Genomic DNA, 56,176 nt, shown 5'->3' on the forward strand with positions numbered 1-56,176 from the left:
CGGAGCGGCCGAGCGAGCCGGAGCGGCCGAGCGAGCCGGAGCGGCCGAGCGAGCCGGAGCGGCCGAGCGAGCCGGAGCGGCCGAGCGAGCCGGAGCGGCCGAGCGAGCCGGAGCAGCCGAGCGAGCCGGAGCAGCCGAGCGAGCCGGAGCGGCCGACCGAGCCGGAGCGGCCGACCGAGCCCGCCGAGACGATCGAACGTGATGAGACGACCGAACGTGACGAGACAACCGGTCGTGATGAGACGACAGCGCGCGAAGAGGTAACCGCGACTGGTAAGTCGACCGACACGGGTGAGACGAATGGGCAGGCCGCGGGCGCGGCACGGCCGGCATCGCTGCGTGCACGGGTGTGGGCGGTCGTGGATCGTGCGGAGCGGGCCGTCAATCCGAGCTATCCGGGGTTGGTGGTGGCCTGGATCTTCTTCCTCTGGGCGGTGTCGCCCTCACTGCTGCCGCGCACCTGGCTGTTCGAGGGCCTGGTGTGCGGTATCAGCGCGGCCATCGGATACGCCGTGGGTGGCGTGCTGGAGTGGGCCTTCAAGAAGTGGGTGCGGCCACGGCTGCCGGAGTCGGCGGAGGGCCTGGCCAAGCTGTGGCATCCGAGCGAGACGACCCGGGCGGTCAGCAAGGCCGCGATCGTGGTCGGGACCATTGTCGGCGCGGCCCTGGTGCTGGCCCGGTCGGCGCGCTGGCAGCGTGATCTCGAAGTGCTGATGGGGATGCCGCCGACCACCACCTCGAGCTACCTGCGTGCCGAACTGGTGGCGGCGGCGACACTCGCGCTGGTGATCGTGGCGTATCGCCTGGTGCGGTGGCTGATCCGGCTGATCGTGCGGCTGCTGAACATCGAATGGCGGGTGCCGCGGAACATCGCCTACCCGGGCGCGGTGATCGTGGTCGCGGTGATCGCGGTGCTGTTGTTCCAGGGTGTGCTGGCGAAAGCCTTCTTCTCCGTGGCGAATTCGGCGTTCAGCCTGCGCAACGGCAAGACCTCGGCGAGCGCCGTCCAGCCGCAGCTGCCCGAAAGGTCCGGCAGCCCACAGTCACTGGCGCCCTGGGACACCCTCGGGTCGGAGGGCCGCTGGTTCGTCGCCACCGCGCCGAGCGCGGCCCGGATCGCCCAGGTCACGGGGAGGCCCGTGCGCGAACCGATTCGGGTGTATGCGGGCCTGGACTCGGCGAACACACAGCAGGACATCGCCGATCTGGTGGTGCGGGAACTGGATCGCACCCACGCCTTCGAGCGCAAGGTGCTGGTCGTGGTCACCACCACCGGAACCGGCTGGGTGGACTCCACCACCGCCTCGTCCATCGAGTACATGTACGGCGGTGACACCGCCATCGCCGCCACCCAGTACTCCTACCTGCCGAGCGTGCTGTCGTTCCTGTCCGACCGCCAGAAGGCCACCGAGTCCGGGAATGCGGTGATCCACGCCGTCCACGAGCGCTGGGCGCGGCTGCCGCCGGGACAGCGTCCGAAACTGCTGGTGTACGGGGAGAGTCTGGGCTCGCAGGGGTCCGAGGGCGCCTTCACCGGGCTCGACGACATCCGCACCATGGTCGACGGCGTGCTGTGGGTCGGCCCGCCCAATTCCAACCGGATCTGGCGTCAGCTCGAGCAGCGCCGCGATCCGGGAACGCCGGAGATCCTGCCCGTCTACGCCGACGGCCTGATCGTCCGCTTCGCTGCCACCGCACCGGAACTGGGCCGCCCGGACCGGACCTGGTTCGACCCGCGCGTGGTGTATCTGCAGCACGCCTCCGACCCGATCGTCTGGTGGTCCCCGGATCTGCTGTTCACACAACCGGATTGGCTGAAGGAACCGCGCGGTGCGGACGTCTCCAAATCCATCCGCTGGTGGCCGATCGTCACCTTCTGGCAGATCAGCGCGGACCTGGCCAACGCCCAGGGCGTCCCGTCGGGCCACGGCCACCGCTACGGCGACCTGCCCCTGGACGGCTGGGTCGCGGTGGCCCAGCCGCAGGACTGGAGCCCGGACCTGGAACGCAGCATCCGCAAGGCCCTCGACGAGGACATCACCTGGGAATACGCCCACAAATAGCCGCTGCACAGCGATCGGTCCGTATCCAGCGGAACCTGGATTCCGATCATCGGGACTATTTCGGATCGAAACACCGCGTTGGCCATAGCTTCGAGGGCAGGAAACTCTGGCACGAGGAGGAACGCCCGCATGACTAACAAGGTGCTCGATCGGGTCCGCGATCTGCTGCCCGCGATCCGGGAACGCGCGGTTCAGGCCGAGGAGCAGCGGCGGGTGCCCGACGCCAGCATTGCCGAGCTCACCGAGGCCGGCGTGTTCCGCATGCTGCAGCCGGTCCGCTTCGGGGGCATGGAGGAGTCGCCGGTCGCCTTCTACGAGGTGATCCGCACCATCGCCACCGTCTGCCCGTCCACCGCCTGGGTGTCCTCGGTGCTGGGCGCGCACCCGTGGCAGCTGGCCCTGTTCGAGGATCAGGCCCAGCAGGACGTGTGGGCCGAGAACTCCGACACCCTGGTGTCCTCCTCCTATGCGCCGACCGGCAAGCTGACCGTGGTCGACGGCGGCTACGAGCTGTCGGGTCGCTGGGCGTTCTCCTCCGGCTGCGACCACGCCCAGTGGGTGTTCCTCGGCGCGCTGGTGCCCACCGAGACCGGCATGGACTACTACACGATCCTGGTGCCGCGCACCGACTACCGGATCGAGGACACCTGGAACGTGTCCGGTCTGTCCGGCACCGGCTCCAACGACATCGTCATCGAGAAGGCCTTCGTGCCGGCCCACCGCGCCTACTCCGCCGCGGACCAGGCCAACCTGGTCGGCCCCGGCCAGCAGGTGAATACCTCTCCGCTGTACAAGATTTCGTTCGGCGCGCTGTTCTCCAACACCATCACCGCCCCGATCATCGGCGCGGCCCAGGGCGCGTACGAGGCGCACATCGAGCGCCAGCGCGAGCGGGTGCGGCTGTCCTACGGCGGGCAGAAGGTGTCGGAGGATCCCTTCGCCCACGTCCGGATCGCCCGTGCCGCTTCGGAAATCGACGCCGCCGTGCTCCAGATGGAGCGCAATATGGGCGAGCAGCTGCGCTACGCGCAGGCCGGTGAGGAGATCCCGTTCGAGCTGCGCCTGGCCACCCGCCGCGATCAGGTGCGCGGCACCGAGCGTGCGCTCGAGGCGATCGACCTGCTGTTCAAGAACTCCGGCGGCCACGCCATCCGCCGCCCGAACATCATCGAGCGCAACTGGCGTGACGCCCACGCCGGCAGCGTGCACGTGATCAACGATGTGGAGCGGGCCCTGGCCATGTACGGCAAGGGCGCCATGGGCCTCGAGGTCGCGGATCGGATGCTCTGATGACCCTGACCGCGGAGAACACCACCCGCTGGGTGACGGTCGGCGGCCACAAACTCCGCTATCACGAGGCCGGCGAGGGCCCGGCGCTGGTGCTGCTGCACGGCTCCGGCGCGGGCGTGTCCGGCTGGGCCAACTTCGGCGACAACCTGCCGGTGCTGGCGCAGCACTTCCGCTGCCTGGTCCTGGATCAGCCCGGCTTCGGCGAGAGCGGCCGCCCGGAGGTGTACGAGCGCAATTACCTGCGCATCGCCGCCGACGCCGTGATCGGGCTGCTCGACGAGCTGGGCATCGAGAAGGCGCACGTGCTCGGCAATTCCATGGGCGGCACCGTCGCGACCCTGCTCGCGCTCGAGCACCCGGGTCGCGTCGATCGCGTGGTGCTGATGGCGCCCGGCGGCGTCGGCGTGAACGTGCTCGGACCCGAACCGTCCGAGGGCATTACGCGGCTCATGGAGTTCAATGCCAACCCCACCGACGAGAAGGCGATGGGCTTCCTGCGGGCCATGGTCTACAACCAGGCCACGCTCACCGAGGAACTGGTGGCCAAGCGCCTGAAGGCCGCGGCCGATCCCAAGGCCCAGGCCGCCCTGCGCGACGCGTACGCCACCTTCTACAACCCCGGGCTGGCCGAACCGGTCCCGCTGTGGGCGCGGTTGAAGGGCATCACGCAGGAGGTCCTCATCCTGTGGGGCCGCGATGACCGGGTCACTCCGGTGGAGGGCTCGCTCTTCGCCGCCCGGCAGCTGCCGAACGCGGACCTGCGCACCTTCGCCCGCTGCGGCCACTGGGTCATGGTGGAGCGCAAGGACGCCTTCGAGCGGTCCGTGGTCGACTTCCTGAACAACGGCCTGTAGCAAGCGGTTTCCGATGATTCGGGGGTGGGATTTCCCACCCCCGAACTCGTTTTCCCGGTTTCGGCGCGGCGCTACAGTCCGAGCATGACGTGGACAGCTCCGGACATCACCCGGTCCGCCCAGGTGCTCGTCGGTGACGAGCGGGCCATGCTGCACTCCCTGCTCACCCGCGGCCGCGAGATCCTGCTCTGGAAATGCCAGGGGCTCACCGGCGCTCAGCTCGCGACCCGCAGCGTGGAACCGTCCACCATGTCCCTGCTCGGCCTGATCCGGCACATGACCGAGGTCGAACGCGGCTGGTTCCGCAAGCGGGCCGCGGGAGAGCCGGTCGGCTACCTCTACTCCAGCGACCCGGGCCGGGACGCCGACTTCGACGACGCCATTCCCGAGCAGGCCGAGGCCGACTACGCCCGATTCCTCGAGGAAATCGCCGTGTGCGACAAGGCCATAGCCGATCTTCCCCTCGACCACACGGTCACCCATCCGCGCACCGGCACCGACCTCTCCCTGCGCTGGATCTACCTGCACATGATCGAGGAGTACGGCCGCCATGACGGCCACGCCGACCTGCTGCGCGAACGCATCGACGGGGCCACCGGCTACCAGTAGCCCGGGTTCGACACGCGTCCGATCCGAATGTTCCTTCGGCTGCGACAGATTCGGGGTCGCGTGCGGGTAGCGGATCTACAGATTGTGTTCGTGCGCCCAGGCGGCCAGCTGCGTGCGGGAGGTGAGCCCGAGCTTGGTGAGGATGTGCTCGACGTGGGTCTCGGCCGTGCGGACCGAGATGACCAGGTCGGCGGCGATGCGCTTGTTGCTGTGACCGGCCGCGACCAGGCGGGCGACGTCCTTCTGACGGCGGGTCAGCACACTGGTTTCCGACAGGGTCGCGGTGGCCGCCCGCGGAGCGCGCTTCAGGGCGGGCGGTGGCGCAACGGGTTCCGGCTCGGCGGCGGTGCGGCCGAGCGCGTAGTCGATGGCCTCCTCCAGCGGCAGGCTCGCGCCCGCGCCGAACGCGGTGCGGAACGCCTCCTCGCCCAGCGCGTCCCGGACCTTGAGCCGCTCCTTCTCACCGACCGCGACGGTGATGGTGTGGGCCAGCCGAATCGTGCTGCGCTGCAGGGATTCCGCCGCGCCCAGCAGGCGGGCGGCCCGCTCGTGGTCGCCGTCCGCGGAGACCGTCCAGGCCAGCCCCTCGAAGGCCGACGACAGCCAGATACAGCGCTCGAACAGGGCCAGCTCCTCGATGGCGCGGCCGTGGAATTCGGCGGCGGCCTCGAGTTCGCCGCGCCGCCAGTGGTCGATCCCGACCGTCCACAGCGCCAGCCCGCCCAGCAGGTGCGAACCGCTGTCGGTGGTGAGTTCCAGGAAGCGCTGGGCCAATTCGGTGCGCCCCGGCGCTTCCAAGACCATGGCCGCCATGAAAGAGAAGGCGTGCGAGTCCATTTCGATGGCGTGCTGGCCGTGCGTGGCCGCCAGCTCGATGGCGCTGCGGCCCAGCTCCAGTGAGCGTTCGCGGTCGCTGGAGGCGAAGGCCAGCAGCGACCGGTCCAGCGCCACCTCGGCCATGATGTCGGTATCACCCAGGGCGGCAGCCAATTCCATGCACTCGCTCACCAGCCGCGCCGCCGATTCCTGATCACCCAGCAGGGCTGCCAGCGAGGCGGCGGAGGACAGCGCCTTGGCCCGCTCGGCGGTCCGCTCCGGATTGCGGGCCAGCGAATCGGTGAGCCAGCGGTAGCCCTCGGACAGGAAGCGGTTGTGCTCCCAGAAGGGGCGCAGCACGGTCACCGTGGCCATGGTGCGCAGCGGCTCGTCTTCCAGGCCCGTGCGCAGGGCGGCACGGAGATTCGCGTGCTCGCGGCTCAGCTCCCGGAACCACTCCACGTCCTCCGCGGTCCAGTACGCGGTCTGCCCGCGCATGGCCAGCTGCCGATAGTGCTCGCGGTGCCGCGCCCGGACCTCCTGGTCGGTACCGCGCTGGGCGAGCCGGTCGGCGGCGAACTGACGGATCGGCTCCAGCATCGAGTACCGGGCGACATCCCCGTCGAAGCGCAGCATCACCACCGACTTGTCCACCAGCCCCGTCAGCGCCTCCATCAGCGACGCGGACCCCAGCTCGCACACCGCCTCCGCGGCATCGATGTCGAAACCGCCCGCGAACACCGAAAGCTGTTCCCACAGTGCCTGTTCCGCCGCGGTGCACAGGTCGTAGCTCCAGCGGATCGCGCCCTCGATGGTCTGCTGGCGCTGCGGCGCGGTGCGCGGCCCGGCGCTCAGCAGCCCGATGGTGTCGTCGAGACGATCCAGGATCTGCTCCGGCGTGAACATGCGCAGCCGCAGCGCCGCCAGCTCCAGCGCGAGCGGCATGCCCTCGAGGCGGCGGCAGATCTCCGCCAGCACCGGCCGGTTGCCCGGGGTGGCCTGGAAGCCCGGGTTGGCGGCGCTGGCGCGCTCGATGAACAGCTGCAGCGCGTCGCTGTCCTCACCGGGGGTCTGGGCCACGGTCAGCGGCGGCACCGGCATGACCTGTTCGCCCGGTATCCCGAGCACCTCGCGGCTGGTGGCCAGCACCCGCACATCCGGTGTGGTGGCGATGATCCGGCCGACCAGCGCGGCGCACGCCTCGATCAGATGCTCACAGTTGTCCAGAATGAGCAGCAGCCGCTTGTCGGCCAGGAATTCGGTGAGCCGGGGCAGCGGCGCGGTGGATTCGTCGCGCAGGTTCAACGCCTCGGTGACACTCAGGGTGACCAGCGCCGGATCCTGTACGTCGGCCAGCTCGACCAGCCATACGCCGTCGGGGAACGCGCGCGCGACGAGGTGCCCGATCTGTCGTGACAGGCGGGTCTTTCCCATGCCGCCGGGACCCAGCAGGGTGAGCACCCGGGTGGTGGGCAGCAGGCGCTTCGCAGTAGCCAGCTCTTCGCGGCGGCCGACGAAGCTAGTTACCTCTTCGGGGAGGTTTCCATAGACACGCCGCGCCATGGCGTCAAACCTATGTGATTTGCCGCATTCTGTGCCAGCAGGTTCGCATAAACGCAGCTCGCGGCGGCTGCTGATGTGTGCGGCGATACACTCGACCGGGTGCCGAGCCGAACGCGCCGAGCCCGCCTGGCGGACGTCCACGAATTGGCGGCCGGTATGCCGCACGTGACCATCGAGCACGGGCCCGCGGGCAACCCGGTCTACCAGGTCGGCCGCAAGTCCTTCGTCTACTTCCGGACCCCGCGCCCCGACGCCGCCGACCCGGAGACCGGGGAGCGGTACGACGACGTCATCATCTTCTGGGTGCCGTCGGAGGACGACAAGCTGGCCCTCACCCAGGACCCGGATTCACCGTTCTTCACGACCCCGCACTTCCAGGGACATCTCTCGGTCCTGGTGCGCGGCAGTCGAATTCCCGAACTCGGCCTGCAGGAGCTCACCGAGGTCGTGCAGGACGCCTGGCTTTCGCGCGCCTCGGCGACCAGGGCGCGACGGTGGCTGGCCGAAAACGCGCCGGGGACAGGCAGATCCGGCTGAGGCTCAGGCCGCGGAGGTCGCCGGGGCCAGTGCGCCGCGCAGGGCGTCGATGATCAGCTTGCGCGCCTCGGTGCCTTCGGGAGTCGGCGTCAGGGGATAGACGTGGACCAGTTCGGGCGCCTCGTGATAGTCGACCTCGACACCGGCGGCCCGGGCCTTGCCCACCATGATCCGGGTGTCGGGCACGAGGATGTCGCGGGTGCCGCAGAAGACGGTGAGCGGGCCGAGGCCGGTGAAGTCGGCGAACAGCGGGCTGACGCGCGGGTCGGTGATCGAGAGCGGGCCGCGCCAGTGGTCGCCGAGGACCAGGCCGCCATCGCGTCCGAGCCAGGGATCCTGGGCCTGGACGGTGAGGATCTCCGGATTGCTCAGGCTCAGGTCCAGGGCGGGTGAAATCAGCACCGTCCGAGGCACTGCCGGTTGTTGCTCGTCGCGGAGCAGAACCGCCGTGGACAACGCGATCTGGCCGCCCGCCGAATCACCCGCCAGGCAGACCTCCCCGTACTCGGCCCGATTGGCGCGAACAAGATTCGCGAAGGCCGGGATCACCTGATCGGCGGTGCCGTAGGGGATGAGCGGATAGATCGGCACCGTGACCGTCGTGCCCGCCTCGGCCGCGATATCGGCGGCCAGCTGCCAATGCTGCCGGGCGATCTCATTGACCCAGCCGCCGCCGTGGCAGTACACGACATTGCCTCGGGCGCGGCCGGATCGGGGCGTGAGGGTGTAGATCGGCCAGCCGTTCTCCCGGCGCACCTCGATGGTCACATCCGCACGCAACACGCGCGGCGGACCGTACGCCTGGGGCCGGAGGCTGCGCTCCCGAATGTGCTCGCGTGCACCCTCGGCGCTGATGAACGGCCGGTTGGCCCGGACGACCCGCAGATACGCGGGCACCGCTCTACTGAGCAAGCTGGGCATCAGCGCCTCCCGTGCGATAGTCGGCCTGCGGCCTCGACCATACCGAATCGGGCCAATGCCCTAGCTGTGTTCGATGACCGCGCCGGTCAGGAAGGCGGACATGGCCGCGGCGACGGCATCCGGCTGATCGAGCATCGACAGGACGTAGGCGTCATCGATCTCCACCAGGCGCGCCCTGGGAATCAGCTCGGCCAGGCGGCGGCCGTGCTCGCGCGGCATCACCTTGCCGGCCGACGACCACAGGATCAGAGCCTCGCCCCGGAAGTCGCGCAGCGCTTCGGTATTCGCGATGAGCTCGGCCTTGTTGCGGCGGGATCGGGCATAGGCGAGCAGATCACGCCGGATCCGCTTGTCCCGCAGGCCGGGATCGGTCCAGCCGCGGATGATCTCGTCGCCGAGCGGATAGCGCGCCATCCAGCCGAACAGCAGCGGTGAGGAGCGCAGCCACCGGACGCGTAACTGTTTGAGCGCCATCGTGATTCCGCCGGGCAACGCCGCGCCCACGATGGCGGTCTTGCCCGGCAGGCCGGGTGGGAAATTGGCGAAGGCCTCGCAGGGCAGCACGATCAACCGGCCGACCCGCTCGTCGAGGCCGTAAGCGGTGAGGAAGAGCCCGCCGCCCCAGTCGCTGTGCACCAGGGTCACGTCACGCAGGTCCAAGGCGGCGAGGAAATCCGCGATCAGCTGATTGAGCCCGCGCAAGGTCAGGTCCGTGCCCTCGCGCAAGGGCTCCGGATGCGACCCGAGCGGCAGATCCGGCAAGACGTACCGGAAGCCCTCGGGCAGCTTGCCGATCACCTCGTCCCACACCGTGTGGTTCATCAGCAGCCCGTGCAACAGCACCACCGGTGGCCCCTCGCCCCGCTCGGCGTAGTGCACCCGTCCCGCACTCAGTTCGACAGTCGGCATGATATCTCCCCTCTAGAGCACACGCTCTAGTGCGTTTGCTCTAGTCTGGACGGGTGAGCGAGAAGCTGTCAACCACCACCCGGGATCGCCTGGTCACCGCCGTCGCCGAACTCATGCGCGTCCAGGGCTACAGCGCGATCACCGTCAAGCAGATCACCTCGGCGTCGGGCGCCCCGATGGGTTCGCTCTACCACCACTTCCCCGCCGGAAAGTCGGCCATCGCCGCCGAGGCCCTCCGCGTCTCGGGCGCCGCCTACATCCAGCTGCTGCCACTCCTGATGGACGCCCACGACGACCTCCGCGAAGCCGTCCCGGCCGCCTTCACCGCCGCCGCGGAAACCATCGAGCAGGCCGGCTGGATGAACATGTGCCCGGTCGGCACCGTGGCCGGGGAAGTCGCCGACAGCGAACCCGGAATCCGCGACGTGGCAGCGGAAGTCATGAACTCCTGGATCGACGAGGGCGCAGCCTATTTCGTCCGCCGTGGCCTGGATGCGGCCGACGCCCGGCAACTGATGATCGCGATTCTCGGTGCGCTGGAAGGAGCTTTCATTCTCAGTCGGACCCTGCGGTCGACAGAACCGCTTCTGGCCGCCGGCAAAACAATGGGTGCCCGTGTCTCGGAAATTGTGAAAAGGCAAGGGATACTGGACATTTCGGGTTCCTAGCATACCCATTCGGCGGTAAAATCAATGCATGAATTCGACGGGGGTGACACTCAACGCATGCGGTATCGCCGAATTGGCGACCGCCGTCGAGACCCTGTCGAATTCCGTCCTGCACGGCAACCTCACCCCGTTCTCCGACAGTGATGTCGTGGAGCTGATGCAGCGGCTCGAAACCTGCAAACGTCAACTGTCGGCGCTGGATTCACGCCTGATCATCGAAGCCTGCAACCGCTCACTGCCCGAAAGCAGCGGGGCGACAGATGTGGTGCCGTTCCTGCGTCAGACATTGGGATTGTCGAGGTACGACGCGTCGGTGCGGGTGAAGATCGCCCGCCAGTGCGGGGAATTCTTCGAACCCACCGGACACCTGCGCCCGGCGACGTTGGAGAAGACCGCCGAAGCCTTTGAGGCAGGCGGTATCTCGCGTGATCATGTCCGCAACATCATCGACGTGATGAACCACCTGCCCGCCGACATTCCCGCCGAGACGCGTGCGGAAGCCGAGGACATCCTGGTCGGCCACTCCCGCACCGGCTGGCCCGATGACCTGCCCAAGATCGGCCGCGACATCCTCGCCCGCATCGACCCCGACGGCAAGGTCGTCTCCGACACCGACCGCCGTCGCCGCCGTGGCCTGATCCTGGGCCGTCCCGGAGTGGACGGCATGAGCTGGATCGAAGGCTGGATCACCCCCGAACTGCGGGCCCTGCTCGATGCGGTCTTCGCGAAGTTCGCGCGTCCGGGTATGTGCAACATCGACGACGCCGACAGCGTCGCTGCCATGGTCAGGGTCGTCGATTCCAAGGTCCTCGAGGCGGCCGCGCGTCGTGACCGTCGCGATGCCGGTCAGCGCACCCACGACGCCCTGTTCGCGCTCCTGCAGCCCGGTGTCGACCCCGCCAAGCTCGGCTCCCACCGTGGCCTGCCGGTGCAGGCCATCCTGACCATGAACCTCGCCGATCTCGAGCGTGGGGCCGGAGTCGCGACCACCGCCTCGGGCGGCCACGTCTCGATCAACGAGGCGTTGAAGCTGGCCGAGGGTACCCGTCCGGTGCTGGCGGTCCTCGACGCCGACGGGCTGCCGCTGTACCTGGGTCGCTGCCAGCGCCTGGCCACTCCGGCGCAGCGCCTGGCGTTGATCGCCCGCGACAAGGGCTGCACCCGCCCCGGATGTGATGCACCCGCGAGCATGTGCGCGGTGCACCACATCACCGACTGGGCCAGGGGCGGGCCGACGGATCTGACCAATCTGACCCTGGTCTGCGATCGCTGCCACGCACTGGTCAACGACAGTGCCGAGGGTTGGAGAACCGTTGTCATGGGCAAGGATTCCCCGTATCGGGGGCGGACCGGGTGGATTGCCCCGAAACGTCTCGACCCGACCGGCATTCCTCGCGTGAACGACGGACATCACGTGGGGCAGCAGGTCGCGGCTGCCATCGATTCCAGTTGCCGGAGGTGGGGTGCACGGGCAGCGTGATTCCGGGAGCGCAAGCCATCACGTGGCGACCCCAACCCCGTGATCTGAAGGAATACCTCCTGCAGCAACCTCACATGCGGCTTCAAAGGTGAGGGGGCTGGAAGGTGCAGGCGCGAACGTGAGCCCGGCCCCTCCCTTCTCCAGGCATCTTTTGTCCTTTGGTTTTTGGGTTTTGTCCTTTCGGGCTTGACCTGAACCTTGGTCGAGGTTGGAGAGTGGGGTCATGCCGACCGAAACCACACTCAGCGCAACCCCTTTCGATGCCACTACGATCGACACCCTTGCGCAGTCGCTGTCAGCTGCGACTGTGGTCGGGATCGGGGAATCGACGCGGTTCGCTCAGGAGACGTTTGCGCTTCGGGACGAGTTGTTCCGGAATCTGGTTGTGCATCACGGATTTCGTACGCTCGCTGTCCAGGACAGTGCCGATGTCGGCGAGAGGCTGGATGCCTACGTGCGGGAGGGCAGGGGGACGGCGGTATCGGCTCTCGAACTGGCCTGGCGTCCCTGGCGTACCGCGGAGATGGCTGCGGCACTGACCTGGATTCGTGAGTTCAACGAGGCCCATCCCGGCGATGAAGTGCGCGTCGTCGGCGTCAAGCCGGCCCAGGCCAAGCCGGAGGATTACGACGCCGTGCTCGCTGCGGTCCGAGTCCAGGCTCCGGATCGTGTGGCCGATCTCGCTGCCCATCTGGAGCCCGTCCGCACCGCCCACACGCTGGACGAGCACGTCCAACGTGCCCGAGGCGTCCACCCGGGCCGCCCGTTCCTCGACCACGCCCGCGACGCCTCGACACTCCTCGCCTCGATCCCGGGCATCAGCGAAACCGTCCGGGCCCGAATGGCTCTGATCGAGGACTTCCACCGCCACAGCGTCGCGGGCCGCGGCAGCTACGCGGGTGAAGCCGAACTGTGGGCCTCCTCGATCATCGGCCACTACCAGCGCACCGGGCTGCGGACAGTGTACTGGGACGGCATATCGCATGTCTCCGCCGATGACGCGGCCCTGGGTCTGGCCGGGGACCAGGTCGCCAAATCCAGTGTCGGCAGCGTTCTCCGTGAGTATTTCGGCCGCGACTATGCCCCGGTGGCCATCGGCTTCCACCACGGTAATGTCGGTGTGGCCGAGATCCCTGCCCCCGCACCGGATTTCCTGGACGCGACGCTGGGTGCGATGGGCCTTCCGAAACTCTGGCTGGACATGCGCACCGCCCCGATCGCGGCTCCCGTAAAGATGCGCGTGATCAGCGGCGTCTACGACCCGGTCCGGGATGCGGACGAGCACTTGGCGATTCGCAAGCTGTCGAAGGCCTTCGACATTCTCGTCCACATCCGGGAGGTGACCCCGGTCCACTGGCTGCCGTGAATCCCACGGCCATCCGATGCGTCCCGTCACATACGCTGCCGCGGTGAGCGAAGACCTGAGTGAAGACGTCCGGCATCCGACGGAAGAGCAACGGCGGCAACGCAATGCGGAGGCCAACCAGTGGTGGGAGCGGAACTACGGACGCCGCGTGGAACTCGGTAGCTTCGGTCAGGCCATGTCGGTATTGCTGGCCGCCGAACTCGATACGTGGTCCCGGACCGAGATCGACGGCGTCTACGCGAAATTGGGGTGGGAATCGACCGGCGACGCAGCCGCGCTGACTGCGGAGGGCGCGGCGCTCGTCGCGGTCGAGACCCCGCGCTCGATCACGGCGCCGGGCTTCGGATACGGCGAGATCAAACAGCTTCTGCTGTCGTACCCCTGTTCGCCCGCGCTCGTCGATCACGTGTTCACGACCGCACTGGCCGAGTGCATCGGCGTCCTCGGCGAACCGGATCTGGTGGGCGGCCCTGGCGCTCTGGCGATCTGGCTGCGCCCCGGCGACATCGTGACGCTGGGCCGATCGATCCGCCCGATCGAGGTGAGCCTGCGAATCGAGCCGCGCGAGCCGCGCACGGTCGAGCGCGAATTCGATTGGGAATACGACGAAGACCACCGGCCCGCCGAGTGCTGGCTGGCATGGCCGGACGAGTCGCGCCGCACCGAGGTCGGCGCCCTCGGCTACAAGGAGCCCGACGCACCGACCCTCGACGAACTCGACGACCACATCGACCGGTTGTTCCTCTCCCTGGCGGTGGATCTCCCGGTCCTGCATCCCCTGGTGCCGCACGCGATCTGGGTTCTCACCCTGGCCGACGAGCCGGAGTGGGTGGCGCAGGGCTTCTTCGCCTCCAACGCCCAGTCCCGCCTGGAGGTGCGCGAAGACGGCGGGGCGCGCGGCCGGATGTTCAACCACGGTGTCGCCTCGGCGCGGCAGATCGCGGCGGAGACGAAGGCGGCCATCCGCCGGTCGGGCGCGAAATATCCGTCGGACCTACGGTTTCAGGCGTGGCTGTCGCCCTCGAAGCCCGGGTTGCAGGCCTTCCGGCTCGGATTGCAGTGGGACGAGCGGGAGCCGGAGGACACCTGACGCCCGCGCTACCCCGGGATACGGCTACCCGACCGCGGGGATATGGGGGAGCTGGTGGCTCATCCGATCGCGCTTGGTCGCGAGGTAGTGCACATTGTGCTCGGTCGGCTGGGTCTGCAGGGGGATCCGCGCGTGCACCGCGATGCCATTGGCCTGCAAGCCCGACTGCTTCGCGGGGTTGTTGCTCAGCAGGCGCACCGATCGCACACCCAGATCGGCGAGGATGCGGGCGGCGGCGCCGTAGTCGCGCGCGTCGATGGGCAGGCCCAGCCGGACGTTCGCGTCCACCGTGTCCGCACCCGCGTCCTGGAGTTCGTAGGCGCGGAGCTTGTTGAGCAGGCCGATGCCCCGGCCCTCCTGGCCACGCAGGTAGACGATGACGCCGCGCCCGGCCGCGGCGACGGCCTCCAGGGCGGCGTCGAGTTGCTCGCCGCAGTCGCAGCGCAGCGAGCCGAAGGCGTCGCCGGTGAGGCATTCGGAATGCACTCGGGCGAGCGTGTTCTCGCCCGACGGGTCGCCGTGGACGAGGGCGAGATGTTCCGCGCCGGTGTGGGCGTCGGAGTAGCCGTAGACGCGGAAGTCGCCGAAGCGGGTGGGCAGCCGCGTCTCGACCTCGCGAACGATGCCGTGCTCCAGCTGTTTCCGATGTGCGATCAGGTCGGCGATGGAGACCAGCGGGATACCCCATTCTCGCGCCATGACCAGCAGCTCGGGCAGCCGCGCCATGCTGCCGTCGTGATTGACGACCTCGGCGATGACACCGGCCGGACGCAGCCCGGCCAGCCGCATCAGATCGACGGCCGCCTCGGTGTGGCCCGGACGGCCCAGCACGCCACGGGGATTCGCGCGCAGCGGGAACACGTGCCCGGGCCGCGAGAGCTGGGCCGCGGTGGTGCGCGGGTCGGCCAGCAGGCGCATGGTGTGCGCGCGGTCGGCGGCCGAAATGCCGGTGCTGACACCGGAAACGGCGTCCACCGAGACCGTGTAGGCGGTGCCCTTGGGATCCTCGTTGATCGAGGTCATCGGCGGCAGCTGGAGGCGGTCGCAGTCCTCGCCGGCCATCGGCACGCAGAGCACCCCGCTGGTGTGCCGCACCAGGAACGCGATGTTCTCCGCGGTCGCGTGCTCGGCGGCCAGGATCAGATCGCCTTCGTTCTCGCGGTTCTCGTCGTCCACGACCAGTACCATGCCGCCGCGGGCCACCGCCGCCACCGCGGCTGCGATCGAGTCGAGTTCACCGGTCATCGTCGACCACCTCCTCCGGCCGCTCGGGCTGGCGACCTATTTCCAATCGAAATATGACGAGTGCGGAACAACGAGGTGAGGTCCCGCTCAGCGGAAAGGAAAGTGCGGTCAGTGCACGCCTCGGGCCATGGTGGTGACGGAGTTTTCCAGTACGCCACAACGGCCCGGAGGCGAATCGCCTCCGGGCCGTTGTTCATTCGGTTGTCAGTGCCTCACACGAATGTCAGTGCGCGGCACCACCGGTGGCCGGGTTCCGGCCGTGCTTCATGACGAGCGCTCCGATCAGTGCCACCGCGGCCGAGATGGCCACGAAGTAGAAGCTGATCTCGTAGCCCTTGTCGGCGTAGAGCAGCGGAATGTCCTTGACGACCGGCGCTTGGCCCGCCACCGACACCACTGCCTTGACCGGATTCGCGGTCAGGAACGCGGTGGCCACCGCGAGGCCGATACCGGCGCCCATGGCCTGCATGACGCCCAGCATGCCCGCACTGATGCCCTGCTGTTCAGCCGGAACGCCTTCCACTATGAGGTTCGGCGTGGATGCGTAGTACAGCGCGAACGCGATGCCGTACACCGCGCTGATCAGCGCCTGCGTCTGCCAGCCGTGCGAGAGCGCCGCATAGGCCAGGCCGCTGCCGACGAAGATGACCAGTGCCGTCACCAGTGGCCGGCGGGCGCCCGAGCGCCGGATCCACAGGCCGCCCAGGAAGCCGAAGATCATGGCGATCAACGATTGTGCGAGGGTTACGTGGGTGGCGTACTTCAGCAGCGAGAAGTTGTCGCCGTAGCTGTAGCCCGGCTGCAGATCCACCTTGACCATGTCCGGCGGCAAGTGCTGGTACACCATCTCCGGCGGCACCTGCGCGTTCACGACCTCCGGTGTCACCTGCGCGTTCACCGTGTCCGTCAGCTTCTTGACCACATCCGGCGGCAGGTCCATGCCCGGCGGCAGCGCCGCCTTGGCCTGTGCCTCGGCCGCGGCGAGCCCCTGTGCTCGCGCCTGAGTGAGAGCCTGGGCCTGTGCCTGGGCCAGGGCACCGGCCTTCACCTGATCCCAGGTGGCGTCCTTGACCTGCGCCACGACCTGATCGGACGGCGGCGACTGGGTCATGTAGCCGGTCGCGTAGGACTGGTAGCCGATCATGAACGAGGCCAGCAGACCGATGAACAGCACCACGCTGACGCGCGGGTTGAACAGCAGCTTCATGTCCATGATCGGTTGCTTGGCACGCATTTCCACGATCGGGAACAGGGCGAGCAGCACCAGGCCGCCGATCAGCCACACCAGCGTGGAGGGCTTGGTCCAGCCCCAGTCCTGGCCCTTGTCCAGGTACAGCAGGGTGAGGGTGGCGCCCGCGCCGAGCAGCACCGCGCCGATGATGTCCAGGCGCTGCGGGGTGCGCAGCTTCGACTCCGGCACCACGATGATCAGCAACGGAATCATGATCACGGTGAAGACGAACAGGAACCAGAACAGTCCGCGCCAGCTGTAGTGATCGGTGATGTAGCCGCCGATCAGCGGACCGGCGAGGGCGGACACGCCCAGACCCGTGGAGGCGATGCCGAGGCCGACGGGAACCAGCCTGCGCGGCATCAGGTCCCGGATCAGTCCGTAGGACACCACGGTCGTCGCGATGGCCGTCGCCTCCAGCGCGCGGCCCACGAGGAACACCGCCCAGTTGCTGGTGATGGCGCACAAGGCCGTGCCGATGAGGAACAGCACACCGCAGACCAGGAACATCTTCTTCTTGCCCCAGATGTCGCTGAGCTTGCCGATCAGCGGGGACACGGCGGCACCGAAGATGCCGAAGACGATGATGGCCCAGTTGATGTTCGCGCCCTGTTCGGGGAAGGTGGGCGCGATCTGTCGCAGTGCCGAGGCGACCATGACGTACTGCATCGGGGAGACCTCGGTGAACAGCACGATGACCGCGAGGACCGACCAGATCCTCAGATTGGAGGCGCCGTCGAGGCGCCCGGATTCGTCAGGCGCGGGACTCGGTGGCACCGCGGTGTCGACGGAGGTGGACATGAGGCGTCCTCCATGGGTGGGTAGTAACACGATCGTGTGAACCGTGTCACGGCCACTGGGCGCCGACTATCACCAAGTCCGTTCAGTGGGAATCGCTGGAATTCTGCTTCTTCGCAGGCTTCCGGCGGCTACGCTGTCTCGCCAATTTGTCCAAATCCGCCAGCAGGTCCTCGGCGAATTCCTTTTCGGCCTCGTAATGCTTGACGCACCAGCGCAATACCGCGCTGGGATATGCCCAGTCCGGATTCACATCCGCGCCCTCGGCGTCCGCCTGTGCGCGCCGCCGCATGGTCTCGGTGTATTCGATGTGCTGGGTGAGGATCTCGCGCATGCGCTCCGGCTCGGCCAGGTGCCCCAGCCAGGCCCGCAGCATCACGCTGTGCTTGAGGACGGGGGCCTCGACGGGGGAGTGGTTGACCCAGTTCGACGCCGCTTCCCGCCCGCTCTCGGTAATCGCGTACATGCGTTTGCCGCGCATGCCGTCCTCGGACACCACGGTCCGGGAGATCGCGTAGCCGTGCTTTTCCAAACGCTTGAGCTCGGCGTAGATCTGGCTGAACGACGGACTCCAATAGAAGAACTGCAGACTCCAGTCGGCCCATTTCTTCAGGTCGTATCCGGACAGTTCTTCGGCGTGCGAGAGCATTCCGAGAACCGCCCACGCCGTTGTGGGAAGTTCCGGAATCGCCTGCGTCTCTTCGGCAGGCACGCCATCGGTCATGATCGAACTGTATCGCCCCCGCATGCCCTGGCTCCGCTCAACGCCAGTGGGCGCGACGCGGGAACAGGGTGCGGCCGGCCTCGTGCGCGACCTCGAGCACGACGCGGGCCAGCCGGTCGTAGCTCATGCCGTCGGCGCGCCCGGACAGCGACAGCGCGGCGGGCGCGGTGCCGCGGCCCCGCAGCGGCGCTGCGACACAGGCGATTCCGGCGACGGCCTCCTCGCGGTCGATGGCCACGCCCTGCCGCATGCGGATCTGCTGCAGCTCGCGCGAGAGCGCTTCGGGCTCGCAGATGGTGCGCGGGGTCAGGCGCGGCAGCCGGGTGCGCAGCGCGGCCTCGGCGATGTTCGGCTCCAGGCAGGCGAGCATGGCCTTGCCGAGCGCGGTGGCGTGCGCGGGCATCCGGCCGCCCAGGCGGGTGGGCAGGCTGGCGGCGAAGCGGCCGCCGGCCTTGTCCAGGTAGACCACGTCGCGGCCGTCGAGGACGGCCAGGTGTCCGACCATGCCGGTGCGCTGGCTCAGCTCGTGCAGCAGCGGGGACACGGCATCACGAATCTCGTTGTGGTCGGCGGTGAGTCCGCCGAGCTCGAGTGCGCGCATGCCCAGCCGGTAGCCGCCCGAGGTGTGGGCCAGCCAGCGCAGCTTGATCATCTGGTCGAGGATCCGGTGCACGGTGGACCGCGGCAGCCCGGTGCGCTCGACCAGGCCGAGCAGCGTGAGGGTGGGGGTGGATGCGTCGAATGCGTCGAGGATCAAGGTCATCCGCTCGATCATCGAGACGGGAACTTCGGCGCTGGCGCGAGATTCCTTGGCGCGCATGGGATTGTGTGGGTGTCGAGTCTCCGCCGGGGGCAGCATGGTGACGGACATATGTACCTCCGTTGGTTCATATCCAGTCTAGGACTATTCCGATTAGGCATGTACCTAGTTCGGAGCTTGTGCTACCCATCACAGTGCCTCGTGCCACAACCTGCGGAATCGGGAGAACTACGTAAAACCTACGCATCCGTGTCCCGATCACCGAACCACGGAGTTGACGCCTCCTGCGCGCGACCTGCTGTCATGACTGCTAGCTATATTTCGGATCGAAATAAGGAGGCGCCGGTGCTTACTGGTGTCAATGTGCCCGGCGGCCGGACACCGGCCATCGACGCGACGGCATTCAAGACCGTTCTCGGCAGGTTCTGCTCGGGAGTCACCGTGATCACCGCCCTTGCCGAGGACGAACCCCTCGGCTTCGCGTGCCAGTCGTTCGCATCGCTGTCCATCGACCCGCCGCTGGTGAGCTTCTTCCCGGCGCGGACCTCGAGCACCTGGCCGAGGATCCGTGAGGTGGGCCGGTTCTGCGTGAACATCCTGGCCGACGATCAGGCCGAGATCTGCCGTCAGCTCGGGCGGCCGGGCGCCGACAAGTTCGCGGGCGTGGAGTGGACCGCCTCGGCGAACGGCTCGCCCCTGCTCGCCGGGGCCATGGCCTCCATCGACTGCGAGCTGTACGACGAAGCCGACGGCGGCGACCACACCATCGTCATCGGCCGCGTGACCTGTTTGAATGAGCATTCCGAGGCGAAGCCGCTGCTGTTCTACCGCGCGGCGTTCGGTCGCCTCGACACGCAGTAGGCACGGTCGTCCCGAGCATCAGCGGGCGTAGTCGTCGCGGCCATCGGCCGGCGCGGTCGTCTCGTCCATCAGTAGTCACAGCCCGGCCAGTGAGACTGCGCTGTCGTCGCCGTCACATCGGCCGCAACCATCGAAGCAAGGCAAGGGAGAGGAATTCACATGACCACCATGGACGGTGAGGTGCGGGTCATCGACGCGGGCAAGCCGCCGGCGCGATTCGCGCGCGGCTGGCACTGCCTGGGCCTGGCCGACTCCTTCCGCGATGGAAAGCCGCACACCGTCAAGGCTTTCGGCACCGAGATCGTGGTGTTCGCGGCCGAGGACGGCACCCTCAACGTGCTCAACGCGTACTGCCCTCACATGGGCGGCAACCTGGCCGACGGCACCGTCAAGGGCGACTCCATCGCCTGCCCGTTCCACGACTGGCGCTGGAACGGCAAGGGCAAGTGCACCGGCATCCCGTACGCGCGCCGCGTGCCTCCGCTGGCCCGCACCAAGGCGTGGCCGACCATGGTCGAGAACAAGATGCTGTTCGTCTGGAACGATCCGGAGGGCAAGCAGCCGCCGGCCGAGCTGGCGATCCCGCGCATCGACGCCGCCTTCGACGACGAGTGGACCGACTGGACCTGGAACTCGATGATCGTCGACGCCAACTGCCGCGAGGTCGTCGACAATGTCGTGGACATGGCGCACTTCTTCTACGTGCACTACGGCTTCCCGACCTTCTTCAAGAACGTCTTCGAGGGCCACACCGCCAGCCAGTACATGACCTCCGTGTCGCGTGAGGACATGATGGGCGAGACCGCCAAGGCGCTGGGCGGCAAGAACGTCCTGCAGTCGGAGGCCTCCTACTACGGGCCCTCCTACATGATCGACTACCTCAAGAGCGAGAGCCCGAACGGCCTGGTCGTCGAGGGTTATCTGATCAACTGCCACTACCCGATCAACGAGAACCAGTTCGTGCTCATGTACGGCGCGATCGCCAAGAAGCCGGAGGGCGTGCCCGCCGCGCAGGCGCAGGAGATCGCCGAGAAGTTCGTGGGCGGTCTGGGCAAGGGCTTCGAGCAGGACGCGGCCATCTGGAAGCGCAAGTCGCGCATCAACAATCCGCTGCTGTGCGAGGAGGACGGGCCGGTCTACCAGCTGCGTCGCTGGTACGAGCAGTTCTACGTGGACACGGCCGAGGTCAAGGACGAGATGACCGACCGCTTCGAGTACGAGGTGGACACCGCCCGCGCGGTCACCGCGTGGGAGGCCGAGGTCGCCGACAATATCGCCAAGCGCGAAGCCGCCGTCACCGGCGCAGTGGCGCAGGGCTGAGAGACGCTGCCATGGACAAGGTTTCGTGCCGGTCCTGCGGGACCTGCGTGCTGGTGGAGAAATACAGCGACCAGCACACCAGCGTGCAGTGGAACAGGGACGCGCAGGCCGCGTGCACGGAACTCGCGGACACCGGGCTGCGAGCTCACACGTGCCCGGCGCTGCGGGCCAGCATCGACGAGGCCGTCGCCTCGGGTGCGTTGACCGTCAGCACGCGTGACGTGGACGTGCGCACTCGCGGGCGAACTCTGGCCTGAGTGGAGTCGCCGGCTGCGGTCGGCGGCCTCCGGGTGGGCCTCCCGACATCGTCGGCGGTCGGCCCCGAGTAGCGGATACCCCTCCGGGACGGGGTCGAAACTGACAGCACAGGAATGGAACTGGTGGAACGGATGACGGTCACGGACTTCGAGGTGGACGCGGCTGTGGAAGCCGCTCAGGTGAGCGGGATCACATCGGTGCGGATCGTGCGCGTGGTGCGCGAGACGGCCGACGCGGTGTCGCTCGAGCTGGCGCCGGACGCCGCGCACGCCGACCGGTTCTCGTATCGTCCGGGACAGTTCCTGACCCTGCGCATCCCGAGCGATCTCACCGGGTCGGTGAGTCGCTGCTACTCGCTGTCGAGCGCTCCGCACGAGGGCGGTCCGCTGAAGGTCACCGTGAAGCGGACCGTCGACGGCTACGGCTCGAACTGGCTGTGCGACAACGCCACCGAGGGCCTGACCCTGGATGTGCTGCCGCCCGCCGGCATCTTCACCCCGGACTCGCTGGACACCGACCTGCTGCTGTTCGCCGGCGGCAGCGGCGTCACGCCGGTGCTGTCCATCCTGAAATCCGTGCTGGCGCAGGGCTCCGGCCACTGCACGCTGATTTACGCCAACCAGCACGAGAATTCGGTTATCTTCGCCGAGGAGCTCGCGGAACTGGCTGTCGCGCACCCGGATCGACTCCTGGTGCTGCACTGGCTGCAGTCGGTGCAGGGCTTGCCGAGCGTGGCCGGTCTGGCCGCGATGGCGCGTCCATGGGCGGGCCGGGAGGTTTTCGTCTGCGGTCCCGGTCCGTTCATGGACGCGGTCGCGGCGGCCATGGCCGAGCTCGGCGCGGACCGCAAGCGCGTCCACTCGGAGAAGTTCGTCTCGCTGTCCGGCAACCCGTTCGAGATCGACACGGCCGCAACCGAGGTGGTGGCCGACGACGGTGACGCCGCCCTCGCGCGGGTCGAGCTCGACGGCGAGAACCACGAGCTGACCTGGCCGCGGCAGCAGACCCTGCTCGACACCATGCTCGCCAAGGGCCTGGACGCCCCGTACTCGTGCAAGGAGGGCGCGTGCAGCGCCTGCGTGTGCCGGGTGGTCTCCGGCGAGGTGAGCATGCGCCGCAATGAAATCCTGGAGGAGGAGGACATTGCCGACGGCTATGTGCTCGCCTGCCAGGCCGTTCCGGTCACCGACGACGTCACCGTCACCTATTCCTGATATCCCGAATCTCCCGAGGAGTATCACCATGGCTGCCTTCGCCTCGCTCGGCTACGTGCGCGCCCAGATCGCCGATGTGGACGCCTGGCGCGCATTCGCCTTCGACACCATCGGTTTCGCCGAGGGCTCCGGCCCGAACGCCGATTCGGTGTACCTGCGCGTCGACGAGCACACCTACCGGCTCGAGCTGGTGCCCGGCGACCGGGACGCGGTCATCGCCGTCGGCTGGCAGGTCGCCGACCGTCGCTCGCTGGAGCTGGTGCGCGAGATCCTGGAGAAGGCCGGCGTCGCGGTCACCGCGCTGACGCTCGCCGAGGCCGCCAACCGGCACGTCGAGGAGGCCATCGCCTTCGTCGATCCGTCCGGGTTCACCATCGAGGTCTTCCACGGCCCGCTGCTGGACCACAGCCCGGTGGTCGGCAAGTTCGGCAACCGGTTCGTCACCGGGGACCTGGGTCTGGGCCACGTGGTGCTGCCGGTGCGCGATATCGAGGAGGCGCGCAAGTTCTACACCGAGGTGCTGGGCTTCGCCTCTCGCGGCTCGTTCCGGGTGGGCCCGCCCGAGCATCCGATCTGGATCCGCTTCATGGGCGTCAATGCCCGCCATCACAGCCTGGCGCTCATCCCGGGCTCGCGCCCGGACGGCCCGGGCATCGTGCACGTGATGATCGAGGTGGACTCACTCGACGATGTGGGCCGCGCCCTGGACCGCGTGAACAAGGCGGGCTACCACCTGTCCTCCACGCTGGGCCGCCACACCAACGACAAGATGATCTCCTTCTACGTCCGCACGCCGGGCAACTGGGATCTCGAATTCGGTTGCGAGGGCATGCTCGTCGGCGACGACTACGTCGCCGAGGAGATGACCGCCGACAGCTACTGGGGCCACGAGTGGGCTAGGGGCTGACCCACCCGCACCCGCGCTCCCGGCACGGAAGGACAGTGACATGCGTGCGGTAGTCATGCGGAATCGGAAACTCGTGGTCGACGAGGTGCCCGAACCGGTCCCCGGACCCGGGCAGGTGCTGGTCGAGACGATCGCCTGCGGGATCTGCGGATCCGACAAGCAGGCGCTCGACCACACCGACGATTTCCTGCAGGCCTCGCGCGACAGCGGCGTGCCGACCTTCCTGTTCGATCCGCACCGGGACCTGGTGCTGGGCCACGAGCTGGCCGCCCGGGTCATCGGCGCCGGACCGGACACGCCGTTCGTGGCGGGGCAGCACGTGGTCGCGCTGCCCTGGGCGCTGGACGCCGCGGGCGGGATCCACGGAGTCGGATACTCCAACGAGTTCCCGGGCGGCTTCGGCGAGCGCATGGTGTTGCAGGCCATGGCGCTCGAGCCCATTCCCGAGCATGTGCCGCCGCACGTCGCCGCCCTGACCGAGCCGCTGGCGGTCGGGTTCGGCAATGTGGCGCGCACCGGCATCGGACCGGACGGGACCGGGATCGTGATCGGTTGCGGGCCGGTCGGTCTGGGTGCGGTGGCGGCGCTGGCCGAGCGCGGCGTCGCACCCATCGTGGCCTCGGATCCGTCGCAGCTGCGCCGGGAGGCCGCGCTGCGGCTGGGCGCGCACCGGGTGGTGGATCCGGCCGTCGAGGATCCGGTCGAGGTGTGGCGGGAGCTGTCCGCGCCGGGGCAGAAGCTGCACGTGTGGGTGTGCGCCTCGGTGCCGGGACTGCTCAACGACCTCATGTACAAGGTCCCGCGCGAGACGGCCATCCTGCAGATCGGCGCGGTCATGACCGACGACGTCATCCGGCCCATCGTCGGCATCTACAAGGACATCTCGCTCCAGATGTGCATGGTGTACCCGCACGAGGAGTACGCGAAGACCCTGCGCCGCATCGCCGATGGCACCGTGGACGCCGCCTCGCTCATCACCGATCAGGTGGGGCTGGACGGGGTCGCGGGCGCCATCGAGTCACTGCGCAATCCCGACGATCACATTCAGATCCTGGTCCGCCCCGGAATGTGAGCGCGCACCAGTCGGCAGAAGTCGACCGGGTGCAGGCCGTCCGCGCGCTGCCAGAGGGCCGCGTCGACGGCGGTGTGCTGCGAAATGTGTTCGGCCACAGTGAATCCGTGCCGATCGAGCAGCGCTGTCACGGACTCGGGTGAGAAGAAGCTGAGCAGCGGCTCACCCTGTTCGGCGGTGGCGGCGAGCGCGAATTCGGCGAAGACACGGCCGGATTCGTCGCGCAGCTCCGGTAACAGCGCGTACTCCATCACCAATTCGGTGCCGGGCGCCCAGCCCGACAGCGTGTCCAGGGTGGCGCCGATCGCCGATTCGGTCAGATACATGGTGACGCCCAGCCAGCTCACCAGGGCGGGCCGATTCGGGTCGAAGCCGTGCGCGGTCAATTCCGCGGCCAGGTCGTCCCGTTCGAAATCCACACCGGCGAATTCGACCGTGGCGACGCCGATTCCGGCGGCGGCGAGCAATTCCCGCTTCCACGCCTGGGTGGCGGGATGGTCCACCTCGTAGACCGCGAGCCGCCCCGCCAGGGGCGAGCGGTAGGCGAAGGTGTCCAGGCCCGCGCCGAGGATCACGTACTGCTCGAACCCACCGGCCGCCAGCCGGGCCTCGGTGTAGTGGCTCCGCGCGCTGACCTGGGCCCTGGTGCCGCTGAGCACCGGGTGATCGCCGGACTCCCGGTGATAGGAGATGAGTTCGGCGGCCCGCTCGCCCAGCAGCGTCTCGGCCACGGTGTCCTGGAACAGATGCGGTGGGCGATCCACGATCAGATGCGCGGCGCGACCGGCCGCCGCTATCATCGCGGTCCGGCTCGGGCCCCTGTTGTCCGTCGAGCCGTTGTCCATCGAATTCTCCCTCCACGTAAGGATGCGCGGCAGCCCATTATCGGAAATCGCTACCGCGAGATCCGATGGTAGACAGGAGAATTCGATTTCGCTTTCACCATATCACACGGAAATAAATTTCCGATTACGGTGAATGCCGTCGGACTATCGATCGGTGAAGGTGATCCGGACCGTCACCGGATCGCTCTCCAGCGCCGCGAAGAAGCCGCGGGTGAACGGGGCCAGCGCCGGATGCGGGGCGAAGGTGCGGGCGCGGGCCACCACGTCGTCGTCGGGGAGCAGCGCAGCGGTGCCGGTGCGCCAGTTATCACCCTGGCGGACACGGACATTCGGGTTGGCCGTGAGGTTCAGGCCCCAGCCCGACCGCAGGCCGTGCTGGCAGATGGCCCACGCGCCCTCATCGTCGAACAGCAGCGACACCGGCACACGGCGCGGCTGCCCGGACTTGCGGCCGACGGTTTCGATCTCGCTGGCGAAGGCAGTGCGGATGCCGATCCGGTCCAGGGCGCGGACGGTCGGGTTCATCACATAGCGGCCCATGGCGCGCTCGGCGCGGAACTTGCGGGCCGCCCGGTCGGCGGTGGTGCGCGGGGCGGTGGATCGCTTGCTGCGGAAGGCATCGAAGCCGTTGCGGCGCAGCATGGTCACCGCCGTCAGCCAGGGCGAGCGGTCCGGGTCGGGATCCTTGCCCGCGCCGAGCCGGTGCAGCTGATCGGTGTGCCACTGCAGGTCGAGCGCGCCGTCGAAGGACTTCAGGCCGCCATTGGCGGCCAGACGCGGGGGCAGGCCCAGCGAGATGTGCGGCGGGCGCAGCGTGTCGGTCCGCTCGGTGAGCAGATCGGCTGCGGCGCTGGGGATCACGGCTGTGGGGCGGCCCAGGCCGACCAGGTCGCAGGTGCCGCCGGCCAGTGCGTCGGACATGGCGGCGCGGGAGCGGAAACCGCCGGTCACCACGATCGGGACCGAGCCCGCGGCCTGCCGGGCGGTCTCGGCGTAGTCCAGGAAGTACGCCTCGCGGGCGCGGGTGCTGGCCGAGGCCGTGCGCGGCCGGCCCATCATGGCGGGGGATTCGTAACTGCCGCCGCTGATTTCGAACAGGTCCACCTGCTCGCCGGACAGCTCTTCGATGACCGTGCGCGACTCGTCCTCGGTGAAGCCGCCGCGCTGGAAGTCGGCCGAATTGAGTTTGATGCCCAGCCCGAAGCCCGGGCTCACCGCCGCGCGGATGCTGCGCGCCACCTCGACCACGAACTGCCGCCGTCGCTCGGCGTCGCCGCCCCAGGCGTCGGTGCGCTGATTCGACAGCGGGGACAGAAACTGCGAGACCAGATAGCCGTGCGCGCCGTGGATCTGGACGCCGTCGAATCCGGCGGCCTCGGCGATCCGGGCGGCGCGGCCGAAGCGGGCGATGATGTCGAGGATCTCGTCCTCGGTCAGCTCGCGCGGTGCGGGCACGCCGGGGATGCCCATGGCAATGGCCGAGGGTGCGACCGCGCGGGTGCGGGTGACGATCGGATTGGCCTGCCGTCCGGGATGATTCAGCTGCACCCAGACCTTGGCGCCGCCGTCCTTGGCGACCTTGGCCCAGCGGGTGAGGGCCTCCAGGTGCCGCTCGTCCTCGATGGCCACATTGCCGGGTTCGCCGCAGTGGCGGCGGTCGACCATGACATTGCCGGTGACGATGAGGCCGTAGCCGCCGCGGCTCCAGCGGCCGTACAGTCGTTCCAGTCGCGCGTCGGGGGCATTGTCGACGTTGGCCAGCCCTTCGCTCAGGGCGGATTTCATGATCCGATTGGATAGCACCTGACCGCTGGCCAGCGGCAGGGGATCGTGCAGGGTCGACTGTCGCGCGGTGGATGCTGACGGCATGGTGTGGCCCCGATTCCTCGTCGAAGAGTTGAGCGGCGGACTACACTGGGTAGACCAATCGGTATATTGAAAAAACGGTAGTACACCGATCGGTATAGAGCAAGGAGGAATCGTCCATGGGTGCCCGCGACCGCCTCATCGACAGCGCCATCGCCCTGATGCGGTGCAATGGCATCGCCGGGACCGGCATCGCGCAGCTGCTCGAGCACAGCGGCATCTCCCGCCGGTCGATCTACCTGAACTTCCCGGGCGGCAAATCCGAACTGGTCGCCGAGGCCACCCGGACCGCCGGACAGGCCACCAGCGCACTCATGCGAACCGTCACCGCCGGCACCGATCTGGCCGGCGCCATCGCCGCCTTCCCGGCCCTGTGGCGGGACGTGCTGGTTTCGAGCGACTTCACCGCGGGCTGCCCGATCGTGGCCGCGGCGCTCGGCCGCTCGGAATCGCCCGAGGCGGCCGACGTGGCGGGGGAGACCTTCGGCGAGTGGGAGGGCATCCTCGCCGACCGGCTCGAGGCCGAGGCCGTGGAACCCGCCACCGCCCGCTCTCTGGCGACCACCATCATCGCGGCGGTCGAGGGCGCGGTCATCATGTCGCTGGCGACCCGCTCGACCACACCCCTGGAACGGGCCGGCCAGCAGATGGCCGACCTGGTCGCCTTGCACACGGGCAGGACGACCTCGGTCGGCTGAACCTCAGATCAGGCTCAGGCCGCCGTCGACGGTGACGATGGTGCCGGTGGTGTAGCCGGACCGATCCGAGGCGAGAAACGCTGCCATATCGGCGATTTCGCGCGGATGGGCCGGGCGGCCGAAGGGGAAGTCCGCCGCCATCTCGGCGAAACGGGCATTGGTCTCGATGAGTGTGGTGATGCGCGCGGTGGCCACCGGGCCCGGATTGATGCCGACCACCCGGATGCCGTCGCGCCAGCTGCGGCTGCCCAGCGCGCGGGTGAACGCCATGAGCGCCGCATTGCCGGTGCTGCCCGCGATGTACTCGGCATCGGGCCGCTCGCCCGCCGAACCGATGACGTTCACGATGACGCCGCCACCGCGCCGCGTCATGTCCGCGTAGATGCGGCGGCTCAGGTCGATGTAGCCGAAGACCTTGAGTTCCCATGCGTGCCGCCAGGTTTCGGCGTCGACCGCCGCCAGCGGTCCGGCCGGAATGTCGCCGGCATTGTTGACCAGGATGTCCGGCGCTCCGACCGCGTCCGCCAGCCCGGTGAGATCCTCGGCCGACCGCAGGTCCACCGGGTGGGAGCGCACCTGCACCCCGTAGTCGGCGCGCAGCCGCTCGGCAATCTCGTCCAGCCGCTCCTTGCTGCGGGCGGCCAGATGCAGATGGCAGCCCTCCGCGGCGAGTACCCGCGCGATCTCCGCGCCGATGCCCGCCGACGCGCCGGTCACGAGCGCGGTCCTGCCGCCCAGTCTCAAATCCATTGGCACATCTCCTGAATCTCGTGTCCGATGCCGATGTCAAACGGTGCGGACATTCGTCGGGTTCAACTTTTGGTCGAATGTCCACGTTGATGGAAAAGGCGGATCGCCGCCATCTGTTCCCGGTGCCTGCCCACTACGCCGTCGCGGCGGTGGGCGTGATGCCCGACATGCCGAGTACGCGCTGGAATACCCTGTCGCGCAGCCTTGCCGGGATATGGGACAGCAAGACCGCGAGTCGTGCATCGGATCCCGCTACATAGAACGCCTTCGGCTTGCGTGCCTCGACCGCGCGGGTGATGGCCGAAGCCGCCACCTCGACCGGCGCGTAGCGCTGGCCGGCCGCGGCCCGCTCGAAGGCGGTGAGCTGGTGCTCGTACAACCCGGCGGTCTGCGGATCCGCCTGTGCCAGTGCGGCTTCGGCCGCAGCGGCGGACTTGGCGAAGATCTCCGTGCGCATGGCTCCGAGCTGCACGACCGATACCGGAATACGCCACGGGGTCAGTTCGACGCGCAGTGATTCCGAATACGACTCCAGCGCGGCCTTGCTCGCGCCGATGGGGCCGAGGAAGGGGAAAGCGACCCGGGCGCTGGCCGCGCTGATATTCACGATCCGGCCGCCGCCCTCCCGGAGCAGGGGCAGAAAGGTCTGGATGACGCGCACCGGACCGTGCACATTGACCTCGAATTGCCGGTGCCACTCGGGGATCGGCACCAGTTCGGTCGGACCCTGGACGAGTACGCCCGCATTGTTGATCAGGGCGTGCAGCCCCTGTCCGTCTTGGTGTTTCGCCACCTGTCCGGCGGCTTCCGCGACGCTCGCGGAATCGGTGACATCGAGCGTGAGCTGGGTGATGCCGGTGGCATCCAGGTCCGGTGTCGGGGTGCGGACCCCGGCGTAGACGTGGAATCCCTTGGCGGCCAGGGTCAGTGCGCAGGCACGGCCGATGCCGCCGCCCGCGCCGGTGAGCAGGATCGCGCGTGCGTTGGTGGCTGTTGTCATGTGAAGCCTCGGATCGAATCGCGGTTGATACGCATACCCGGGTACATGAACAAGAGTACATGTCCCAAGGTACATGTCAATGGTCACGAGTATCCCGATCGATTCGAATCCCGGTGCGGCCTAGGTGTTCACCGATCCTCGTCGATCTCGTCGCGTGCCCATTCGGCCCATTCGGCCAGCGCCTCGTACAACCGGATGCCCGCCTCGACCGCGATCCGCTTGGACCTGTCGTGCGGATCGGTGCCGAACTCGCCGCGGTCCTTGGCCATGGCCAGCTCGCGGTACATGGCCGCGGTATCGCTGAAGAAACGCCCCTCGCGATCCAGGTGCTCGCCCAGATCCTTCGGCTCCATCAGCCAGAAGAAGAACGACCGCAGCAGCGGTTCCAATCGCAGGGTGTGATCGACCTCGTCCTCGACCAGCCACCGCCGCACCTCGGCCAGCCCGGCCTCGGTGATCCGGTACGCCTTGCGCCCCCGCGCCCCTTCGCTGTCCAGCTCGATCATTCCGGCCTCCGCCAGCCGTCCGAGCTCGGCATAGATCTTCGGATGCCGCGCCGGCCACACCGGCCCCAGCGCCTCCTGGAACCGCTGGGCCAGGTCGTACCCGCTGGCCGGCCCCTCCGCCAGCAACCCCAGCAACCCGTGCCGCAGCGACATGCCACACCCTTTCGTAGACCCTCACCACATCATCACACCCGGCTATCGCGCCCCGACTCCGCGAGCACGCGCTCGATCTCCGCCGACTCCGGAATCGAGGCACTGGCACCCAGTTTCGTCGTGGCCAGCGCCCCCGCGGTACAGGCCCAGGCCAGGGCGGTGTCGGGGCCTTCGTGCCAGTGGGCGGCCAGCGCCCCGGTGAAGGTGTCGCCCGCGCCGGTGGTGTCCACGACCTGCACGCGAATTCCCGGATGGGAGAGCTCGACACCGTCGGGACCGCGATAGCTCGCCCCCGCGCCGCCCCGCGTTGTGATGACGTGCGGCACGCCGGTGAGCGCGGAGGCCAGTCGGGCCGCCTCACCTTCATTCACGACGGCGACGTCGATCTCGGCCCACAACTCGTCCGGAAGCTCTTGCACCGGTGAGGGATTCAGCACCACCGTGGTGCCATGGGCCCGCGCCTGCCGGGCGGCCGCGAGCACCGTGGGAATCGGAATCTCCAACTGGCACATGAGCACATCCGCGGCGGCGATCGCGTCCAGGTCCGCTGTAGTCAGTTCCGTCATCCGCCCGTTGGCCCCCGCCACCACGATGATGGTGTTCTCGCCATTCCGGTCCACCACGATCGTCGCGATCCCACTGGGCCCCTCGACCTCGCGCAGCCGTGAGACCCCAACCCCGGCCTCACGCAACACCTTCCGCAGCGCGTCGGCGAACACATCCCCGCCGACCGCCCCCACGAACTCGACCTCGGCCCCCGCCCGCCGCGCCGCGATCGCCTGATTCGACCCCTTCCCACCCGGAACCAGTGCGAACCCGTCTCCGGTCACCGTCTCCCCGGCCTCCGGCCGCCGCCCCACGGTCGTCACCAGATCCATATTGATGCTGCCCACCACCGCAATTCGCGCCATGGTCCGGACCGTAGTTCAGGCGGCTCAGCCGAGGGCGGATTCGACGATGGACGTGGCCTCCGGGGTGACGGGGTCGAGGATGTCGTCGAAGTCGTGGTGTTTTTCGACGTAGGCCTTGACGAAGGGGCAGATGGGGACGATGCGTTTGCCGCCGGCTCGGGTGGCGGTGAGGGCGGCGCCGATGAGTTTGGAGGCCAGGCCCTGACCGGCGAAGGCCTCGTCGATCTCGGTGTGGAAGAAGATGCGCTGGCGGCCTTGATCGACGTAGGCGGTCAGGCCGGCGCGGGTATCGCCGACCTTGATGGCGAAGTACTGGGGGACGGTGTCGGTGACCTGGGTGATGGTCGGCTCGGGCGCGGTCATGAGGGCTCGCTTTCAGTCGGGGCGGTGTGGTGGTCGGGTTCGAGGGGCGGGCTGGCGACGGCGGAGAAGGTGCGGCACTCCGGTTCACACGAGGGCGGGGCGGTGCGGAGGGCGTCGTCGCGGACGGTGAAGAAGGCCAGGGCGGCGGCCGCGATCATGAGGACGGCGCAGGTGAGGATGGCCAGGTGGAAGCCGTGGGCGAAGTCGGGCGGATTGGTGTACGCCGCACCGGTGAGTCCGGCCAGGGGCGGAATGGCCGCCACGCCCAGCAGACCCGCGGCGCGGGCGACCGCATTGTTGACGCCGCTGGCCACGCCCGCATGGCGTTCGTCGGCGGTGGCGAGGACGGTCGCGGTCAGCGGCGCCACCGCCAGCGTCAGGCCGAAGCCGAAAACCAGTGCGGCGGGCAGCACATCGACCAGGTAGGAGGTGTGGATGCCGATGCGGGTCATCAGCAGCATGCCCGTCGCGGCGAGCAGTACACCGGCGGTGATCGGCCGGCGGGGTCCGATGCGCTGGGCCAGCGCGCCGGAGCGGGCCGAGAACAGCAGCATCAGAACGGTGACCGGCAGCATGGCCGTGCCCGCGGCGATCGGAGTGAATCCGGCCACCACCTGCAGGGTCAGCACCAGCAGGAAGAAGACCACGCTCATGGCGCCGTACATGACGAAGGTGACCACATTGATCGCGGTGAACTGCTTGGAGGCGAACACGGCGACGGGCAGCATGGCCGCGGGATCCTGGCCGTCGCGCGACCGCCGCCGCTCCACCACCACGAATCCCGTACCCGCGGCGACGCCCGCGATCGCGCTGCCCCACACCAGGATTCGACTCGTGCCGTGCTCGGGCGCCATGGTCAGGGCGTAGGTGATCCCGGCCAGGCACAAGGCCGCCAGCACCGCGCCGAGCACGTCGAACCTCCCGTGCGCCTCGGCATCGCGGGTCTCGGGCACGTGCCGGGCCGTCACCGCCACCACCACCGCGGCCAGCGGGATATTGAGCAGGAACACCCACCGCCAGCCGGCCGCCTCCACCAGCCACCCGCCCAGGAAGGGCCCGATGGCTCCGGCCACGCCACCCAGCCCGGACCAGGCCCCGACCGCGCGCGCCCGCTCCTCGGGCCGGAAGGAGGCCTGAATGATGGCCAGTGAGCCGGGCGTCAGCAGCGCACCGCCCACGCCCTGCAGGGCCCGGGCCGCGATGAGCATCGAAACGTCTTGCGCCGCACCGCACAATGCGGAGGCGGTGGCGAACCACACCACCCCGATCAGGAACACCCGCCGCCGCCCGTAGCGGTCGCCCAGCGACCCGCCCAGCAGGATCAATCCGGCCAGCGTCAGCGTGTACGCGTTGACCGTCCACTGCAGTCCCGCCATCGATGCGCCGAACTCGTCACCGATCCGCGGGAGTGCCACATTCACGACGGTCGCGTCCAGCATGGCCATCCCCGAACCGAGGACGGTGGCCAGCAGAACCCATCGGCCGGTGCCCGAGGACAACCGGATGCTCGCGGTCATGCGCTCACGGTAACAACCTGCCCCCGACCGGCGGCAGATCGTCATCAGTAATCTGTCCTTATGACTGCTCCCACGACCACAGATCGGGACGCTGTCCGCGAGGTGGTGCACGACTCGGCGCGCCGGGCTCGGGTGGCGTCGCGGACGCTCGCTCAGCTCACCACCGCGCAGAAGGACGCCGCGCTGCACGCCGCGGCCGACGCGCTGCTCGCGGCCAAGGACGCGGTACTCGCCGCCAACGCCGAGGACATCGAGATCGCCCGGGCGGGCGGCACCGCCGAGTCGCTGCTGGATCGGCTGCGGCTGACCGCGGCCCGCGTCGACGGCATCGCCTCGGGGCTGCGGCAGGTGGCCGGGCTGCCGGATCCGGTCGGCGACGTGGTGCGCGGGTCGACGCTGCCCAACGGTCTCGAGATCCGCCAGGTGCGGGTGCCGCTGGGCGTGGTGGGCATGGTGTACGAGGCGCGGCCGAATGTCACCGTCGACGCCTTCGGGCTGGCGCTGAAGTCGGGCAATGCCGCGCTGCTGCGCGGCTCGTCCTCGGCGGCGAAGTCCAACGCGGCATTGGTTCGGGTGCTGCGGGAAGCGCTTGCAGCGCAGGGGCTTCCGGCCGACGCGGTGCAGCTGCTCCCGGCGGAGGACCGCTCCAGCGTCACCCACCTGATCCAGGCACGCGGCCTGGTGGACGTGGTGATCCCGCGCGGCGGCGCGGGCCTGATCAATGCGGTGGTGCGCGACGCGCTGGTGCCGACCATCGAGACCGGCACCGGCAACTGCCACGTATTCGTCCACCGGGACGCCGATCTGGAGATGGCCGAGTCCATCCTGATCAACGCCAAGACCCGCCGGCCCTCGGTGTGCAACACCGCCGAGACGGTGCTGATCGACCGGGCCATCGCCGAGACCGCGGTGCCGCGCATGATCAAGGCCCTCGAGGACAAGGGCGTCACCATCCACGGCGATCTGCCGGGCCTGGTGCCCGCCACCGACACCGACTGGGCCGACGAATACCTGTCCCTGGATATCGCTTTGAAGGTCGTCGACGATCTCGACGCGGCCGTCGAGCACATCAACGAGTGGGGCACCGGCCACACCGAGGCCATCGTGACCGCCGACCTGAAGGCCGCCCGCGAGTTCACCGCTCGCGTCGACGCCGCCGCCGTCATGGTCAACGCCTCGACCGCCTTCACCGACGGCGAGCAGTTCGGATTCGGCGCGGAGATCGGCATTTCGACCCAGAAGCTGCACGCCCGCGGACCCATGGGCCTGCCCGAACTAACCTCCACCAAGTGGATTGTGTGGGGCGACGGGCAGATTCGCCCCGTCTAGCACCCGCTGGATACGAAAGGACCGCCGTGGCTCCCACCACCGCACCCAACCAGGAGCCGATCTTCTCGTCGGTCGACGATGTGATCGAGCGGCTGGCCCGCACCGGCTACCTGGCCGACAAGGCCACCGCCACTTCGGTTTTCCTCGCCGACCGGCTCGGCAAGCCGCTGCTCATCGAGGGGCCGGCCGGTGTCGGCAAGACCGAGCTGTCCAAGGCTGTCGCGCAGGTCGCGGGTGCGGAGCTGGTGCGGCTGCAGTGCTATGAGGGCGTGGACGAGGCGCGGGCACTCTACGAGTGGAACCACGCCAAGCAGATCCTGCGCATCCAGGCGTCCTCGGAGAACGACTGGGCCGAAACCAAGGCCGACGTCTTCACCGACGAGTTCCTGCTGGAACGCCCGCTGCTCACCGCCATCCGGCGCGACGAGCCGACCGTGCTGCTCATCGACGAGACCGACAAGGCCGACGTCGAGATCGAGGGCCTGCTGCTCGAGGTGCTGAGCGACTTCTCGGTCACCGTGCCGGAACTGGGCACCATCAGCGCGACCCGCAAGCCGTTCGTGGTGCTCACCTCCAACGCCACCCGCGAGCTGTCCGAGGCGCTCAAGCGGCGCTGCCTCTACCTGCACATCGACTTCCCGGACGAGGAGCTCGAGCGCCGCATCCTGGCCAGCCGGGTGCCGGAGCTGAAGCCCGCGGTGGCGGCGCAGCTGGTGCGGATCGTGCACGTGCTGCGCGGCATGCAGCTCAAGAAGCTGCCGTCGGTCGCGGAGTCCATCGACTGGGCGCGCACGCTCCTGGCCTTGGGCGCAAAGGATCTCGACGACAAGACCGTGCGGGCCACGCTCGGAGTGGTGCTGAAGCACCAGGCCGATCACGTGCGTGCGCAGTCCGAGCTGAAGCTGGCCTGATCGTGGGCGGGGCGTCGGAGCCCTCGAAGGGCAAGGAGAACTCGCCGCGCGGGCTGGTTTCCGCCGCCATGCGGGCGATCTCGGGCGGTACGCCGGCCAAGCCGGTGCAGGTGCCGGGACCGACGGCCGAACACGGCCTGCCCGGACATCTGGTCGGCTTCGTGGAGGCGTTGCGCGGCCGGGGAATTCCGGTCGGGCCGTCCGAAACCGTGGACGCCGGACAGGTTCTCACCGTCCTGGACCTCATGGACCGGGAGGCGCTGCGCGAGGGCCTGGCCTGCGCGCTGCTGCGCCGCACCACCCAGCGCGCCACCTTCGACGGCATGTTCGACCTGTGGTTCCCGGCCGCGCTGGGGGAGCGGGCCGGGGCCGAGGAGGTGGAGCTGCCGATCAAACCGGACGGCTCGGTCGACATCCTCGAACTGCGGAAGATGCTGGCGGAGTTGCTGATCCAGGACCCGTCGGGCGAGCAGGCGCAGCAATTGCAGGCGCTGGCCGCGCAGATGGTCGACCAGATGGGCCAGTACCAGGCGGCGGGCGGGCCGTCCTTCTCCGCCTACCAGACGCTGAAGGATCTGCAGCCGGAACTGCTGGTGAGCAGGATTCTCGCCGGTCTCGCCCAGGGCATGGACAATTCCGACTTCGACACCGAGGTCGCCCGCCGCACGGCCCGCGGCCGCATCAAGGACTTCCGCAGCACCGTCGAAGCCGAGACCCGCCGCCGGGTGGCCGAGCGCATCGGCCGCGAGCGCGTCGCCACCTACGGCGTCGCCCGGCAGGCCGAGGACGCCGACTTCCTGCGCATCTCCCAGGCCGAACTCGACGAACTGCGCCGCAGCAGCCAGCGCTTGGCCCGAGTCCTGGCCTCCCGCCTGGCCGCGCGCCGCCGCCGTGCCCGCCGCGGCGAGATCGATCTGCGCAAGACCATGCGCAAATCCATGTCCACCGGCGGCGTCCCAGTGAATCTCGTCACCCGAAAGCCGCGTCCCGGCCGCCCCGATCTCGTCCTGCTGTGCGACATCTCGGGCTCGGTCGCCGGTTTCTCCAGCTTCACCATGCTGCTGGTGAACGCCCTGCGCGAGCAGTTCTCCCGGGTCCGCATCTTCGCCTTCGTGGACCGCGTCGACGAGGTCACCCAGCTGTTCGACGCGGCCACCCCGCTGGATCAGCTGACCCGCCGCATCTTCACCGAAGCCGAGGTCGTCGGCATCGAGGGCCACTCCGACTACGGCTCGGCCCTGGAGGGTTTCGCCGAGCGGTTCCCCGACGCCGTCACCAGCCGCACCTCCCTGCTCATCCTCGGCGACGCCCGCACCAACTACCGCGACCCGGCGCTGGACACCCTCCGGCGGCTGGTCGACACCGCCAAGCACGCCTACTGGCTCAACCCCGAGGCCGAGAAGATGTGGGGCACCGGCGATTCCGCCGCCGACCGCTACGCCGACATCATCGAGATGCACGAATGCCGTTCGGCCCGCCAGCTGACCGCCCTGGTGGGCCGTCTGCTGCCGGTCTGAATCCGGCCGGCCGGTCGGCCGAGCCCCGCCGGTGCGGGGGCGGCGTAATCAATCGCCCCCGGTAAGCTCGCTTTTCGTGCATACGAACGGCCGCCGCAAGCTGGGCGTGATGGGCGGCACCTTCGACCCCATCCACCACGGGCACCTGGTCGCGGCCAGTGAGGTCGCGAATCGGTTCGACCTGGACGAGGTGATTTTCGTACCGACCGGTCAGCCGTGGCAGAAGGGCGATCGCGCGGTCAGCCCGGCCGAGGACCGGTATCTCATGACGGTCATCGCGACCGCGTCCAATCCCCGGTTCCAGGTGAGCCGCGTCGACGTGGACCGCGGCAAGGAGACCTACACCGTCGACACCCTGCGCGACCTGGCCGAACTCCACCCGGACGCGGATCTGTACTTCATCACCGGAGCGGACGCGCTGGCCAGCATCCTGACGTGGCAGGATTGGTCGGAACTGTTCGAGCTGGCGAAATTCGTCGGCGTGACCCGTCCGGGGTACGAATTGAATATCGACCATCTCGCCGACCACCTCCGCGACTACCCGGAGGGCACGGTCACGATGGTCGAGATCCCGGCCCTGGCCATCTCGTCGAGCGAATGCCGGCGACGGGCGGGGGAGGGCCGGCCGGTGTGGTACCTCGTCCCGGACGGGGTCGTCCAATACATATCGAAACGGCACCTGTACGTGCCGCAAGACAGTGCATGGTGAAAGTGCGCAGGGAAGAGGTAGCAGGGTGACAGCATCGGCAGAAGCCGTCTCGATGGCGACGGTGGCCGCACGGGCCGCCGACGAGAAACTGGCCGCCGACGTGGTCGTGCTGGACGTCTCCGAGCAGCTGGTCATCACCGACTGCTTCGTCATCGCGTCCGCGCCCAACGAGCGCCAGGTCAACGCGATCGTCGACAACATCGAGGACAAGCTGCGCGAGGCCGGATACAAGCCGGTGCGCCGCGAGGGCACCCGCGAGGGCCGCTGGGCGCTGCTGGACTACGTCGAGATCGTGGTCCACGTCCAGCACGAGGACGAACGCGACTTCTACGGGCTCGAGCGCCTGTGGAAGGACTGCCCGGCGGTGCCGGTCGACGGCATCGGCGATCCGCGCGCGACGACCGAGCAAGACAAGGGCGGGGACGACGAGTGAGCAAGATGGCCGGCGTCCGCCGGTTGATTCTGCTGCGGCACGGACAGACCGAATGGAACGCCGGCGACCGCATGCAGGGCCAGATCGACACCGAACTCGATGACATCGGCAGACGCCAGGCCAAGGACTGCGCGCCGGACATGGCGACCAGCGACCTGATCGCCATTGTCTCCTCCGATCTCAAGCGGGCCCACGACACCGCGCTCGCCGTCGCCGAATGCGCGGCCATGCCGGTCGTCACCGACGAGCGCCTGCGCGAGACCAACCTCGGGGACTGGGAGGGCCTGGACCACCACCAGGTCGACGCCGAGTACCCCGGCGCCCGCAAGGCGTGGCGGCTCGATGCCCGCTTCACCCCGCCCGGCGGCGAATCCAAGCTCGAGGTGGGCGCGCGAGCGCTGCCTGTGGTGACGGAACTCTTCGCCGCGCGGGAGGACTGGCCCGGCCGTACCATCATGCTGGTTGCGCACGGCGGGCTGATCGCGGCGCTGACCGCGGCCCTGCTCGACCTGCCCGAGGCGAACTGGCCGGCCTTGGGCGGCCTGGCCAATACCAGCTGGGTGCAGCTGACCAGCCACGGTCCCGGCATCGACAAGCCCGGCTGGCGCCTGGATGTGTGGAACGCCGTCGCGAAGGTAGCCCCTGATGTCCTCTGAGAGTCCGAACGCCCAACCGGCGCAGGACGGTTCGCCGCAGCGCAAGGTGCTGGTGGTGGTGGCGGACTCGCTGTCCTACTTCGGTCCCAAGGGCGGGCTGCCCGCCGACCATCCCGGCATCTGGCCCAATCTCGTTGCCGCCGAGCTGGACTGGGACGTCGAACTGGTGGCCCGCATCGGCTGGACCTGCCGCGACGCCTACTGGGCGCTGATCGGCGACCCGCGCATCTGGGCCGCGGTGCCGCGGGCCGGGGCCGTGGTGTTCGCGACCGGAGGCATGGACTCGCTGCCCTCGCCACTGCCGACCGCGCTGCGCGAGCTGATCCGCTATGTGCGGCCGTCCTCGGTGCGCCGGCGGGTGCGCGAGGCCTACAACTGGGTGCAGCCCAGGCTGTCCCCGCTGGGCCGGCCGGTGGCGCTGCCGCCCGCGGTGAGCGTGGACTACCTGGAACAGTCGCGGCACTCGCTGGCCCAGCTGCGGCCCGAGCTGCCGTTCGTGGCGGTGCTGCCCTCGGTGCACAAGTGCGAGGCCTACGCCGGGGTGCACACCGGGCGCGAGCCCATGGTGCGGGCCGTGTCGGCCTGGGCCGCCGAGCACGCGGTGCCGCTGGTGGATCTCGGGGACGCCGTGCGCGACAACGTGTTCAACGGCCCCGCCAACCCGGACGGCATCCACTGGGGCTGGGAGGGCCACAGCGCGGTCGCGCGGGCCATGGTGAAGGTGCTGACCGAGGCCACGGCCGACGAGGTACACACTGCATGACCGTGGTGGTGGTGACCGACTCGTCGGCCAGCCTGCCGGCCGGCCTCACGGCTGATCTTGGTGTGCTGGCCGTGCCGCTGCACGTGCTGGTCGACGATCGCGAGATTCGGGAGGGGATCGACGACTGCGACATCGACTACGGCTCCTCCCAGGTCACCACCTCGGCCGCCTCGCCGGGTGACCTGCGCAGCGTCTACGAGCGGGCGCTGGAGCTGTCCGACGGCGACGGCGTAGTGGCCGTGCACATCTCGCGGCAGCTGTCGGGCACCTGGGAGGCCGGGCGGCAGGCCGTGCGGGACATGGATGCCGCCGATCGGATCCGGCTGGTGGACTCGCTGAGCGCCGGGCTGGGTACCGGGCTGCCGGTGCTGGCGGCGGCGCGCCGGGCACGGGCGGGCGAGCCGCTCGATGTCGTGTACGACTCGGCGGTGGCGGCGGCCAGCCGCGGGCGCGCGTTCATCGTCGTCAACCGGACCGAGCAGCTGCGGCGCGGCGGGCGGCTGAGCACGGCCGCGGCGTTCTTCGGCACCGAGCTGGTCACCAAGCCGATCATCCAGATCGTGAACGGGCGGCTGGAACTGCGCGAGAAGGCCCGCACGCGCTCCAAGGCGTTCACCAAACTCGTTGCGGCCGTGGTGGATGCGGCGGGCGAGGACGGGGCGGCGGTCGCGGTCCAGCATCTGGGGGCCGAGGAGGCCGCCAACACCATCGCCGGTCAGCTGCGGGATCTGATCCCCGGTATCCGGGAGGTCATCATCGCCGAATTCGGACCCACCCTGGGGGTGCACCTGGGCGTGGGCGCGGTCGGCGCGCTGGTGGTGCCGGGCGGCTGCGGCTAGCGGAAACGGCGTTGTCCACAACGTAATTCTCTATCCACAGGTCGGCTGAAAGCCCAGGTCGCGTGGGCGGCCGGGGTCGTCGTCGCTTCTACCGTGAGCTGCATGCCACGACTCGACGAACGCACCCCGCTGCAGCGCCTCAACGCCCGCACCGCCGCCGACCCACGCCCCGGCCCGGCCGAGGTCACCGCCGACCCGGCGGAATTCGCCTCCGGCCGTCCACATCCGGGCCGCTGGGACGAGGACTCGCTCGACCTGCTCGTCGAACCCGATCGCCGGGACGCTGATCGGCATCCCGGCGGATCCTCGCCCGACTGGCTGTCCGAGCCCTGCGGCAGCGTGTCCCTGTGGCACGAACGCCTGGTCCCCGAACGTTTCCGCGGCACCCGCTGGGATCCGGGCCCGCGCGGTGTCGTGGTCATCGCCGCCCTCGGCATCCTGGCCATCCTCTTCGCCGGCTACGTCACCCTGCGCGAAAAGCCTGTCTCCCAACCGGTCCCACCCATCGCCGCACTCAGCGAATCCGCACCCGCCGACCAGGATGGTGCCGCACCCGAAGCCGCCGCTTCCGCCGTGACGGTCACAGCCACGCCCGTGCCGGGCGCGGCCCAGCCGCCCGCGTCGCGGCCCGCCGTCTCGCAGCCGGATCGAATCCCGCTCGCTACCACGGCAACCGGCGCTCCGGGGGCTACTGCCGCCCCCGGCGAGCTCGTCATCAGCGTCGTCGGTCTCGTCGAGCACGGCGGGCTCCGCCGCTTCCCCGCCGGAGCCCGGATAGCCGACGCCCTCCGCGTCGCCGCTCCCCGCCCCGAAGCCGACCTCTCCACCCTCAACCTCGCCCAGCCCCTCACCGACGGCGACCAGATCATCGTCGGCCGCACCACACCCCGCCCCACCACCCAGCAGGTCGGCACCACCATCGTGAATTCCGCTCACCCCCCGGCGAACTCACCCCCACCCTCCGGCCCACCCCGCTCCACCGCCGTCCCCGCGAAGGTGAACCTCAACACCGCCACCGAATCCGACCTCGACACCCTCCCCGGCGTAGGCCCCGTCACCGCCCGCGCCATCCTCACCTGGCGCACCCGCCACGGCCGCTTCACCTCCATCGACCAACTCTCCGAAATCGAGGGCATAGGCCACTCCCGCCTCGCCCGCCTCCGCGACCGGGTGACGATATGACCACCGTGAATTGCCTTGCCGCGCACCAGTACAGCCGCACCGGTTGCCGGAAAGCCGAGTCGGAGGGCGCGAGCACGACTCGGACAGCGAGGCGTGCGGGCGCTCATCGGGGCCGGCAGGCTATGGCCTGCGCCGAGCGGGGCAATCGCCCAGAGTTGTCGGGGCGCAACGATTGCGCCGCCGGTGGACGATCGGCGCCCGGGAGTGGAATGACGACGGTAGCGAAGCTGCGGTCAGAGCCGGGGCGGTGTCGATGACAACGGGCGCGACCGACCGCGTCGATGCCGGGGATCGCGGGCCCGTCGAAATACCCGAGGTGCTGGATGCGCGGCTGGTTCCGGCGGCGGTATGTGGTTGGGGCGCGACGGTAGCGCCGTTGGTGTTGGGGTGGTGGGCCGGGGTCGGGGTGGCGGCCGGGTGCGGGCTGGTGGGGATGTGTGCGGCGGCGTGGGCGATTCGGCGGGTGCGGGCGGGGCGGGGGAGTGGGGTGGCGTGGGTGGTGCTGGGGGCCTTGGTGATCGGGGCGGGGTTCGGGGTGGCGGGCGCGTGGCATGCGCATCGAGTGCAGACGCATCCGTTGCGGGCGGTGCGGGCCGGGCAGCGGCTGGTGGCGGTGGTGGAGCTGACCGATGATCCGAAGCGGGTGTCCGCCAAGCCGTTCGGCGGGCCGAAGGTGCTGGTGCGGGCCGGGCTGGTGGATTACCGGTTGGGTGGACGGATTGTGCATTCCGGCGGATCGGTGCTGGTGATGGCGCCGGCGGCGGGGTGGCGGACCCTGCTGCCCGGCCAGCGGGTGGAATTCCCTGCCCGCGTGGCCCGTCCGTGGCGTCCGGACATGACGGTCGCCATCCTGCGGGCGGAGGCCGCTCCCATCTCGGTGAGCACCCCGCCCTGGTGGCAGCGCCTCGCCGGGCAGGTGCGCGGCGACTTCGCGACATCCGCCCACCGCGCGCTCTCCGATGATGCCGCCGGCCTGCTCCCGGGCCTGGTCATCGGCGACACCTCGACCCTCACCGACCACGTCCAGGAGAACTTCCGTGAGTCCGATTTGACGCATTTGACGGCTGTCAGCGGGGCCAATGTGACGATTTTGCTTGGGGCCGTGCTGGTTTCGATGCGCATCCTCACGGTGGATCCACGGATCGGCGCGGTGGCCGCGGGCGCGGCTCTGGTCATGTTCGTGATCCTGGCCCGCCCCTCGCCCAGTGTCCTGCGGGCCGCCGTCATGGGAGCCATTGCGCTACTGGCTCTCTGCACGGGCCGCCGTAAGCAGGCCCTACCCGCCCTGTGCGCCGCCATCATCGCATTACTGGCCTGGTCACCGGGTCTCGCGGTGGACGCCGGATTCGCCCTGTCGGTGCTGGCCACCGCCGGACTGATCGTGATCGCCCCGGGCTGGTCGGATTGGCTTCGCGCCCATGGCTGGTGGCGGATCCCCGCCGACTCCTTCGCGGTGGCGGCCGCGGCCTTCGTGGTCACCACGCCGCTGGTCATCGCCATGACCGGCCACCTCAGCCTGGTCGCGATCGTAGTGAACATGCTGGTCGAACCGGTGATCGCGCCCATCACCATCCTCGGCGCGCTGGGTGCGCTGCTCGCCTGCGTGTGGTCGCCCCTCGCCGCGGCGGTCATGCACTGCACCGCACCGCCACTGTGGTGGCTGCTCACGGTCTCCGACCGAGCCGCCGCCCTGGGAGCCTCGGTCTCACTACCGACCGGTCTGCGTTCAGGTCTGGTGGCAACGGTGGTGTGCGCCTTGGTGATCGCGGCTCTGCACCCTGGCCGCTCGCGGGCGGATCCGGACGCCGTGCCGGGATCTGTGCCGCCTCGGCCGGGTCGAGACGAGGACTCGCCGTCCGGCTAGAGGGAGCTCAGGAACTCGTTGACGGCGTCGGCGAAACCGGCGGGGTCGTTGGCGTAGACGACGTGGTCGGCATCGAGTTCGACCATACGGGTGCCCGGGCGCCGGTAGCGCATGGCCGCGGCCATGTCGGCGGGGATGACACCGTGCGCGGCACGGACGAGCAGGGCCGGGCAGGTGCCGGCGATCCAGTCCGACCAGTGGTCGCCGTGCACCAGGTCCTCGGAGGCGACGATGTCGAGGGGGGCGGAAGGGCAGGCTCCAGGAGCCGTCGGCACGCTCGCGAACCAGCGCCCCGAAGTGCGCGGCCATCGGGCCCACGTGTCATACGTTTGTGTGCCTGTGCTGACCGGGTGCGGGATGCAGGGGTTGTCGGAGCGGGCTCGTAGGATCGGGGCGTGAACCAGCGACCCGCGCCCCTGCATCTCGTGCTCGGTGAAGAGGAATTGCTGATCGAGCGAGCGGTGGCGGGCATTACCGCGCAGACCCGGGCCGGCTCGGCGGAGGCGGATGCGCTGCCGGTGGATCGGCTCCGGGCGGGGGATGCCAGCACGGCGGAATTGGCTGAGCTGCTCAGTCCTTCGCTGTTCGCCGAGGATCGGGTGATCGTGCTGGAGTCGGCGGCCGAGGCGGGCAAGGACGCGGTCGCGGTCATCCAGGATGCGGCGTCCGCACCACCCGAGGGCGTGGTGCTGGTGGTGCTGCACAGCGGGGGCGGGCGGGCCAAGGCGCTGGCGCCGGCCCTGCAGAAGCTGGGCGCGGTGGTGCACGACTGCGCGAAGCTGACCAAGGCGGGGGAGCGGGTCGAGTTCGTGCGCAACGAGTTCCGGGCCGCCAATGTGCGGGTGCCGGCGGACGTGGTGCAGGCCCTCATCGAGGCCGTGGGCTCGGACCTGCGCGAACTCGCCGCCGCCAGTTCGCAGTTGGCGGCCGACACCGGCGGCAAGGTGGATCTCGCGGCGGTGCGGCAGTACTACTCGGGCAAGGCCGAGGTGACCGGGTTCGATGTCGCCGATCTGGCCGTGTCGGGGGATCGGCCCGCCGCCATGGAAGCGCTGCGCTGGGCCATCGATCGCGGCGTCCCCGCGGTCCTGCTCGCGGACGCCCTCGCGGATTCGGTGCACACCATCGCCCGCGTCGGCTCGGCCGGGCGCGGCGACCCGTTCAAGATGGCCGGTGATCTGGGGATGCCGCCGTGGAAGGTGAAGAAGGCGCAGGGCCAGGCGCGCGGCTGGACCGGCGCGTCCATCGGGGCGGCGCTGCAGGTGGTGGCCGCGCTCAATGCCGACGTCAAGGGTCAGGCGGCCGACGCGGATTACGCGCTGGAGCACGCACTCTCGCGCATTCTGGAGCTGCGCGAGAGCGCCTCGTAGCGGGAAGGCCCGGGACTACTCCGGCTTCCAGGTGATCTTGCCGCCCTGGAACTCCTGGGCCTTGCCGCCCTGGTAGTCGTACTCGTCGCTGGTCGGGTAGCCGTAGCGGCCGTTCTCCGCGCCATTGCGCACCCACTCGTCGCGGATCGAGCCCCACACGACGTGGGTCCCGGTCTTCTGGGTGGAGTAGACGGCTCCGCCCTCGAACAGCTGCTCGTGGGTGGTGGCGCTGTTGGTCTTGTTCTCATCGGCGATGGGGAAGCCCAGCGGACTGCTCTCCCAGCCGACCGAGGAGTACTTGTCGCGGATCACGCCGCTCACCACATGGGTGCCGGCACCCACCGACCAGTAGATCGAGCCGCCCTGGAAGTGCTGGAAGCGGCCGGGTTTCGAGGTCTGCCCCTCGTCCACCACCGGGTACTTCAGCGCGCCCGACTCCGCGCCCGCGCCCTTCCACTTGTCGCGGATGGCGCCGCCGATGGCGTGCGCGTCGGTAGCTGGGGTCCAGTAGATGGAGACGTTGTTGACGAAGTCCTGCTTCTTGCCGCCGCCCGCGGCGTCGGTCTCCGGAGTGGTGGGATCACCGAAGAAGTCCGGTCCCCCCGCCCCGTCGTATTCGACCTCGATGGCCCCGCCCACCTCGAACGGGCCGATGGGACGCGCGGCTGCCACACCCATTCCGGTGGTCAGCGCGACCGCGGCCACGCTGACGGCCAGCGTGCCCCGGGTCCAGGACGAACGGTTGTCACGACGCAGCGTTGCCAAGAGATCTCTCCCAGTGCAGGTTTACAGGTAGCCCCCGACGGTTCGCGGCCATCCTGCTGAAAATAGCGCGTTCGCGCAAGTCGCCAGCTCCGGACACGACAAAAGCCGCCGTGGTCTTCGTGGCCACGGCGGCTGTGAGAAGCATGATGCCGGTAGGTGTACCGGGCAGGATCAGCCGAGCTTGTTGAAAGCCAGCGACAGGGCCGACTTCTTGTTGGCGGCCTGGTTGGCGTGGATGACGCCCTTGGAGGCGGCCTTGTCCAGGCTCTTGCTCGCGGACTGCATCAGCTCGAGCGCCTTGTCCGTCTCGCCCGCCGCAGCGGCCTCGCGGAACTTGCGGATCGAGGTGCGCAGCGCGGACTTCACCGACTGGTTGCGCTGGCGCGCAAGCTCGTTGGTGCGGATCCGCTTCATCTGGGACTTGATGTTGGCCACGCCGGTTTCCTCGTGTTCCTTCACTTGGTGGTGTATGCGGGATGCAAAGTCTTCGGGCGCGCACTACGAGAGGGGCAGTTGCAGCACCGACAGTCGAGGCTACCAGGCGACGTGGCGAGGTATGAAATCGAGCCTGTCCGCTATCTGGCCGAAACCAGAAATTTATCGCCGTCCAACTGCGTGTTGCCCCTGCGTGATGGACTATTTTTGCATGACCCCCGCAGCACCCGCACCGGGTCTCTCCAGAGTAGACAGATCCACCGCGTCAGCCTCCGCCGCGCTCGCTCCTTCCGGACTGGAACGCGAAAAATCGGATAGATCAGGCGTCTTCGCGGGGTATCAACCGGGCCGCTACGACCGTGCCTATGACGAGATGTTCGATTCCGCGGGCCGCCCGCGGGCGCCCTACCGGGGGATATTCAACGCCCTGGCCACCATCGACGCCGAGGATCTGGCCGCCCGCGCCGAGGCGCTGGACCGCGCATTCGTCGATCAGGGCATCACCTTTTCGCTCTCCGGCCAGGAGCGGCCCTTCCCGCTCGACCTGGTGCCGCGGGTGATCGCCGCCGGCGAATGGACCAAACTCGAACGCGGCATCCGGCAGCGGGTGCGCGCGCTGGAGGCCTTCCTCGCCGACGTATACGGCGAGCAGACCATCCTGCGCGACCGCGTGATTCCGAAACGGCTGGTGACCTCCTGCGCGCACTTCCACCGCGAGGCCGCCGGCCTGGTGCCGCCCAATGGCGTGCGCATCCACGTGGCGGGGATCGACCTGGTGCGCGACGAGCACGGGGATTTCCGTGTGCTGGAAGACAATCTGCGCTCGCCCTCGGGTGTGTCCTACGTCATGGAGAACCGGCGCACCATGGCGCGTGTGTTCCCCGACCTGTTCGCCTCGCACCGGGTGCGCGCCGTCGGCGACTATCCGACCCACCTGCTGCGCGCCCTGCGCGCCGCCGCCGCGCCCAACGAGGCCGACCCGACCGTGGTGGTGCTCACCCCCGGCGTCCACAACTCCGCCTACTTCGAGCATTCGCTGCTGGCCCGGCAGATGGGGGTGGAGCTGGTCGAGGGCCGGGACCTGTTCTGCCGCGACAATGTCGTCTATATGCGTACCACCGCGGGGGAGCGGCAGGTGGATGTCATCTACCGGCGCATCGACGACGACTTCCTCGATCCCATGCAGTTCCGCCCGGACTCGATGCTCGGGGTGGCCGGGATCCTGAACGCGGCCCGCGCCGGCACGGTGGTGCTGGCCAATGCCGTCGGCAACGGGGTCGGCGACGACAAGCTCGTCTATACCTATGTGCCCGCGTTCATCGAGTACTACCTGGGTGAGAAGCCGATCCTGCCCAATGTGGACTCCTACCGCTGCTGGGAACCGGCCGAACGCGACGAGGTGCTGGACCGGGTGGCGGAACTGGTGGTCAAGCCGGTAGAGGGGTCCGGTGGCTACGGCATCGTGATCGGCCCGGCGGCCGGCACCCGGGAGCTGGAGGCGACCCGGCGCAAGGTGCGGGCCAATCCGCGCGGCTGGATCGCGCAGCCGGTGGTACAGCTGTCCACGGTGCCGAGCAAGATCGACGGGCGGCTCGCGCCCCGGCATGTGGACCTGCGGCCGTTCGCGGTCAACGACGGCGACGACATCTGGGTGCTGCCGGGCGGGCTGACCCGGGTGGCGCTGCCCGCGAACTCGCTGGTGGTGAATTCCAGTCAAGGGGGCGGGAGCAAGGACACCTGGGTGCTCGCACCGAGAACCTCTGTGGCGCAACGGGAATTGGCGGGTTCGCAGCTGGTCGGCGAACTGCAGATCGCCCCGGAGAGAGACCAATCCAGAGAGCCCTCGGCGATGCGGGCCAACCAACAACAGCAGTAACAACAACAAACAGCATTCGCTGAGGCTCAACTCTTTTGGTTCGCGGCCCGTCTCGTTCTGGACTGACGGAGCGGGGAGCGAAGCGGAGGAGCGGAGGAGGGAAGAACGAGACCTTCAGGGCCGCGAACCCGCCGGAGCGAAGCGGAGGCAGATAGGGCAGAGCATCATGTTGGCGCGCAATGCCGAATCCCTCTTCTGGATCGGGCGCTACGTCGAGCGAGCCGAATATACGGCGCGCATTCTCGATGTCGCGGTCCATCAGCTGCTGGAGGACGCCACAGTCGATCCGGACCGAACTTCGCGGGTGCTGCTGCGGGTACTGGGCATCGAGCCGCCCGACGAGGACCGGGAACTGGATGTGTGGTCGGTGACCGAGCTGGTGGCCTTCGGCCGCGACGGCGGCTCCATCGTCGATTCCATCAGCCGGGCGCGTGAGAATGCCCGGGGCGCACGGGAAGTCACCTCCACCGAGATGTGGGAGTGCCTCAATGCCACCTTCAACGGGCTGGCGGCGGCCGAGCGGGCGGCGCGGGCGCTGGGGCCGCACGAGTTCTGCCACTACATCACCGATCGCGCCGCCATGTTCGCCGGACTCTCCGATTCCACCCTGAGCCGCGACGACGGCTATCGATTCCTGCTGCTGGGCAGATCCATCGAACGCGTGGATATGACTGTGCGCCTGTTGCATTCGCGCGCCGGTGACCGCACCTCCTCGCCGGCCTGGGTGACGGTGCTGCGGTCGGCGGGGGCCCACGACCCGTATCTACGCACCCATCGCGGCGTGCTCGACGCCAATCAGATCGCGGAATTCATCCTGCTCGACCGCCTGTTCCCGCGGTCGGTATTCCATTCGCTACGGGTGGCCGAAACCTGTCTGCAGGAATTGGATCAACGCCCCAACAGCCGTTTCGCGGCGCGTCACGAAGCGCATCGCCTGCTCGGCCGGGCGCGCAGCGAACTGGAATTCCTGCCTTCGTCGGTGCTGCTGGAGGATCTGCCGAGCCGGCTGCTGTGGCTGCAGCAGACCTGCCGCGAGGTGGGGGAGGCCGTGGCGCTGCAGTACTTCCACGCCGAATCGTGGGTGGCGTGGACGGGGCTGCACGGTCGCGGCGCGGACCTGGTCGAGGAGATGGCGTGAGCTGGCGGATGCGGGTGGTGCACACCACCGGATACGTGTACGACGCGCCGGTCATGCGGTCGTTCAACGAGGCCCGGCTCACCCCGCGCGCCGACAGCCGGCAGACCGTGATCCTCAATCGGGTCGACACCGTGCCGTCCACCCGGTCCTACCGGTACATCGACTACTGGGGAACGGCGGTGACGGCCTTCGACCTGCACGCCCCGCACACCGAGCTGGAGGTCACCAGCGCCTCGGTCGTCGAGACCGAGCCGTTCGCCGGGCCGCCCGAGGAGCTGGCCTGGGAGGAGCTGCGCGACGACGCCATTGCCGACCGCTTCGACGAACTGCTCGAACCCACCGTCTACGTGCCGCGCGAGAAGCGGCGGCTGGCCCCGGTGGCCCGGCAGCTGGCGCGCGGCGTGTCGCCGGCGAAAGCGGTTGTCCGGGCCTCGGAATGGGTGCACCGGGAGATGAACTACCTGGCCGGGACCACCTCGGTGCAGACCTCGGCGGTGCAGGCCTTCGCCGAACGGCAAGGCGTGTGCCAGGATTACGCGCACCTCACGCTGCTGCTGTTGCGCGGCATGGGGATTCCCAGCCGCTATGTGTCCGGCTACCTGCATCCGGACCCGTCCGCCGAGGTCGGCCACACGGTCGCGGGTCAGATGCACGCCTGGGTGGAGGCCTGGACCGGGCAGTGGTGGGGCTACGACCCGACCAACAACATCCCGGTCACCGAGCAACACGTCTCGGTCGGGGTGGGGCGTGATTACGCGGATGTGCCCCCACTCAAAGGTATCTTCAGCGGGAGCGGCTCGACCGATCTCGAGGTCGTAGTGGAGATAACTCGCCTGGCCTGAGGCGTTTTCGGCTCGCGCCGCCGGTTCTTGTCGGTGCGTTGTCCATGCCAGCGGAAGGTAGCCGATGTCCCCCACAGCTCAGGAAGTCGCCGAGGATCTCACCGATCTGACACCGCCCACCCTGGGGCGCAAGGTATTCGCCGAGGCATTGGGCACATTCGTGCTGGTCCTCGGCGGTGTCGGCACCGCGGTGCTGGCGGGGAGCCGGGTCGGCGCGCTCGGTATCGCACTGGCTTTCGGCCTGACCCTGCTGTTCCTGGTCTACTCCATCGGGCCCATCTCCGGCTGCCACGTGAACCCGGCGGTCACGGTCGGCCAGCTGCTGCTGGGCCGGGTAACCATCGCGGTGGCGGCGGCCTACTGGGTCGCGCAGATCATCGGCGGCCTGCTCGCGGGCACAGTCGTCTACGCCATCGCCAAGAACCTGCCCTCCTACGATCGTGCCAAGGACGGCCTGGCAGCGAACGGCTGGGGCGAGCACAGCCCGTCGAAGCTGGTGCTCGGCGACGTCACCACGAATGGCTACGGTCTTGCGGCGGCCATCACGGTCGAGGTGATCCTGACCGCGCTGCTGGTGTTCGTGGTGCTGGCCTCCACCGATCAGCTCTCCGACATTCCGCTGGCCGGGCTCTCGATCGGCTTCACGCTCGCCGTGATCCACCTGATCTCGATCCCGGTCGACAACACCTCGGTGAACCCGGCCCGCAGCCTGGCCGTCGCGTTCTATCAGGACGGCGCCCCCGCGCAGCTGTGGGTGTTCATCGTCTTCCCGCTGATCGGCGGTGTTCTCGGGTCGCTGGTCTACGGCACGATCTACGGCCGCTCCCGCAATATGGTGAGCTGACCGCTCACGGTCCCGAACCCCGCTCCGCCGGAGCGGGGTTCGCTCGTCTCCGGGAAGGCGCTAGTGCCAGTGGTATTCGGCGCAGAGCCGGTGCGCCACCCGGTCGAATGTCTTGCGGGGGAGGATCGCACCCTCGCGGCGAATGCCCATCTCCGGGACGTCCAGGACACGATCCAGCCGCACCCAGCTGTCGCGCTCGGCGCTGTCCCACGGGCCGGAGCCGATGCCCACCCAGTTGGGATGGTGCGCGTGTTCGGAATTCGAGGACAGCATGAGCCCGAGCAGTGTGTCGCCCTCGCGGCCGACCACCAGTACCGGGCGGTCCTTGCCGTTGTCCGGGTCCTCCTCGTAGGGGACCCAGGTCCACACGATCTCGCCGGGATCGGCCCGGCCGTCCAGCTGCGGGCTGTAGACGATGCGGCGCGCGCGTTCGTGCGACGGCACTCCCGCCGACGAGGTCGGCCGGACATTGACGCCCGGACCCTTGCGCGGCGTCCCCACCGCCTTCAGCGCGCGGTCCCACATCGTCGACTGCCGCACCCGCCCGATAAACTTCGGGGCCTGCTGCGTGACGAGCTGAGTGCCCTGCTCCTTAGCCACGATCCCCAACTGCTTCCCCAGAGCGTTCCACCTGCCGGCCATGTCCGGCAGCCTAACGGCGGACAACGGGATTCTCATCTGTACCGGATTCGCCTGCGCCGATGGGCGGTTCGCGCGCAGGGAACGCCGGGGCGAGGACATCCGGTCCAGCACCGTAGACTTCGGGGTTGACATGCCGCTGTTTCGCCATGCCGAGGAGTGACTCCGATTAGCAGCTTCGCCGACAAGACGTTCACCGATCCCAGCCGGATCAGGAACTTCTGCATCATCGCGCACATCGACCACGGGAAATCGACCCTGGCCGACCGCATGCTGCAACTCACCGGAGTGGTCGAGGAGCGGGCCATGCGCGCCCAGTACCTGGACCGCATGGATATCGAGCGTGAGCGCGGCATCACCATCAAGGCCCAGAACGTGCGGCTGCCGTGGCAGGTCGACGGCGAGGACTACGTCCTGCACCTGATCGACACCCCGGGACACGTCGACTTCACCTACGAGGTGTCGCGCGCGCTGGAGGCGTGTGAGGGCGCGATCCTGCTCGTCGACGCGGCGCAGGGCATCGAGGCGCAGACCCTGGCCAACCTGTACCTGGCCATGGAACGCGATCTCACCATCATCCCGGTGCTCAACAAGATCGATCTCCCGGCCGCCGACCCGGACCGCTACGCCGCCGAACTCGCCCACATCGTGGGCTGTGAGCCGGATGACGTGCTCCGGGTGTCGGGCAAGACCGGAGTGGGCGTGCCGGAGTTGCTCAACAAGGTGATCGCGGAGATCCCGTCGCCGGTCGGCGATTCCGACGCGCCCGCCCGCGCCCTCATCTTCGACTCGGTCTACGACACCTACCGCGGCGTCGTCACCTATGTGCGCGTGGTGGACGGCAAGCTCACCCCGCGCCAGAAGATCAAGATGATGTCCACCGGCGCGACGCACGAACTGCTCGAGATCGGCATCGTCTCGCCCGAGCCCAAGCCCACCGCGGGCCTCGGCGTCGGCGAGGTGGGCTACCTCATCACCGGTGTGAAGGATGTCCGGCAGTCGAAGGTCGGTGACACCGTCACCTCCGCGCGCGACGGCGCGACCGAGGCCCTGGCCGGGTACCAGGAACCGCGGCCGATGGTGTACTCGGGTCTCTACCCGGTCGACGGCTCCGACTACCCGGACCTGCGCGACGCGCTGGACAAGCTGCAGCTCAACGACGCCGCGCTGACGTATGTGCCGGAAACCTCTGTGGCGCTGGGCTTCGGCTTCCGATGCGGCTTCCTCGGACTGCTGCACATGGAGATCACCCGCGAGCGCCTGCAGCGCGAATTCGGGCTCGACCTGATCTCCACCGCGCCCAACGTGATCTACCGCGTGGTCATGGAGGACGGCAGCGAGCACGTGGTCACCAACCCGTCGTTCTGGCCCGAGGGCAAGGTGCGGGAGATCTACGAGCCGATCACCAAGTGCACGGTGATCGCGCCCAGCGAATTCATCGGCACCATCATGGAACTGTGCCAGGCCCGGCGCGGCGAACTGCTCGGCATGGACTACCTGTCCGAGACCCGCGTGGAGATGCGGTACACGCTGCCCATGGCAGAGATCATCTTCGACTTCTTCGACTCGCTGAAGTCGCGCACCCGCGGCTACGCCTCGCTCGACTACGAGGAGGCCGGCGAGCAGCAGGCCGATCTGGTCAAGGTGGACATCCTGCTGCAGGGCGAGGCCGTCGACGCGTTCTCGGCCATCGTGCACCGGGATGCCGCCCAGGCCTACGGGCACAAGATGACCACCAAGCTGCGCGAGCTCATTCCCCGGCAGCAGTTCGAGGTGCCGATCCAGGCGGCCATCGGCTCGAAGATCATTGCGCGCGAGAACATCCGGGCGATCCGTAAGGACGTGCTCGCCAAGTGCTACGGCGGTGACATCAGCCGTAAGCGCAAGCTGCTCGAGAAGCAGAAGGAAGGCAAGAAGCGCATGAAGACGATCGGTCGCGTCGACGTGCCGCAGGAAGCCTTCGTGGCCGCACTGTCCACCGATTCCGCCACGGACAAGAAGAAGTAGCAGATTCCCGGTCAGGTGCAAGGTTCGGTATGCAGCCGGAAAATGGGTCTTCCGTACTGATATGCCGGGTGACAAGCTATGTGACGCACCGCTGAGCACACCGCCTCCGACCTGGTGGATGTGACAGACCGGTTAACCGGAAATAGGGTGTGAAACGAGTTCGGTTCGGCGGCCCGCGCGGCGGGTCGCCGAAGCCCTGAGAGCGGAGCCCACATGACGCGTGATCTGCCCTTCGACGATGCTGCCGGTGCCGGTGACGACGACGGAGACGCCGCCTACCGCATTGCCAACGGAGTCGCGCGCGTGGCCAGGGCAGGCGCGTACGTCACCGGTGGCGCGCTCATCGCCGCCGGCGGCAATCACGGCGGCACCCCGGCCATCAACCACGACAGCAAGAACGTGGGCTGGTCGGAGGTCGAGGACCCGCAGCCGAATGTGCCGAGCCCGACCATCACCTTCCCCGACCTGACCGCGGATTCGGTGCTCCCGCACCGCGGTCCGGCGGCCGCCGCGCCGGTGAACGGGCACTTCGGCCCACTCGGCGACTACCAGCACGGCACCGACGCGGGCCTGTTCCCGTCGCTCGACGCGATCCCGGCCAACGACCCGGCGATCTCCGGCTTCCACGGCCTCGGCCTGCCCGACGCCGACACCGGCGCGTCCGGCCTGCCGACCTACGGCCCGCGTCCCGGCTGGGGTCTGCCGCTCGGCACCGACCAGCAGTCGGAATCGGTTCCGGGACAGGCACAACCGCAACTGCCGACGCTCGACCAGCAACAGCCGGGGATGCTGCCCGGCCTGCCGACCCTGCCGGGCACCGGGCTGCCCGGGATGGGTCTGCCCGGGCTCGGCCTGCCCGGCACCGATGCCATGCACCTGCCCGGCGCGGGCGGGGCGATGCACCTGCCCGGAATGAACGGCGCGTCGTTCGCGCCCAACGGGCAGACCGGCCTGCCCGACCACTCGGGGGCCTTCGACGGCGTCGGCGCCACCGGCGGCGACGGTGCCGGCATGTTCGTCGGCACCAACTGGGCTTTCGACGCGCACGTCGGGCTGGACGGCGTGTGGTTCCACTCGAACCTGTCGGCCGATGTCGGCGTCGGTGCGGTCGGGCATCAGCTCGATGCCTTCGGTCAGCAACTGGGACAGGGGATTTCGCACATCCCGGCGAACACGACACTGCCCAACAACGGCGGTGCGCCCAGCCTGCCGGGTGCGGACAAGCCCAACAATATGGGCCAGCCGTTCGGCTCCTCGAACTCGTCGGCCGGCACCGGCACCCCAGCCCTTCCGGGGCAGGGGCACGGCCCGTCCGATTCCCCGGCGGGCGGTACCGGAGCCCCCACTTCCGCTGTGCCCGGTGCGAATTCGCAGCTTCCGGGGGCCGGTTCGCCGGGCGGCGCGTTCACGCTGCCCGGTGCCGCCGCGGCGCCGTCGAACCCGATCTCGCTGACCACCATTCCGGCCGCGCAGACTGCTCCGGTCGCGCCCGCCGCCGTCACCCCGGTCTCGACGCCGGTCGCCGCACCCGTGGTGCCGGTGGCCGCCGCGCCCGTCGCGGTCGCGCCGGTGTCCATGGCGCAGCCGGTCGCGGTGACGCCGTTGCAGACCACCATCCAGCCCGATGCCGCCAACCAGCCGATCGCGAATCTGCTGTCGACACATGGCGGTCCGTCGCCGCTGACCGCGCCCGCGGCCGTGGCCCCCGCACTGTTCGATCATGGTCGCCAGCCGGTGCTGGCCAGTGCTGAGCCCACCGCGCCCGTGCATCCGTCGCCGCTGACCGACAAGCCGGTCCAGCCGGCCGCCACGCCGGCACCCGCTCCGCACGTCAGCGTGCCGGCCAAGACCGATCCGGCGCCGGTGCTGACCACCGTGCCGCCGATTCCGACCACCAAGATCCCGGGCCTGGACCCCGATCTCACCAAGGGCGGCAGCACCCCGGTGGTGACTCCGCCGGTGACCTCGGGTGGCGACACCGACGTCACCGTCAAGCCGCAGAAGCCGGTTGACGATTCCGGCACTCACGGCAGCACGCCGACCGTCACGGTGCCGACCGACGAGCCCTTGCCGACTCATCAGCCGACCGTCACCAACCAGCCGCACCCCACCGCCCCGACGGCGCAGCCGACCGTGCCGACCGTGCCCGATCACAGTGGGCAGCCCAGTGTTTCGGTCGCGCCCGTGCCGACCGTCGCCCCGGCGCCGACCGTGCAGCAGCCGATCACCACGCCGCCGCACATCGACCCGCCGCAGCCGGTGAAACCCATAGCGGACCAGTTCGATTCGGGTAACCACGTGCTGCCGATCGCCGATGACTCCGCGCTGCACCCGCTTTCGGTGCACGCCGGCGGTCTGCTGGTGCACGATGCCGGGCTGTTCTCCGGCCTCGGTCCCGATGCCTCGTTCGTCGACGCCCACTCCCCGGTGCAGGGTCCGGGCGATCACATGCTGCTGCTGTGAGCGCCGCCGGTCATCAGGTAGCGGTGAAGAATCCCGATGCGCTGGGTCCGCTGGTCGATCTGCTCGACCGGCTGCTCGAATTGACCCACGCCTCCGGCCGGCTCGATCTGTCCGGGCGGCTGGGCATCGCGCGTGCGCGCCTGGCCGACCCGCGGGTGCGGCTGGTCGTGGTGGGCGAATCCAAGAGCGGGATGAGCACGCTGGTCAACAGCCTGGTCGGGGCCGCGGTGAGCGCCACCGAGGGCCAGGCCAGCGTCCCCGTGATCGCCGAGTACGGTCCGCAGCCCAGCGCCACCCTGGTGAAGGCGAGCCCGGGCGGCACCGCCCAGCGCACCGCCGTGGATCCGCAGGCGGCGCTGGCCGAGCTGGATTCCGGTGACGTCATCCGGGCCGAGTTCACCCAGCCCAGCCCGCTGCTGGCGGAGGGCT

At 69.0% G+C, this 56,176-nt stretch carries 53 protein-coding genes (1 of these 53 running past the window's edge); 34 read left to right on the forward strand and 19 right to left on the reverse strand.

Features of this window, described 5'->3' with window-relative positions; genetic code table 11:
* Positions 1 to 359: 359 nt before the first annotated feature.
* From ABZV44_RS11880 to ABZV44_RS11895, 4 genes are all read left to right on the forward strand, one after another.
* Positions 360 to 2,063: an alpha/beta-hydrolase family protein gene (locus ABZV44_RS11880; protein ID WP_354835334.1), complete on the forward strand. Its 1,704-nt coding sequence runs from the start codon at positions 360 to 362 to the stop codon at positions 2,061 to 2,063.
* A gap of 129 nt (positions 2,064 to 2,192) precedes the next feature.
* Positions 2,193 to 3,353, forward strand: coding sequence for a 3-hydroxy-9,10-secoandrosta-1,3,5(10)-triene-9,17-dione monooxygenase oxygenase subunit (gene hsaA, locus ABZV44_RS11885; protein WP_354834954.1), 1,161 nt, complete (start codon positions 2,193 to 2,195; stop codon positions 3,351 to 3,353).
* Complete coding sequence (locus ABZV44_RS11890; RefSeq protein ID WP_354834956.1) at positions 3,353 to 4,207, forward strand: alpha/beta fold hydrolase; 855 nt, start codon at positions 3,353 to 3,355, stop codon at positions 4,205 to 4,207. Before hsaA ends, ABZV44_RS11890 begins: the two co-directional genes overlap by 1 nt.
* An 84-nt stretch (positions 4,208 to 4,291) precedes the next feature.
* Positions 4,292 to 4,816, forward strand: coding sequence for a DinB family protein (locus ABZV44_RS11895; RefSeq protein WP_354834958.1), 525 nt, complete (start codon positions 4,292 to 4,294; stop codon positions 4,814 to 4,816).
* A gap of 75 nt (positions 4,817 to 4,891) precedes the next feature.
* Here ABZV44_RS11895 and ABZV44_RS11900 read toward each other — a convergent pair whose 3' ends face one another.
* Positions 4,892 to 7,195 carry a LuxR C-terminal-related transcriptional regulator gene (locus ABZV44_RS11900; RefSeq protein ID WP_354834960.1) on the reverse strand — a complete coding sequence of 768 codons (2,304 nt, stop codon included), beginning with the start codon at positions 7,193 to 7,195 and terminating at the stop codon, positions 4,892 to 4,894.
* Between the two features lie 99 nt (positions 7,196 to 7,294).
* Here ABZV44_RS11900 and ABZV44_RS11905 point away from each other — a divergent pair, with 99 nt between their 5' ends.
* Entirely contained in the window at positions 7,295 to 7,732 is a 438-nt protein-coding gene (locus ABZV44_RS11905) for a hypothetical protein (RefSeq protein WP_354834962.1), read from the forward strand.
* 3 nt (positions 7,733 to 7,735) lie between these two features.
* On the opposite strand, the gene ABZV44_RS11910 is transcribed toward ABZV44_RS11905, so the two are convergent.
* Positions 7,736 to 8,653 carry an alpha/beta hydrolase gene (locus ABZV44_RS11910; protein ID WP_354834964.1) on the reverse strand — a complete coding sequence of 306 codons (918 nt, stop codon included), beginning with the start codon at positions 8,651 to 8,653 and terminating at the stop codon, positions 7,736 to 7,738.
* 60 nt (positions 8,654 to 8,713) lie between these two features.
* Positions 8,714 to 9,562 carry an alpha/beta hydrolase gene (locus ABZV44_RS11915; protein WP_354834966.1) on the reverse strand — a complete coding sequence of 283 codons (849 nt, stop codon included), beginning with the start codon at positions 9,560 to 9,562 and terminating at the stop codon, positions 8,714 to 8,716.
* A 53-nt stretch (positions 9,563 to 9,615) separates the two neighbouring features.
* Between ABZV44_RS11915 and ABZV44_RS11920 the strand changes: the two genes are divergently transcribed.
* From ABZV44_RS11920 to ABZV44_RS11935, 4 genes are all read left to right on the forward strand, one after another.
* The gene (locus tag ABZV44_RS11920; RefSeq protein WP_354834968.1) at positions 9,616 to 10,230 is read left to right on the forward strand and encodes a TetR/AcrR family transcriptional regulator; all 615 of its coding nucleotides are present in this window, start codon (positions 9,616 to 9,618) and stop codon (positions 10,228 to 10,230) included.
* Between the two features lie 28 nt (positions 10,231 to 10,258).
* Positions 10,259 to 11,710, forward strand: coding sequence for a DUF222 domain-containing protein (locus ABZV44_RS11925; RefSeq protein WP_354834970.1), 1,452 nt, complete (start codon positions 10,259 to 10,261; stop codon positions 11,708 to 11,710).
* 385 nt (positions 11,711 to 12,095) lie between these two features.
* Positions 12,096 to 13,076 (forward strand): erythromycin esterase family protein, encoded by a 981-nt coding sequence (locus tag ABZV44_RS11930; RefSeq protein ID WP_354834972.1) that lies wholly within the window; start codon positions 12,096 to 12,098, stop codon positions 13,074 to 13,076.
* A gap of 43 nt (positions 13,077 to 13,119) precedes the next feature.
* Complete coding sequence (locus ABZV44_RS11935; protein ID WP_354834974.1) at positions 13,120 to 14,166, forward strand: hypothetical protein; 1,047 nt, start codon at positions 13,120 to 13,122, stop codon at positions 14,164 to 14,166.
* A gap of 24 nt (positions 14,167 to 14,190) precedes the next feature.
* Here the strand turns inward: ABZV44_RS11935 and ABZV44_RS11940 are convergent, their stop codons facing one another.
* The 4 genes from ABZV44_RS11940 to ABZV44_RS11955 form a co-directional block, all read right to left on the reverse strand.
* On the reverse strand, positions 14,191 to 15,411 hold the full coding sequence (locus ABZV44_RS11940; RefSeq protein WP_354834976.1) for a bifunctional 3,4-dihydroxy-2-butanone-4-phosphate synthase/GTP cyclohydrolase II: 1,221 nt from the start codon (positions 15,409 to 15,411) through the stop codon (positions 14,191 to 14,193).
* Between the two features lie 223 nt (positions 15,412 to 15,634).
* Positions 15,635 to 17,443: an MFS transporter gene (locus ABZV44_RS11945; protein ID WP_354834978.1), complete on the reverse strand. Its 1,809-nt coding sequence runs from the start codon at positions 17,441 to 17,443 to the stop codon at positions 15,635 to 15,637.
* Between the two features lie 82 nt (positions 17,444 to 17,525).
* On the reverse strand, positions 17,526 to 18,164 hold the full coding sequence (locus tag ABZV44_RS11950; RefSeq protein ID WP_354834980.1) for a PadR family transcriptional regulator: 639 nt from the start codon (positions 18,162 to 18,164) through the stop codon (positions 17,526 to 17,528).
* 37 nt (positions 18,165 to 18,201) lie between these two features.
* Positions 18,202 to 19,035 carry an IclR family transcriptional regulator gene (locus ABZV44_RS11955; protein ID WP_354834982.1) on the reverse strand — a complete coding sequence of 278 codons (834 nt, stop codon included), beginning with the start codon at positions 19,033 to 19,035 and terminating at the stop codon, positions 18,202 to 18,204.
* A 234-nt stretch (positions 19,036 to 19,269) separates the two neighbouring features.
* Here ABZV44_RS11955 and ABZV44_RS11960 point away from each other — a divergent pair, with 234 nt between their 5' ends.
* The 6 genes from ABZV44_RS11960 to ABZV44_RS11985 all read left to right on the forward strand — a co-directional run bounded on the left by ABZV44_RS11960 (position 19,270) and on the right by ABZV44_RS11985 (position 24,556).
* A complete protein-coding gene (locus ABZV44_RS11960) occupies positions 19,270 to 19,785 on the forward strand; it encodes a flavin reductase family protein (RefSeq protein ID WP_354834984.1) in 516 nt (171 codons plus the stop codon).
* A gap of 159 nt (positions 19,786 to 19,944) precedes the next feature.
* Positions 19,945 to 21,105, forward strand: coding sequence for a Rieske 2Fe-2S domain-containing protein (locus tag ABZV44_RS11965; protein ID WP_354834986.1), 1,161 nt, complete (start codon positions 19,945 to 19,947; stop codon positions 21,103 to 21,105).
* Positions 21,106 to 21,116: 11 nt separating this feature from the next.
* A complete protein-coding gene (locus tag ABZV44_RS11970; protein WP_354834988.1) occupies positions 21,117 to 21,362 on the forward strand; it encodes a hypothetical protein in 246 nt (81 codons plus the stop codon).
* Positions 21,363 to 21,494: 132 nt separating this feature from the next.
* Positions 21,495 to 22,577, forward strand: a complete 1,083-nt coding sequence (locus ABZV44_RS11975) for a ferredoxin--NADP reductase (RefSeq protein WP_354834990.1) — start codon at positions 21,495 to 21,497, stop codon at positions 22,575 to 22,577.
* A gap of 28 nt (positions 22,578 to 22,605) precedes the next feature.
* A complete protein-coding gene (locus tag ABZV44_RS11980; RefSeq protein ID WP_354834992.1) occupies positions 22,606 to 23,484 on the forward strand; it encodes a VOC family protein in 879 nt (292 codons plus the stop codon).
* Between the two features lie 40 nt (positions 23,485 to 23,524).
* Positions 23,525 to 24,556, forward strand: coding sequence for a zinc-binding dehydrogenase (locus ABZV44_RS11985; protein ID WP_354834994.1), 1,032 nt, complete (start codon positions 23,525 to 23,527; stop codon positions 24,554 to 24,556).
* Here the strand turns inward: ABZV44_RS11985 and ABZV44_RS11990 are convergent.
* Together ABZV44_RS11990 and ABZV44_RS11995 are read right to left on the reverse strand one after the other, a co-directional pair.
* Positions 24,529 to 25,401 carry a class I SAM-dependent methyltransferase gene (locus ABZV44_RS11990; RefSeq protein ID WP_354834996.1) on the reverse strand — a complete coding sequence of 291 codons (873 nt, stop codon included), beginning with the start codon at positions 25,399 to 25,401 and terminating at the stop codon, positions 24,529 to 24,531. The two genes, ABZV44_RS11985 and ABZV44_RS11990, sit on opposite strands and share 28 nt — an antisense overlap.
* A 144-nt stretch (positions 25,402 to 25,545) precedes the next feature.
* Positions 25,546 to 27,270, reverse strand: a complete 1,725-nt coding sequence (locus tag ABZV44_RS11995) for a nitroreductase family deazaflavin-dependent oxidoreductase (protein WP_354834998.1) — start codon at positions 27,268 to 27,270, stop codon at positions 25,546 to 25,548.
* A gap of 116 nt (positions 27,271 to 27,386) precedes the next feature.
* Here ABZV44_RS11995 and ABZV44_RS12000 point away from each other — a divergent pair, with 116 nt between their 5' ends.
* Complete coding sequence (locus ABZV44_RS12000; RefSeq protein WP_354835000.1) at positions 27,387 to 27,965, forward strand: TetR/AcrR family transcriptional regulator; 579 nt, start codon at positions 27,387 to 27,389, stop codon at positions 27,963 to 27,965.
* A 3-nt stretch (positions 27,966 to 27,968) separates the two neighbouring features.
* Here the strand turns inward: ABZV44_RS12000 and ABZV44_RS12005 are convergent, their stop codons facing one another.
* From ABZV44_RS12005 to ABZV44_RS12030, 6 genes are all read right to left on the reverse strand, one after another.
* A complete protein-coding gene (locus tag ABZV44_RS12005) occupies positions 27,969 to 28,715 on the reverse strand; it encodes a short-chain dehydrogenase/reductase (RefSeq protein WP_354835002.1) in 747 nt (248 codons plus the stop codon).
* A gap of 133 nt (positions 28,716 to 28,848) precedes the next feature.
* Positions 28,849 to 29,715 carry an SDR family oxidoreductase gene (locus tag ABZV44_RS12010; RefSeq protein WP_354835004.1) on the reverse strand — a complete coding sequence of 289 codons (867 nt, stop codon included), beginning with the start codon at positions 29,713 to 29,715 and terminating at the stop codon, positions 28,849 to 28,851.
* Between the two features lie 128 nt (positions 29,716 to 29,843).
* Positions 29,844 to 30,374, reverse strand: a complete 531-nt coding sequence (locus ABZV44_RS12015; RefSeq protein WP_354835006.1) for a PadR family transcriptional regulator — start codon at positions 30,372 to 30,374, stop codon at positions 29,844 to 29,846.
* A gap of 32 nt (positions 30,375 to 30,406) precedes the next feature.
* Positions 30,407 to 31,285, reverse strand: coding sequence for a ribokinase (locus ABZV44_RS12020; protein WP_354835008.1), 879 nt, complete (start codon positions 31,283 to 31,285; stop codon positions 30,407 to 30,409).
* 24 nt (positions 31,286 to 31,309) lie between these two features.
* Positions 31,310 to 31,648, reverse strand: coding sequence for a GNAT family N-acetyltransferase (locus tag ABZV44_RS12025; RefSeq protein WP_354835010.1), 339 nt, complete (start codon positions 31,646 to 31,648; stop codon positions 31,310 to 31,312).
* On the reverse strand, positions 31,645 to 33,165 hold the full coding sequence (locus ABZV44_RS12030) for an MFS transporter (RefSeq protein WP_354835012.1): 1,521 nt from the start codon (positions 33,163 to 33,165) through the stop codon (positions 31,645 to 31,647). The genes ABZV44_RS12025 and ABZV44_RS12030 overlap by 4 nt, the downstream gene beginning before the upstream one ends.
* Before the next feature lie 60 nt (positions 33,166 to 33,225).
* Here ABZV44_RS12030 and ABZV44_RS12035 point away from each other — a divergent pair, with 60 nt between their 5' ends.
* The 10 genes from ABZV44_RS12035 (at position 33,226) to ABZV44_RS12080 (ending at position 43,368) form a co-directional block, all read left to right on the forward strand.
* Positions 33,226 to 34,494: a glutamate-5-semialdehyde dehydrogenase gene (locus tag ABZV44_RS12035; RefSeq protein ID WP_354835014.1), complete on the forward strand. Its 1,269-nt coding sequence runs from the start codon at positions 33,226 to 33,228 to the stop codon at positions 34,492 to 34,494.
* Positions 34,495 to 34,520: 26 nt separating this feature from the next.
* On the forward strand, positions 34,521 to 35,405 hold the full coding sequence (locus ABZV44_RS12040) for a MoxR family ATPase (RefSeq protein ID WP_354835016.1): 885 nt from the start codon (positions 34,521 to 34,523) through the stop codon (positions 35,403 to 35,405).
* 68 nt (positions 35,406 to 35,473) lie between these two features.
* Positions 35,474 to 36,922, forward strand: a complete 1,449-nt coding sequence (locus tag ABZV44_RS12045) for a VWA domain-containing protein (protein WP_354835336.1) — start codon at positions 35,474 to 35,476, stop codon at positions 36,920 to 36,922.
* A gap of 76 nt (positions 36,923 to 36,998) precedes the next feature.
* Positions 36,999 to 37,631: a nicotinate-nucleotide adenylyltransferase gene (gene nadD, locus ABZV44_RS12050; protein WP_354835018.1), complete on the forward strand. Its 633-nt coding sequence runs from the start codon at positions 36,999 to 37,001 to the stop codon at positions 37,629 to 37,631.
* Positions 37,632 to 37,656: 25 nt separating this feature from the next.
* Positions 37,657 to 38,064, forward strand: coding sequence for a ribosome silencing factor (rsfS, locus tag ABZV44_RS12055; RefSeq protein ID WP_354835020.1), 408 nt, complete (start codon positions 37,657 to 37,659; stop codon positions 38,062 to 38,064).
* A gap of 5 nt (positions 38,065 to 38,069) precedes the next feature.
* Positions 38,070 to 38,720, forward strand: a complete 651-nt coding sequence (locus ABZV44_RS12060) for a histidine phosphatase family protein (RefSeq protein ID WP_354835338.1) — start codon at positions 38,070 to 38,072, stop codon at positions 38,718 to 38,720.
* Positions 38,710 to 39,483 carry a diglucosylglycerate octanoyltransferase gene (gene octT / locus ABZV44_RS12065; RefSeq protein ID WP_354835022.1) on the forward strand — a complete coding sequence of 258 codons (774 nt, stop codon included), beginning with the start codon at positions 38,710 to 38,712 and terminating at the stop codon, positions 39,481 to 39,483. The genes ABZV44_RS12060 and octT overlap by 11 nt, the downstream gene beginning before the upstream one ends.
* Positions 39,480 to 40,322 (forward strand): DegV family protein, encoded by an 843-nt coding sequence (locus tag ABZV44_RS12070; protein ID WP_354835024.1) that lies wholly within the window; start codon positions 39,480 to 39,482, stop codon positions 40,320 to 40,322. The genes octT and ABZV44_RS12070 overlap by 4 nt, the downstream gene beginning before the upstream one ends.
* Before the next feature lie 102 nt (positions 40,323 to 40,424).
* A complete protein-coding gene (locus ABZV44_RS12075) occupies positions 40,425 to 41,504 on the forward strand; it encodes a ComEA family DNA-binding protein (protein WP_354835026.1) in 1,080 nt (359 codons plus the stop codon).
* Positions 41,505 to 41,757: 253 nt separating this feature from the next.
* On the forward strand, positions 41,758 to 43,368 hold the full coding sequence (locus ABZV44_RS12080) for a ComEC/Rec2 family competence protein (protein ID WP_354835028.1): 1,611 nt from the start codon (positions 41,758 to 41,760) through the stop codon (positions 43,366 to 43,368).
* Here the strand turns inward: ABZV44_RS12080 and ABZV44_RS12085 are convergent.
* Positions 43,365 to 43,643, reverse strand: a complete 279-nt coding sequence (locus ABZV44_RS12085; RefSeq protein ID WP_354835030.1) for a hypothetical protein — start codon at positions 43,641 to 43,643, stop codon at positions 43,365 to 43,367. The genes ABZV44_RS12080 and ABZV44_RS12085 overlap by 4 nt on opposite strands.
* A 120-nt stretch (positions 43,644 to 43,763) precedes the next feature.
* Between ABZV44_RS12085 and holA the strand changes: the two genes are divergently transcribed.
* A complete protein-coding gene (holA, locus tag ABZV44_RS12090; protein ID WP_354835032.1) occupies positions 43,764 to 44,738 on the forward strand; it encodes a DNA polymerase III subunit delta in 975 nt (324 codons plus the stop codon).
* 15 nt (positions 44,739 to 44,753) lie between these two features.
* Here the strand turns inward: holA and ABZV44_RS12095 are convergent, their stop codons facing one another.
* Both ABZV44_RS12095 and rpsT read right to left on the reverse strand, forming a co-directional pair.
* The gene (locus tag ABZV44_RS12095) at positions 44,754 to 45,503 is read right to left on the reverse strand and encodes a hypothetical protein (RefSeq protein WP_354835034.1); all 750 of its coding nucleotides are present in this window, start codon (positions 45,501 to 45,503) and stop codon (positions 44,754 to 44,756) included.
* A 171-nt stretch (positions 45,504 to 45,674) separates the two neighbouring features.
* Positions 45,675 to 45,938 carry a 30S ribosomal protein S20 gene (gene rpsT / locus ABZV44_RS12100; RefSeq protein ID WP_354835036.1) on the reverse strand — a complete coding sequence of 88 codons (264 nt, stop codon included), beginning with the start codon at positions 45,936 to 45,938 and terminating at the stop codon, positions 45,675 to 45,677.
* Positions 45,939 to 46,311: 373 nt separating this feature from the next.
* Between rpsT and ABZV44_RS12105 the strand changes: the two genes are divergently transcribed.
* From ABZV44_RS12105 to ABZV44_RS12120, 4 genes are all read left to right on the forward strand, one after another.
* Entirely contained in the window at positions 46,312 to 47,814 is a 1,503-nt protein-coding gene (locus ABZV44_RS12105; RefSeq protein WP_354835038.1) for a circularly permuted type 2 ATP-grasp protein, read from the forward strand.
* Positions 47,815 to 47,980: 166 nt separating this feature from the next.
* A complete protein-coding gene (locus tag ABZV44_RS12110; RefSeq protein WP_354835040.1) occupies positions 47,981 to 48,952 on the forward strand; it encodes an alpha-E domain-containing protein in 972 nt (323 codons plus the stop codon).
* 8 nt (positions 48,953 to 48,960) lie between these two features.
* Positions 48,961 to 49,794, forward strand: coding sequence for a transglutaminase family protein (locus ABZV44_RS12115; RefSeq protein ID WP_354835340.1), 834 nt, complete (start codon positions 48,961 to 48,963; stop codon positions 49,792 to 49,794).
* A 64-nt stretch (positions 49,795 to 49,858) separates the two neighbouring features.
* The gene (locus ABZV44_RS12120) at positions 49,859 to 50,638 is read left to right on the forward strand and encodes an aquaporin (RefSeq protein ID WP_354835042.1); all 780 of its coding nucleotides are present in this window, start codon (positions 49,859 to 49,861) and stop codon (positions 50,636 to 50,638) included.
* Between the two features lie 60 nt (positions 50,639 to 50,698).
* Here ABZV44_RS12120 and ABZV44_RS12125 read toward each other — a convergent pair whose 3' ends face one another.
* Positions 50,699 to 51,280 carry a type II toxin-antitoxin system PemK/MazF family toxin gene (locus ABZV44_RS12125; protein WP_354835044.1) on the reverse strand — a complete coding sequence of 194 codons (582 nt, stop codon included), beginning with the start codon at positions 51,278 to 51,280 and terminating at the stop codon, positions 50,699 to 50,701.
* Positions 51,281 to 51,436: 156 nt separating this feature from the next.
* On the opposite strand from ABZV44_RS12125, the gene lepA reads away from it, so the two are divergent.
* The 3 genes from lepA to ABZV44_RS12140 form a co-directional block, all read left to right on the forward strand.
* Positions 51,437 to 53,284: a translation elongation factor 4 gene (gene lepA / locus ABZV44_RS12130; protein WP_354835046.1), complete on the forward strand. Its 1,848-nt coding sequence runs from the start codon at positions 51,437 to 51,439 to the stop codon at positions 53,282 to 53,284.
* A gap of 213 nt (positions 53,285 to 53,497) precedes the next feature.
* Entirely contained in the window at positions 53,498 to 55,747 is a 2,250-nt protein-coding gene (locus ABZV44_RS12135) for a hypothetical protein (protein ID WP_354835048.1), read from the forward strand.
* A protein-coding gene (locus ABZV44_RS12140) for a hypothetical protein (RefSeq protein WP_354835050.1) crosses the window boundary here: on the forward strand, positions 55,744 to 56,176 show its 5' portion. Its footprint extends 1,382 nt past the window's final position; only the first 433 of its 1,815 coding nucleotides appear in the window; the start codon lies at positions 55,744 to 55,746; its stop codon lies beyond the right edge, outside the window. The genes ABZV44_RS12135 and ABZV44_RS12140 overlap by 4 nt, the downstream gene beginning before the upstream one ends.

It is taken from the genome of Nocardia sp. NPDC004860, assembly GCF_040609015.1.
Taxonomy (GTDB): Bacteria; Actinomycetota; Actinomycetes; order Mycobacteriales; family Mycobacteriaceae; genus Nocardia.

What these genes read in the sequence shown, in the direction of transcription:
- hsaA (WP_354834954.1), top strand. Translation starts at nt 2,193, where the DNA reads ATGACTAACAAGGTGCTCGATCGGGTCCGCGATCTGCTGCCCGCGATC.
- ABZV44_RS11890 (WP_354834956.1), top strand. Translation starts at nt 3,353, where the DNA reads ATGACCCTGACCGCGGAGAACACCACCCGCTGGGTGACGGTCGGCGGC.
- ABZV44_RS11895 (WP_354834958.1), top strand. Translation starts at nt 4,292, where the DNA reads ATGACGTGGACAGCTCCGGACATCACCCGGTCCGCCCAGGTGCTCGTC.
- ABZV44_RS11900 (WP_354834960.1), bottom strand. Translation starts at nt 7,195, where the DNA reads ATGGCGCGGCGTGTCTATGGAAACCTCCCCGAAGAGGTAACTAGCTTC.
- ABZV44_RS11910 (WP_354834964.1), bottom strand. Translation starts at nt 8,653, where the DNA reads ATGCCCAGCTTGCTCAGTAGAGCGGTGCCCGCGTATCTGCGGGTCGTC.
- ABZV44_RS11915 (WP_354834966.1), bottom strand. Translation starts at nt 9,562, where the DNA reads ATGCCGACTGTCGAACTGAGTGCGGGACGGGTGCACTACGCCGAGCGG.
- ABZV44_RS11925 (WP_354834970.1), top strand. Translation starts at nt 10,259, where the DNA reads ATGAATTCGACGGGGGTGACACTCAACGCATGCGGTATCGCCGAATTG.
- ABZV44_RS11940 (WP_354834976.1), bottom strand. Translation starts at nt 15,411, where the DNA reads ATGACCGGTGAACTCGACTCGATCGCAGCCGCGGTGGCGGCGGTGGCC.
- ABZV44_RS11945 (WP_354834978.1), bottom strand. Translation starts at nt 17,443, where the DNA reads ATGTCCACCTCCGTCGACACCGCGGTGCCACCGAGTCCCGCGCCTGAC.
- ABZV44_RS11950 (WP_354834980.1), bottom strand. Translation starts at nt 18,164, where the DNA reads ATGACCGATGGCGTGCCTGCCGAAGAGACGCAGGCGATTCCGGAACTT.
- ABZV44_RS11955 (WP_354834982.1), bottom strand. Translation starts at nt 19,035, where the DNA reads ATGTCCGTCACCATGCTGCCCCCGGCGGAGACTCGACACCCACACAAT.
- ABZV44_RS11965 (WP_354834986.1), top strand. Translation starts at nt 19,945, where the DNA reads ATGACCACCATGGACGGTGAGGTGCGGGTCATCGACGCGGGCAAGCCG.
- ABZV44_RS11970 (WP_354834988.1), top strand. Translation starts at nt 21,117, where the DNA reads ATGGACAAGGTTTCGTGCCGGTCCTGCGGGACCTGCGTGCTGGTGGAG.
- ABZV44_RS11975 (WP_354834990.1), top strand. Translation starts at nt 21,495, where the DNA reads ATGACGGTCACGGACTTCGAGGTGGACGCGGCTGTGGAAGCCGCTCAG.
- ABZV44_RS11980 (WP_354834992.1), top strand. Translation starts at nt 22,606, where the DNA reads ATGGCTGCCTTCGCCTCGCTCGGCTACGTGCGCGCCCAGATCGCCGAT.
- ABZV44_RS11985 (WP_354834994.1), top strand. Translation starts at nt 23,525, where the DNA reads ATGCGTGCGGTAGTCATGCGGAATCGGAAACTCGTGGTCGACGAGGTG.
- ABZV44_RS11990 (WP_354834996.1), bottom strand. Translation starts at nt 25,401, where the DNA reads ATGGACAACGGCTCGACGGACAACAGGGGCCCGAGCCGGACCGCGATG.
- ABZV44_RS11995 (WP_354834998.1), bottom strand. Translation starts at nt 27,270, where the DNA reads ATGCCGTCAGCATCCACCGCGCGACAGTCGACCCTGCACGATCCCCTG.
- ABZV44_RS12000 (WP_354835000.1), top strand. Translation starts at nt 27,387, where the DNA reads ATGGGTGCCCGCGACCGCCTCATCGACAGCGCCATCGCCCTGATGCGG.
- ABZV44_RS12005 (WP_354835002.1), bottom strand. Translation starts at nt 28,715, where the DNA reads ATGGATTTGAGACTGGGCGGCAGGACCGCGCTCGTGACCGGCGCGTCG.
- ABZV44_RS12010 (WP_354835004.1), bottom strand. Translation starts at nt 29,715, where the DNA reads ATGACAACAGCCACCAACGCACGCGCGATCCTGCTCACCGGCGCGGGC.
- ABZV44_RS12015 (WP_354835006.1), bottom strand. Translation starts at nt 30,374, where the DNA reads ATGTCGCTGCGGCACGGGTTGCTGGGGTTGCTGGCGGAGGGGCCGGCC.
- ABZV44_RS12020 (WP_354835008.1), bottom strand. Translation starts at nt 31,285, where the DNA reads ATGGCGCGAATTGCGGTGGTGGGCAGCATCAATATGGATCTGGTGACG.
- ABZV44_RS12025 (WP_354835010.1), bottom strand. Translation starts at nt 31,648, where the DNA reads ATGACCGCGCCCGAGCCGACCATCACCCAGGTCACCGACACCGTCCCC.
- ABZV44_RS12030 (WP_354835012.1), bottom strand. Translation starts at nt 33,165, where the DNA reads ATGACCGCGAGCATCCGGTTGTCCTCGGGCACCGGCCGATGGGTTCTG.
- ABZV44_RS12035 (WP_354835014.1), top strand. Translation starts at nt 33,226, where the DNA reads ATGACTGCTCCCACGACCACAGATCGGGACGCTGTCCGCGAGGTGGTG.
- ABZV44_RS12045 (WP_354835336.1), top strand. Translation starts at nt 35,474, where the DNA reads ATGCGGGCGATCTCGGGCGGTACGCCGGCCAAGCCGGTGCAGGTGCCG.
- ABZV44_RS12060 (WP_354835338.1), top strand. Translation starts at nt 38,070, where the DNA reads ATGGCCGGCGTCCGCCGGTTGATTCTGCTGCGGCACGGACAGACCGAA.
- octT (WP_354835022.1), top strand. Translation starts at nt 38,710, where the DNA reads ATGTCCTCTGAGAGTCCGAACGCCCAACCGGCGCAGGACGGTTCGCCG.
- ABZV44_RS12070 (WP_354835024.1), top strand. Translation starts at nt 39,480, where the DNA reads ATGACCGTGGTGGTGGTGACCGACTCGTCGGCCAGCCTGCCGGCCGGC.
- ABZV44_RS12075 (WP_354835026.1), top strand. Translation starts at nt 40,425, where the DNA reads ATGCCACGACTCGACGAACGCACCCCGCTGCAGCGCCTCAACGCCCGC.
- ABZV44_RS12080 (WP_354835028.1), top strand. Translation starts at nt 41,758, where the DNA reads ATGACAACGGGCGCGACCGACCGCGTCGATGCCGGGGATCGCGGGCCC.
- ABZV44_RS12105 (WP_354835038.1), top strand. Translation starts at nt 46,312, where the DNA reads ATGTTCGATTCCGCGGGCCGCCCGCGGGCGCCCTACCGGGGGATATTC.
- ABZV44_RS12110 (WP_354835040.1), top strand. Translation starts at nt 47,981, where the DNA reads ATGTTGGCGCGCAATGCCGAATCCCTCTTCTGGATCGGGCGCTACGTC.
- ABZV44_RS12115 (WP_354835340.1), top strand. Translation starts at nt 48,961, where the DNA reads ATGCGGGTGGTGCACACCACCGGATACGTGTACGACGCGCCGGTCATG.
- ABZV44_RS12120 (WP_354835042.1), top strand. Translation starts at nt 49,859, where the DNA reads ATGTCCCCCACAGCTCAGGAAGTCGCCGAGGATCTCACCGATCTGACA.
- ABZV44_RS12125 (WP_354835044.1), bottom strand. Translation starts at nt 51,280, where the DNA reads ATGGCCGGCAGGTGGAACGCTCTGGGGAAGCAGTTGGGGATCGTGGCT.
- ABZV44_RS12135 (WP_354835048.1), top strand. Translation starts at nt 53,498, where the DNA reads ATGACGCGTGATCTGCCCTTCGACGATGCTGCCGGTGCCGGTGACGAC.